This window comes from Paraburkholderia sp. EG286B, from assembly GCF_040965655.1.
Lineage (GTDB): Bacteria > Pseudomonadota > Gammaproteobacteria > Burkholderiales > Burkholderiaceae > Paraburkholderia.
This window is the reverse complement of the sequence record NZ_JBFRCF010000024.1, coordinates 57,672-102,110: the sequence shown is the minus strand read 5'-3', so window position 1 is coordinate 102,110 and position 44,439 is coordinate 57,672. Positions and strand designations below refer to the sequence as shown.

The following is a 44,439-nucleotide window of genomic DNA, read 5'->3' as shown; positions in this document are numbered from 1 at the left end:
TGGCGTGTGGCCGACAAGCTGCACACACCAGGCAGTCCGCCAGATCCCTCTACCTGACTGGCAGTTCCAGTCACCATATTGCCTTACGCGCACGCGAATGGACGAACGGCCCAGCTGAGCCGCTTACGTACCTGCTGGACGACACGCCGCAGAACCGCAAGCTGGTGCACCGCTACATCGAGGTGTGGGAGTACCCGGACGGGCGTATCGAGCTGCGGGCCGACGCTCGTGTGCTGCCATACCGCGAGTATGACCGGCTCACCGAGGTGGATCAGGGCGCGGTCATTGAGCACAAGCGGCTGACCCACGCGCTGCAGGTGGCGCAGGCGCTGCAGGCGCAGCGCGATGGCCGGCGGGCCTCGGGCTCGCCCTCACGCACGAACCGCGGCATCGAGGTACGCAGGGCCGAACGTGTTCCGGGCACGAAGAAGTCGCGCGAGTTCACGCAAGCGGACATGGACGCAGCAATCGTGGCCGTGACGCAACGTAAAACGCAAACCATCCAGTCCGGTAAACCAGGCAAGCGGTCTGCAACAGTTCGCTGAACGAACTTAAGTGCCCTGCTGCTTCACACCTGCCCCTTCAACACGCTGGAGGCTTAACACCAGAAAGACAGAAAACCCTTTAAAAACCGGACATTTCTAATGAGCCGGAAACCGGACACTTCTATCTGGCCACGAGATTAGGTGTAGGTCCTAAATAGAAATGTCGTGTTTCTGCTAAATACAGATGTCGTGTTTTTGAGCGCTGGCAAGCTGGCAGACTGCTGCAACCATGGCGAAGCGAGGCCGACCAGCCAGCCCGGCCAGACGTCGCCAGCGCAATGATCTCCGTCGCGCACCCGTGCGTCATTGCTGTCGCACGACAGGCGCCCGCCGCACGCACGCTCGCACCCTTGATGAAAACACTTGTTGGCGTCGATCCGCGCGCTGCGTTCTGGCTCCCGCCAATTGGGGGCCTGCACCAGCTTGTGCGCATCGAAATTCATCTTAGGCGCAAAGTCGCTGTGTCAACGAGTCGGAAACGCCTGTTTTCGTTGTGGCCATCGACGATTGCCACTTTGCAGCAGATTGATCTGAACATTGGCGCGTCAAAACCGTCGGTACACGCCGGGGGGGCGGCCAGGCGGCCGGGAAAGGAAGAGCGCATCGAAGCGCGCAGGGCGTGCGCGCGATCGATCGTCAGTGTTGAGTGGGTTGGATTGGCCCTGTCGTCGGCACAGGCGTCAAACCGCGAGAGATGGTTCGCATGCCTACACACATGTCCCAGGAAAATCGCTTAAGACACCTTGTGGATCCAGCCGAATGGGTCAGCAATTTTGCCGCGCTGAATACCGGTGAGCGTAGTGCGAATTCGTTGTGTGACAGGTCCTTCGCCACCATCGCCGATCTTGAATTCGCCCGCCGCGTGACGAACTTCTCCGATGGCCGTCACAACCGCCGCCGTACCACAGGCGAAGGCCTCCTTGACGCGACCGCTGATCGCATCGGCTTGCCACGATGCAAATGCATAAGGCTCTTCGGAGACTGTGATGCCTTCCTGTCTGGCCAGCTCAATAATGGAAGCACGCGTAATACCGGGCAAGATGGTGCCCGACAGCGGAGGGGTACGCAGGGAGCCGTCGTCCATCACGAAGAACACGTTCATGCCGCCCAGTTCTTCGATCCATTTGTGTTCCGCAGCGTCGAGGAACACGACCTGGTCGCAGCCTTTCGCTGCCGCCTCGGTTTGCGCAATCAGGCTGGCGGCATAATTTCCGCCGCACTTGGCCGCGCCTGTTCCACCTGGTGCCGCTCGGGTGTATTGGTCGGACACCCAAACAGTGACCGCTGTCTTACCCGCCTTGAAATACGGCCCAACGGGCGAAGCGATAACACAGAACAGATACTCGTTGGCGGCGCGCACCCCGAGAAAACTCTCCGTTGCAAACATGAAAGGCCGAAGGTACAAACTGCCATCGCCGCCAGGAACCCAGTCCCGATCGATCTTCACGAGCGCATCCACTGCGCCGGCAAAGAGTGTTTCGGGGAGTTCCGCCATGGACATGCGCGCTGCCGACGCGCGAAACCGCCTGGCATTCTCGTAAGGCCTGAAAAGCGAGATCGAGCCGTCGTCGCCGCGATAGGCTTTCATGCCCTCAAAAATCTCCTGCGCGTAGTGCAGGACAGCACAGGCGGGGTCAATCTGAAACGGCCGGCGCGGCTCAACTTTCGCACCGTGCCAGCCAAGGGTATTGGTCCATCGGACAGTCGCCATGTGATCGGTGAACACGCGACCGAATACCGGGTTGGCAATGCTCGCGGTGATCTCATCGCGTGGGGTAGGTGTCGTGCTGGGCGAAATAGCAAACTGGACAGTTGTTTCAGTATTCATGGTTTCTTCGAGCAATGACGAAAATAACGCGGTCGCAGGGTTCCTGCAGTCCGGCGGTCTGTGACGTGAAAGCCTTGGTCGCTGACCGTTATCGATGCGCGCTACCGGAATTCACGCCCTCGCCCGGACGTGCCAGGGCAAGCAGCGCGACATCGGAAACGATGGCCTCACGATCGGCGAGAGCCTTGAAGCGCGCGAACGCTGCATTCAATTCTGCATCGCTGTCCATCATGACGCCAAGCTCACGCAGGCGCTGTTTGAAGGCGGTTCGACCAGAAAGCTTCCCGAGCACGATCCTGTTTGCGCTCCAGCCTACGTCTTCCGCCCGCATGATTTCGTACGTATCGCGCGCTTTGAGCACACCGTCCTGGTGGATGCCGGACGCATGAGCGAATGCGTTAGCGCCAACGACCGCCTTGTTGGGCTGCACTGCAAATCCAGTAATCTCCGAGACCAGCTGTGAAGCGGCGACGATCTGGCTCGTATCGACGCGCACGTCGAGGTCGAAATGATCTCTCCGGGTCTTGACTGCCATGACGACTTCCTCGAGCGCCGTATTCCCTGCCCGTTCGCCCAGTCCGTTGATCGTGCACTCGATCTGCCTTGCGCCGCCCGATTTGACCGCGGCTAGCGAGTTCGCCACGGCGAGGCCAAGATCATCGTGACAGTGCACCGAAAAAACCGCCCGGTCCGAATTTGGAATGCGCTCGCGCAGTTCGCGGATCAGCGCTGCATAACCGTCTGGCATGGCATAGCCAACGGTATCGGGTACGTTGATCGTAGTCGCGCCTTCGGCAATCACACCCTCCAGCACCCGGCAGAGAAAGTCCATGTCTGAGCGACTAGCGTCTTCTGGCGAGAACTCGACGTCATCGGTGAAACTGCGCGCCTGACGCACGGCGCGACGCGCCTGCTCGTACACCTGGTCGGGCGACATACGGAGCTTTTTCTCCATGTGCAGCGGCGATGTCGCGAGAAAGGTATGGATGCGAAAACGACTGGCTGGCTGCAGCGCTTCGGCCGCACGTGAAATATCACGCTCGTTCGCGCGTGCGAGAGAACAGATAATGCTGTCTTTCACTTCGCTTGCGATTGCGCGCACTGCCTGGAAATCGCCCTCGGAGCTCGCTGCGAAGCCCGCTTCGATCACGTCGACCCGCATACGCTCGAGTTGCCTCGCAATGCGGAGTTTTTCTTCTTTTGTCATCGACGCACCCGGCGACTGCTCTCCATCCCGCAAGGTGGTATCGAAAATGATGAGTTGTTCTGCCATGCCAGTCTCCTGTAGCGATCGGCAACTGCATCGATGAGGGAATGGGGGGTAACCTTTCCCGCTTGCCGGAACGCTGGATCACAGCGCCCGACCGTTCGCGATTATAGCCAACGATATTTCAGGTGAACCTGGGGTCAACCCGCGACTTTGAGGATCCAGTCGCACGGCCAACGTGCAAGGCAACACAACGCTCACCGGTCCCGCGCAGCGCTTGCCCGCTTGCGGATCATCTCGAGAAACCACTCGCGCGGCAATGTCACACGTGCAGCCAAAACAGTACTCGACTAACGAAAGCGCTCATGCTCGTGCAGGCCAAACGCCACCAGCGACTGGGTGTCTGGGCCGTCGAAGAATTGGAACGGACCGTCGCGATGTCCACCGTAACGCCATCCGCGGATGATCAACCGGTGCGGGTGTTCGTCGCTCCAGCCCATGGCCAGCTTCAGCGCGGTCTCATAGAACACCGTGCGCGCGGCCCGCTACCAGCGTGGCTGCTGCCAGCCTGGTTGCTGCCATGGCGGCTGCTGCCAGGTTGGCTGACGGGCACCGTGTATGTCGCCTGCCACCGCACCCGCAGCGCCGCCGATGAGCGCACCTGTCCACGCGTTGCCACCGGCGATCGCCGCGATGCCCGCGCCCGCACCGGCGCCAAGCGCCGCACCGCTCACGGCGCCCTGCTCGCGCGGGGTCATATTCGTGCAACCTGTCATGGCAATGAGCCCGACGATGCTTGCGATCCATCCCAGTCGTTTCATGATCTTCGCCCTCATTGACTCTTGTTCTGGCCCGGTACGACCATCTGGAACCAAAGGGTCTCGATCACCGGATGCTGGATCATTGTGGGGTTCGCCGTGTAGTAGCTGTCCAGACCCTGGCGTACGCTGTCGAGCGTCTGGCCCTGCATGCCTTTGCCGAAGCGTTGCGCGATATCGTTGCTGTTTACCGTATTGCCGGCATAGGCATAGGCACGCTCAATATCCAGCAGATTCGCAATGCCGACGAGATAGGCTTTCTTCTCCGCATCCGTTGACGCCATCCATTGCTGTCCGGTGACGATGGGAATGCCTTGCGCTCGCGCGACACTCCCCATCATTGCCAGCGACAGGAATATTAGAGACAACAGCGTTTTCCAACGTGGTCTGATTGCCATCACATGCTCCATGGAAGTCATGTTCCCCGGCCGGCCGCCGATGAACGGCGCCGGCGTGATCGGGCTGAGCGAACTACCAGCTATGAACCTGAGTCGGCTTTCGGCCATTCCGCAGCATTGCCGTGAAGCTTGATGAAAGAGTACTCGCGATCCTCGCGCTGCGCTTCGTACGGTGTCGTAGACATCGAACCCGGTCACATCAAGTCGTTGCGCATCCCGCGTTACGCGCGATTCAGCGAGGATGTGCGTTTTCAATGCCGGGTGCATATCAGGTTCGACCGCCGGCAACCCGATCGGCATGACTCAATCGACAGAAAAGATGTATGTGTACGTTGAGGCAGATGCGCCGTCACGGTTTGCTCGAGCGGGTGGCGCGTGACGGTACGTCCGATGCATTGGGCAGCGTGCCCAGGGAACGCTCGTCGGCGAACTGACGATAAGACTCCGGTTGCAGGAGCGCCCACACGAATTGCAGAGCGGCTCCCGCCGCAAAGACCGCGGCGCCGGCGAGCAGCAAGCGGGAAGTTTTCATGTTGATCACCTCCGCAGTGCGCGAAATATTTCACAGCCCCGAACAGGACGCGCGCGAACCGGCTTTTACGATGCAGTCGCCGCATGCGGACCACCAAAATGCTTTGCTTTCGGTAGCAGCATGCGGATGCATGCGAGGCGTACCATTCTTCCCATTAAAAGTACACCTAACGGATACGCCCGCCCCTTCTTGTCCGGTTTATCCTGGTGCAGCCTTTTTATCAGGGGAGCGGAATGCTTAGAGCCGCGCACCGCCCGTCGCGTCGATCACCTGCCCCGTCGTCCAGCGTGCCTCATTCGACGCGAGGAAGGTGACGACGTCAGCCACATCGACAGGTTGACCCACTCGCGAGAACACCGACATGGCCTCTGCGCCGGCACGTGCCTCCGGTACCTTGATCCACGCCGCATTCATGTCGGTCTCCGTCACGCCCGGCATGACCGCATTCACCGTGATACCACGAGGACCGAACTCGGGGGCAAGCGCCAGCGTCAGCGTTTCAATGGCACCTTTCGACGCGGCATAAGCGGGATGCGTTGGAGCCGCGACACGCGTAAAACCCGTCGAAACGTTGATAATTCGTCCATTGTCGCGGATGTGATCTGCAATAGCCTGAATCAGGAAGAACGGTGCCTTGAAGTTGATCGTCAGGACCTCGTCGAATACTGATTCACTCGTCTGAGACAGGGGGATGGCCGGTGCCACGCCAGCGTTGTTGACGAGAATGTCTAGCCGGGGTTCGCCTATGGCGCCGATCGCGGCTGCCTTGAACTGATCCCAGATACTGTCCGTTGCTTCCTTCCCGCGATTCAGGTCCGCTTCGATAGCGACCGCTTTCGATCCGAGCGCTTCGATTTCACGGATGGTGGCGTTCGCCGCATCCCGATTGGTGCCGTAGTGCACGCCGATGAGCGCAGCCCCTTCTCTCGCAAATGCCAGCGCGACAGCACGCCCGATGCCACGCGAGCCTCCCGTAATAAGGGCCACCTTGTTTGAAAGTTTTGCAGACATCGACCACTCCTTCCTGACTGAATTAGTAGTGATCGCTATAATATTAACGTCGAAACATGCTTGTCAACGATTTTTATAGGACTCGATATAAAAATGAGCGAACCCGCCCGGAAACGCGGCAGGCCGAGGTTGCTGGACCGCGACGTGGGACTCGACGTCGCCGCCCGGCTGTTCTGGGAGCATGGATACGAGGGTACCTCGATCGCCGATCTGACCGAGGCCATGGGTATCCCGCCGCCATCCCTCTACGCAACATACGGCTCCAAGGAAGACCTTTACAGACAGGCGCTCGACCATATCAGCGAGCGTGAAAACAAAGCGGCGCTGGAAGCGCTAGGTGGAAAGATGCCGGCCCACGATGCAATAGCGTTCTACCTGCACGATGCGGCGACGCGCTTTACCGCCGCGGGAAGGCCGCGCGGCTGCATGGTTTCGACTGCTGTTCTCCAACACGCCGAAAAGTGCGAGTCTGTCGCCCAGACGGTCGCCGCAAGGCGGGAATTCGGGCTGCAGACCATCAAGGCGCGCTTCGACCGTGCCGTCGCTGAGGGCGAGCTTGCCCCCGATACCGACACCGATGCGCTCGCACGCTTTTATGGCGCAGTGGTGCAAGGCATGTCGGCGCAAGCGTGTGACGGGGCATGCAGGGAAGCTTTGCAGCGGCTGGCTGATATTGCGTTGTCGGCGTGGCCATCGCCCTCAGTTCATCGCCAGAAGCCGGTTTCGTGAGCGAACCGGTTATCACCAAACAGGACACGGCGGTAACTATGGGATTCGGCCACCCGGAGGCGGGCGACATCGCGACACCGGTGGCGCTCTGTTGCTCCGGCGAAACCAGGTCGTCTCACAGACTACCAAATCGACAGGCGCTCGTCAGCGAGATCCAGCGCAGTTATTGGTGTGCCAGTCGTGATCTCCTTGCCGTCTTCCCACGCTCGACCCGGAGGATTGCCGGTAGCAACACATTATTCTTCGCGGCCGTCACTTCTGCGAGAATCGATATCGCAATTTCGGGCGGCGTGCGGCTGCCGATATAGACCCCGGCCGGACCGCGCAACCGTGCGAGTTCTGCGTCCCTCAGATCGAACTCTTTAAGCCGCTCCCGCCGAGCAGCATTATTGCGCCGCGAGCCTAGCGCGCCGACATAGAACGCGGGTGTCTTCAGCGCTTCCATCAGCGCAAGATCGTCCAGTTTAGGATCGTGCGTGAGTGTAATGAGTGCACTGCGTTCGTCGAGTCTCATATCCAGGACCGTATCGTCGGGCATGGTGCGCACGAGTTTCGTGCCGGGTACATCCCATGTGTACACGTACTCCTCGCGCGGGTCGCACACCACCACCTGATAATCGAGCCCTGTCGCGACCTGGCACAAGTAGCGCGATAGCTGTCCCGCGCCAATCACGAGCATACGGTAGCGTGGCCCGTGAATCGTCGTCAAACGCGTCTCGTTGAAGTACACACCGTCAGTCGTCCTCGCTGGCCCGAGTGTGGCTGCACCCGTTGACATGTCTAGCGTGCGCGCCACCAGTTCGCCGCGACTGAGCGCTTCGTGCAAGGCCTGAATGCCGCTTTGCCGCGTAATCGGCTCGAGCACGAGTTGCATCGTACCTCCGCAAGGCAGCCCAAAACGGCGTGCCTCCTCGGCGCTAATGCCATATTCGACCACTTCCGGGGTCCTTTGCGCGACGCCGTGCCGACGCACCTGGTCGATGAGGTCATCTTCGATGCAGCCGCCCGAAATCGAGCCCACCACGTGACCGTCGGCGCGCAGGACCAGCATCGCCCCCTCCGGGCGAGGTGACGAACCCCACGTTTTCACAACCGTCACAAGCAGCATCCGATGACCTGCATCGAGCCAGCGCATCGTTGTTTCCAGCACCTCGAAATCAACACTGTTCATGCTCATGTTCCTTCAGTACCTGCTCAAGCACCGTCACGCACGCGCCCCTACTGACTGCCGAACGGCTCTTTGACCGTCAGCCGGTTGGTCACGGACGTCACGCCCGCAACGCTTTTCGTGATCTCCGTCGCCTCGCCAATCTGGGAGGCGTCCGCCACGGTCCCGTCGAGCGTCACCGAGCCACGCTTCACGACCACGCTGATGTCGCCGGCGTTGATCTCCTTGTGCTTCGCGATCGCCGCGTAGACCTTGCGGCGCAGTGCAAAATTATCCTTTCGATTGCTCTTCGCGCCCATGTCCCCGGACGCTTCGGCCACTGTGCCCTTTGACGCGCTGCGCGCTTCGCTCTCGCCGGCCTGCGCCCAGACGTGAATGGATGCTGATCCGACCAGTATTCCAACAGCGATCTTGAGTGCCCTGCTTGTCTTCATCGAATGCTCCAGTGCGCGGGGTGAGATCAGAAGACGTGGCGAATGCCGATCATCGCCGCGGTGCTTGAGGTACCCTCGGGAACCGGCGCGGCATAGGCGATTGTCTGGCTCATCCTGCCGCGGTTATTGACGTGGCCAATCTGTATGTAGGTGATGGTTGTCCTGGACAAGCTGTATTCGGCACCCACCGCGTACAAATCCGATTGATTGGCTGAAACGTTGCGATCCTTCAGGTAATAGAAGCCCGAGGTAACCTTGAGAAAAGGAGTGAACTTGTAGCCGAGTCCCCCGGAAATCATCTCGAAGTCGTCTTGACCACTTTTCGCTGGATTCCTGCCGATGCTGTATGACGTCGACACCGACAGGTCGTGGAACGTATACATCGCGCCGACATAGTAAAAGCGGTTGTTATCGAGCCCGGTGGGCGGCGCCGTGACGATCGTGCCGGCCGCTGTCGTCGTGAACGGATTGCTGTCGTGGCCGTTGTAGTAGGCAGCCGAAAGATTCAGACCGTAGTTCGAATACCTGAGCACTGCCGATTCGCGCGTGCCCCCCTGGAATTGACCGGCGACGCCACCCGGCGCGTATTCGAGTCCCAGCGATAGACCGTGAAATTTCGGCGACTGGTAAACAATCGCGTTAGAGTCGTACAACGCACCGATCGCTCCGTTTGTACTGGTGCCCTGCCAGCCTGCAGCCTGATTCATGCCAAGCCATGCGGTGAGGATACTGCCGAAGAATTGCGCGCCACGTACGTCGGTGTCGGCCATCGCAAATATCATCGGCACGAACTGACGGCCCGCATCGATCGAGCCGAAAGGACCGGAGATGCCTATCGTCGCTTGCTGGTTGAAGATTGCGCTGACGCCCGGTGTGTCGGACAGTCCGAACTTCCCGTTGGTACTGGTGAATGCTCCCTGGAGCCTGAAGTTGACCTTGTAACCACCGCCAATGTCTTCAACGCCCTTGAGCCCCCAGAAACTGGTGAAAATACCCGCGTCCTTGAGTGCGTACACGTGCCCGAGATTCACTTTCGACTGGAAATTCGGCGCATTCGCGCTTTGATACAGCAATCCCGTATCGACGGCGCCATACAGCGTCACCGACGATTGCGCGTGTGCCGCGACCGTCCACGCAGAGAGCGTCGAGGCGACGATCACATTCATTTTCATGCTGTCTCCAATGTCATATTTTTTGGCGGATGCGTGCCGCGCTGCGAACTTCCGCGTCGTCCTTTCAGGCAGTTTCCGGCCCGAAAAATACCGCGGCCAATCCCATTCCGAATACGGTGGCGAGAGTGATTCCCACCACACGGAATCCCAGATGCGCCGATGCAAGCGACACGAGCAACGGTCCAAGCGCGGTAAAGAGACGTGCCATATTCCAGGCGAAGCCTTGTCCTGTGGCGCGAACATGGAGTGGAAAAAGCTCAGTCAGGTACAGAGCGACGATGCCAAATCCGCCCATTGCGAAAAACCCGAATCCAAGCATCGCGAAGTAAAACGTCCCCAGTGTTTTCGCCCCTCCAAAAAGGGCAACGACTGCAATCCAGGCGCCGGCACAAAACACCGCGTAGACGATCCGTCTGGAAACACGCGGTATCAGACTGACGAGGAGCAGAATCGAGGCATATCCAAGTGCCGCACCGGCATTGGTCGCCATGAAAGCGATGCCCGTCTGTCGCGTGAATTCCGCGTTGCCGGCGAATGGGAAGAACTCTCTCAGCAAGGTGGGAAAGAGGATGGATGCCCCCCAGCCACCGATCATCATTGCCGAGGCAATGAGCGTTCCGACCAGGGTTCGACGGCGCAACGGGCTGCCAAATATCTCCGATATCGAGCCCATTTTTGGACCTGCGTGACGCATTGCGGCCGCACGTGACTGCTCCCAACGCGCCGATTCCGGTGTGATGAAACGCAGGCCAAGGCTTGCGAGTGCCGGTGCCGCCCCCACGCCAAGCACCCAACGCCATCCAGCGCCGGAAAGCAGGATCGCAAGCGCGGAGGCGGCAACCAGCCCTGCCACATTGGCAACCTGCATCACCTGAACGGCCTTCGCCCTGTGCTTTTCCGGCCAGGTCTCCACGACGAGCGCGGCCCCGGCGGCCCACTCCCCTCCGATTCCGAAGCCCGCCAGCATCTGAAACACGAGCAGCTGATACCAGTCTCGCGCGAAGGCACCGGCTGCCGTGAATACCGAGTAAATCAGCATCGTGCCGAGCATCACTCGAGCTCGTCCGAACCGGTCTGCCACGATACCGAACAGAATGCCACCGATGCCCCAGCAAAGCAGCTTCGCGCCGACAATGAGCCCGCCAATCCGCATGACGCTGCCTTGTGAGGCCCCGAGCAGGTCGTGAAGGGCCGGAACCATGATCATGGTGAACAGGTAGAGATCCATCGCATCGAACATCCACCCCACAAACGCGGACGCAAGCACGATCCACGCGGCCTTGCCCACGACAGAAGCGCCGACATTGCTCCCATGTTCTGTCGACTCAAAAGGAGTCGATTTCGTTTCCATCTTCCCATCTCCTGCTTTGCACAACTTATGATTGGAAAAGCACTTCCCGACACTTCGATGGCATCGCATATCGGGCATGACAAGGCTCAGTAGAAGCGGCTGCCGTTTGCCACGACCTGACCAGACTGAACAAAAACCTCAACCAGGAAAACTATGACGAACGCGGCCTGGCAAACCACTGCCTGCACTTCGAAACCAGCGTTTTCCACAGCAAGCCGAGCACGGAAATCTCGTTCGTCGAGCCCGCAGCGTTGTCACGGCGTGTTGCCGCCACAGGTTCTCTTTCTCCAGTGGCTGTCGAAGCGAACGCGTCTGTGTCGACCCGGGGCACCCTTGCTTCAGTCTGCCGGTCCGCAAGTTTCTCCAGCAAATTAGCCGCGAATTGACGGACCATCTGTTCCGATACGGCGTTGATGATTCCAACCCCGCGGCCGTATTGCGCCACCTGCCCCGCCATCTGCACACTGGTGCGAACGTCGACCTGGGTGCCGGCGGCGTCACTGAGGCGAGATAGAGAAAACGTGGTCACCGTATTGGCCGATCCGCGGTTCCTGGTCTCCTGCCATATGGCCTCAACGGTCGCCGTATACGCGTCGCCCAACGGGGCGCTCAAGGTGACCAGGCCGGAGAACTCCATCGCGATTGGACCCAGCCTGACGCGAATCAACCCCTTGTACGAGTCCTGGCCGAGTGTGTCCGTGAGCGTCGCACCGGGAAAGCAGGACACCACCAGCGGTACGTCGAGTAGTGCGTTCCAGGCACTCTCGATCGTCGAGTCGACCGAAAAGCGATTTACGATTTCCATACTTCTCCACCTTCATCCGTGTATTGCTCAAACTGGCCCAATAACACCTCCGCGTACGCATCGGGCGCGTCGACACATGCAAGGTGCGCGGCAGCGCGCAGCGTTCGTTCCTCCGCGCCCCGGATTCCTTGCGTCAACCGCGCCGATACGGCTCTGGGTACACTCCCGTCGAGTTCGGCGTTGAGCACGAGCGTCGGGACTTCGATGTCGCACAGCAGACTGGACACATCGTCCGTGGCAATGGCGTGCAATATTTCCAGGTAATCGGTAGAAGCGATGGCCGCAATCTGCTGGGCAAGTCGCTCCCGCTTCGGATACGCCGTGTTTCTGTGGAGGGTCTGCTCCACGTACATGCGCGCAAAGAGATGCATTGGCAGCTTTTTCAACATCCCTTCGGTTGCTGCGAGCCGCCTGGCTACGGCCGGTCCTGAAACGCTTGCGTAAGCGCTCGACAAGACCATGACAGCCACGCGTCGACCCAACTTCGCGGCAACGCGGATTGCAGTGAGTCCCCCCATCGAGATGCCCACCAGGCCAAAACGGTCGAGACCAATGGCCCCCGTCACCGCGACGACGTCGCCGGCAACCGCGTCTGCATTCCACGCGCTTCGCTTCGTCGAGTCGCCGTGACCTCGGGCATCTATCGCCACGACTCGATATTTCGCGGTGAGTGCGGGCAGGATGTCGTCCCACAGCGCGCTCGATGTACCGAGACTATGGAGCAAAACGACCGCGGGCCCGTTGCCGATGTCGATATAGGCAATGCGCTCGCCGTCGACGCTCAGAAACCGCTTGTCGTGGGACGGCACGAACGGCGCTGTCGCCTCGAGGCGAGCCGCGATCGAGTCCGCCAGAACATCGGCGGCAAGCGCGGCGAGCGTTGGCGTATGCGGACCGGCCGATTCCCGCAAGAAGGTCTTGACTCCGCGTAACGCCTGCGGCGCCCGGCTGTTCATGAACGCGATGAACTCGTCCTGCGCGTTGTCCAGTTCCCAGGGAGCGACGACTGCACCGATCAGCCCATACTCCAGAGCGGTCGTCGCGTCGATGGGCAGGCCCGTCAAAACCAGGCGCGAAATTGCTTTGACATGAACCCGCGCGATGAGCACGGACATCAGCAGTGCAGGAGCAAACTGCTTCTCCAGTTCGTTGGCTTCGAACTGGCTACGCACGTCGGCGACTGCATAATCGCTCGCTGCAACGATTGCGCAACCCAAACCCGAAGCAAGCCCTTTGACGAAACAGGCAACCGGTACCGCACTCGAACGGATGGCCTCGTAGAGCGCGAGAATAGGCGCCGCCCCCCGTTCCTTGATTGCGGGGCGTGGATCTTCCATTGGGGCAAGTGCCGGCGGCGGCGATGCGGCCCGGCCTGTGCAGAAGTTCTCGCCCTCCCCGGACAACACGATTGCCACGGTGCTCTCGGGAGGGTCGCCGATCACCTCGGTGAGCGCTCGCAACATGGCGTCATCCAGCTCGTTCCTGCCGTCAGCGCTGTTCAGGGCAATATGCAGAACATGCCCCTTCATCTTCAGCAGAAGATTTTCATGCATTCCGGTCTCCACATTCATCGCGATTTCACGCCGGGTGATGGCATGCCCGGTACGAACTGCCGAACAACCCCCTGGTTCTGAAGTGTCCTCAGTTCGTCGATATCGAGGCCGATGTACTCGCCAAGCACGGCGTTCGTATGCTCCCCCAGATGGGGTGGGTAACTCGCACCGGCAGGACCCGAAGTATCGAGCTTGATTGGATTGCCGGGCACGCGCACATGAGATCCCGCTCGGCTGCGAAGCTCGACGAGCATGTCTCTGTGCGCGACTTGCGAGGCGTTCAGTGCCTTATCCACTGTCTTGACCAGAGCGGCCGGAATCGAGGCCGAATTCAGCAGATCGAGCCAACTCTGCGCGGGTTCGGACCGGAAGCGCGCCTCCAGTGATTCCCATAGCGCCACCTTGTTTGCGAGGCGTTCGGCCGGATCCTTGAATCTCGGGTCGTGGACGAGGTGTGGCAAACCGACTGCCTTGCACAGGTCGGCCCACATACGTTCGGTGTTGGCGGTCACGACCAGTGAAACGCCGTCGCCACATTCGAACGAGCGGTATGTCGGTATCGAATCGTGGCCTCGTCCCTGTGGTTCCGGCACTTCGCCCGACAGCAGGTAATAGGCACCTTGATAACAAAGCATGGCGATTTGCGCATCGAGCATCGACACATCGACGAACCGTCCTTCGCCGGTAGTCTGGCGCTCGACCAGCGCAGCGAGTATGCCCATCACGCCATACATGCCGGCCGCAAGGTCGCCGATCGGAATACCAGCGCGAACGGGTGCCTGCCCGGGCTCTCCAGTCAGACTCATGCCCCCCGACATCGCCTGCACGATCATGTCGTAAGCGGGAAGATCCCTGTCCGGGCCGGTCTGTCCGAAGCCGCTGATACTGCAATAGACGAGCCGCGGATTGTGCGCGCGAAGCGCCGCTTGACCGAGCCCGAGGCGCTCCATCACACCGGGGCGATTGTTTTCTACGAGGACATCGGATTGCGCCGCCAGCTCCCGAACGAGTTCCGCTCCCCTCGCGGTCTTGAGGTCGATGACGACACTCTTCTTGTTGCGATTGACCGCGAGATAGTAGGCGCTGTCTCCCTCTACGAAATGGGGAGGCACGCCGCGTGAAAGTTCACCCGCCGGCGGCTCGATCTTGATGATCTCGGCGCCGAGGTCACCGAGGATCTGCGTTCCGAAAGGGCCCGACAGGAACTGCGTGAGGTCCAGAACCCTTACACCGCTCAGCGGACCAGTTTTTCCAGAGTCCATATCGTTATCCTGCAAGTTCTTCGTTCGAGGTGTGTGAGAGGGCGACGTCGCTGTAGGCGCCGGCGGCATGCAGACGTTCAAAGATCATTTCAGGCAGCACGGGGGTTTCGTCAAAACGGATAGACCAACGGCTCAGCGCATCCTCGATGGCACTGACGATCGCCGCGGATGCAGGAATCGTCCCGCCCTCCCCTGCGCCTTTGACGCCAAGCGGGTTGTTCGGCGAGGGCGAAACGAGATGCGCCATCGCGATGCGGGATGGCATGTCGAGAGCTGTCGGCAGCAGAAACTCGGCGAAATTCGTCGCAAGCGGCTGGGCATTCTCGTCGTACGCATGGCGCTCGAGTAGCGTGTTGCCGATCCCATGGGAAATCGCGCCAATCACTTGCCCCTCGACGAGCATCGGATTGATCACATTCCCGCAATCGTGCGCAACGCCATAACGCAAGACCTTTACGTAGCCCGTCCCGAGATCCACCTCGACTTCCGCGAACGCCGTTCCGTTGGCGTAGACGCTGGCTTTCGGGGAGAAGTAATGCGTGACGGTCATGCCTGCATCCAGCCCCTCAGGAAGCGTGAACCCAGGTATCCCATAGGACATCTGAGCGATTTTCCCGAGCGGCAACGCCCTTTCCGGCTGACCTCGCGCGCATACGACTCCGCGCGCGATCTCGAGCTGATCCAGCGGAACACGAAGGGCGTTCGCAGCCAGCGCCCTGATTTTTCCGGCGAGCTTGCCGCATGCGATGTGAACGGCATTTCCGGCGTTGACGGTGATCCGGCTCGCGAATGTCCCGACGCCCATTGCAAGCTTGCCCGTATCGCCGACGACGACCGTGATGGCATCCATCTCGACACCGAGCTGATCGGCCGCTATCTGGGCAAAGATGGTTTTCATGCCTTGTCCCTGCGCGCCGGCGCCACCGACGTCCAGGTGGATGCGTCCGTCGTTTTGCAACGTGACTTCCGCTCCTTCATAAGGACCGAGACCGCAACCTTCGACGTAGTTGGCAAAGCCGATCCCGAGATACCGTTGCTGCGCACGCGCGTGCTCCTGGCGGGCGCGGAACGCGTCCAGACCGGCAAGCTCGACCGCCTTTTCCTGGGTCTCCGGATAGTCTCCGGAGTCATACACCATCTGCGAACCGTCACGGAATATCAGGCCGGTTTTGTACGGCAGCTGTTCCGGCTGCACGAAATTGCGGCGTCGAATTTCCAGACGGGTGAGGCTGAGCTGGTCGGCTGCCGCATCGAGCATCCGCTCCATCGCGAATACCGCTTTGGGCCGCCCCGCGCCGCGCACCGGCGTGGTCGGCACCATGTTCGTGCACGCGACTTTCAGCTTCACGTCGAATGCGGGGACGACATACGGACCCAGCGACGAGGTCACCGCGATGATCGGCACGACAATGCCCCAAGGCACGTACGCACCGTTATCGTGGACCACGGAACCGCGCACGCCGAGGATCTTTCCGTCCTGGTCGAGCGCCATCTCGAGATCCCACAATTGATCGCGCTCCTGGGTAATGCACAGGAAGTGCTCGCGCCGATCTTCGGTCCACTTGACCGGCACACCCAGGCGGAGTGCCGCGGAGGCCACGACGAACTCTTCCGGATAGGCGATACCCTTGGGACCGAACGCCCCTCCGACGTCCGGCATGATGACCCGGATCTTCGCTTCATCGTAGCGGAGCGCTTGCGCGAGAAGACGTCTTTCGAGGTGCGGCGCCTGGCCTGAATTCCAGACGGTCAGATCGCCGGTGCCGCCATCGAGCCGCGCGAGGGTCGCGCGGCACTCCATCGGGTGCGCAGTTCCGCGATGATGGAATATCTCGCGCTTGACCACGTGTGCTGCGCTCGCAAAGGCCGAGTCGACTTCGCCGAAAGCAAACGGCATGTCGAGCAGGAGGTTTGTCGGAACGTCGCTGTGAGCCCGTGGCGCATCCGGGTCGAATATCTTCCTGATGTCGCCGGCAACAGGCAGTACCTCGTAGTCGATCTGCACCAGGTTAGCGGCGTCTTCCGCGATGTACCGGCTTTCGGCAAGGACAACAGCAACCGCCTCGCCGACGTAGCACACCTCGTCCGCAGCCAGCGGCGACCACATGCGCGGCTCATCGAGCATGTGCGTGGGCGCCAGGACAGGCAACGGCCCCCGCAGCGCTTCATCCAGGTCGGCGAATGTCCAGACATGCTGCACGCCCGGTACGGCCTTTGCTGCTTGCGTATCGATGTGCCTGATGCGGGCGTGCGCGTGCGACGAGCGCACGAAACAGCAATGCAACGTTCCAGCAAGTTGGATATCGTCGACGAATTGCCCCTCGCCTTTGAGCAGCGCGGGGTCTTCCGTGCGCTTGACGGGTTTGCCGACATATCGCGCGCCCACGGCCGACTCCGAAGGGGCATCGCCGCTCTTCGAGTGTGCGGTAACCGGTCCGAAAGCGGGATCGGGCTCGCCGCGCATTCGCGCTGCAGCGAGCAGCGCCGCTTCGACTATGGCCTGGTAGCCCGTGCAGCGGCAGATATTCCCGCTGATCGCATCACGCACTTGCGCCTCGGACGGGTCGGGGTTGGCCCGCAGAAACTCCGTGAGCGTGGTCAACATGCCCGGAGTGCAGTATCCGCACTGCAACGCGTGGCGATCCTGAAACGCCTGCTGCAGGATGCCGAGCGAGCCGTCGGAATTCGCCAGCCCCTCTACGGTGGTGACCTTCCGCCCGTCGACCTGGCCACAGAGCTGAAGGCATGAGCGCATGGAACGTCCATCCACCAGTACCGTGCATGCCCCGCAAACACCATGCTCACAGCCATAATGCGTGCCTGTCTTGCCAAGCTGGTGACGAAGAAAATCGCCGAGCGTCACTCTGGGGTCGATGTCGCAGGTCACCGCCTGTCCGTTCAGTTCGAAGGCAATCCTTGCCTGATCTACGAATTCGATTCTCTGATCCATGATTCCCTCAGCTTGCGTTCAATGCGCGAGCGAACGCGCGCCCAAGCGCACGCTCGGTCACGGTGCACGCGAGGCGTTGCCGATAGACCGCACTGGCACTCGTGTCGCCAAGCGCATCGATCCGGCTCGCTCTGCCGGCGGCTACCTTTGCGAGACCGGCGCTGGGCTGCTGTCCCTGGAGGACGTCGTCGAGTTGCAGACGGCAAGGTTTGCTGCCCATGCCGCACAGGACCACATCTGCACGGCTGATAGCGCGACTGGCGTCGACGGACACCATGGCCGCGGCGCCGACGATTGCGAAGTCCCCGTGCCTGCGCGCGAATTCCTCGAACGCATAGCCGTGCGGCTCGCTCCAGATGCGCAGGCGAATTTGCGTCACCATTTCGTCCGCTTCGATCGAAGTCGTCATGAAGCCGCACGCGAACTCATGAAACGGGATGCGCCGCTCTCCGCGGGGTCCCACGGCGACGATGGTCGCATTGAAGATTTCGGCGAGTGCGGGCTGCTCCGAGGCCGGGTCGAGGTTGCAAACGCTTCCGACAAACGTGCCCCGATTTCGCGTCTGAATATGACCGACCAATCGATACGCCTCGACCATCAGCGGCGCGTATCGATGAATCAAGGGAGACTGCTCGATATCCCGCTGGCGAACCAGTGCGCCGATGCAGACCTCGCCGCCTTCCAACGCTATCCCGTCGAGTCCGGGTATCGCGTTCACGTCGATCAGATGGTCCACATACGCGTAGCGCATGGCCAGCATCGGCATCAGCGTCTGCCCGCCAGCGACGATGCGTGCGTTGTCCAGCGTGGCAAGCAGCTCGACGGCGCGCGCCACGCTTTCCGGGCGGTGCCAGGTAAAGGGTGCTGATTTCACTTCTCACCTTCCAAGAATGTGTATCGCGCAGGCACCGTGATCGAAGCCGTAGGTGCCTCCGCCGGTGATGTGCGCCAGCCCGATCCGCGGACCGCGCGGCTTGTCTTTCGCGACCTGGCGTGCGCCGCAGCGGCCCTGCAACTGCCGGGTTATTTCGACGATCTGCGCGATGCCCGACGCGCCGAGCGGATGGCCCCTGCAGAGCAGACCGCCGGAAGGGTTGAACGGAATCCGCCCGTTCAGCGACGTTTGACCTTCCCTGATCAAACCCGCCCCTTCTCCGTGGCGGGCAAAACCCAGTGCCTCGTAGTACAGCAATTCGGCGATGGTGAAGGCGTCGTGACACTCGACGAGATCGATGTCGGAAGGGCCGATGCCGCAGGATTCGTAGGTTTCGTTCGCACAACGCATCGTGACCTCGGGAGTCGTCATATCCCTGCCTCCCTGCAGGTAACGGCCCGACGTCAGATGCGACGCAAGAATCTTCACGGCGCCTTGCCGATTCGCAATGGGAAAGTCGGAGGCCGCAAGCACTACCGCCGATGCGCCATCGCCCAGCGGGCAGCACTGATGCAACGTCAGCGGCGAGGCTACCTGCCGACTAGCGAGCACTTCATCCACCGAGATGGTGCTGCGGATCTGTGCATAGGCGTTGAGCGCGCCATTCGCCCTGGCCTTGACCGCGATCTGCGCGAGATCGCGAGGCGACAAATCGAATTCGTGCATGTATCGCTGTGCGCGCATTGCATATAGCGCCGGCATCGTCAATCCGTTCGCCGCCTCGACATCCTCATCGCCCAGGTCAAGTGGGCCGCCGCCGAGACGGGTCAATTGCTCCGCTCCGACCACGACGGCACAATCCACCGCCCCCGCGGCAATTGCGAGCCAGGCATGCCGGAATGCGCTCGCCGACGACGAGCAGGCATTTTCGAAATTCGCCGCTTCGATGCCGGTCAGCCCCGTCTCCCGTGCGATACGTTGGGCAGCCAATGGACCACCGGATACCGTTCCGCAATAAATAGCGCCGATGCGCGGCCGATCGATTCCGGCTTCGTCAAGTGCCTCGATGACCGCTGGCGCGGCGAGCTGTGGAAGACTGACTTCCGGGAAGCGCCCAAAGCGAACCATGCCTGTGCCGACGACGCTCACGCTCCTCAAACCGTTCGTCGCGCTCATGAACCTGCCTGCCGGGAACCTTCGCCGGGTGCGGCAAAGAAATAGATGAACTGGCTTGCTCGTTTGTTTGCTGGTTTCACCCGCAATTCGAGTGGCTGCCCCGTCTGGACGGCGCCAACTTCCATTTCGATGCGCCCGAAGACCCTCAGGCCGTCACTAAAGTCCACATAGCCGACGATATAGGGCGTGTCGACGCCCCTGGGTCCCATATGCACCACGCTATGGCAGTAGAGGGTGCCGATCGCCGGCAACGGCAACGCAACGAAGTCACGACCGCCGCAGTGCGGGCACACGGTGAGTACCGGATAGATCGGCGCTTCACAAGCGGAGCACTTCGCTCCGAGTAAAGACCAGCCCTTCCCGCCTCTCACCACCGAGGCGGTGCCTAATCGTCTGAAACCGTTCACGCTGGCTCCCATTTCTGTTCGAGTTCGATGGTGTAGTGTGTATTACACTATAGTAGTCAACGGCAACTAGAAAGGTAGGGAAAACCCGGCACGGCCGCTGCGGCCGATGCCGAAAGACCGCCCGCAGTCTCGCTTGCTGGCGATTTTTGCCAACGGGGGGCAGAATGCCTTCCAGACCGATAGTTTTGGAGCTGGTGAGTGGAAATAGCGAAGACAGGAAGGAAGAAGCCCATCTCGCGGGGAGAGGCTTCCTCGACGGACGGCGTACAGGGATATCAGCAGCGCGTTAGCAGGGAAAAGCGTGCGCTGATCCTGGAGGTTGCAATCGCAACGTTCCTGGAAAGCGGATATGACGCGGCCACGATGGATTCCATTGGCGATCGCGCGACAGTGTCATACGCGACCCTGTACAAACATTTTCCCAGCAAGGAAACGCTGTTCGTCGAAGCGGTGGACCATTTGATCCATCAGCTATTCTCGAGCTGGAAAGATCATGTCGTGCCGAACGACGTCGAACCGGGTCTGCGCGAAATTGGACGCGCATTCTGCGAGCTCGTTTCGGATGCGCGTTTGATTTCCGCAATGCGCCTGATCATTGGGCAAGTGCGAAACTTTCCCGCCGTGGGCGCCCGCTTTCAACTTGCGAAGCATTTATTCAGCGATATTACGGACGCCTGGTTGCAAAGGCGCGTTGACGAAGGCGAGCTGCGCGTTGCCGACGTGCAGCTTGCACGCGCGGAGTTCATTGGCATGCTGGGCGAGACCGTTTTTTATCCTCGCCTGATGCAAACAGATTACGCCCTGTCCGGCGCTCAGGTAGAACGCATCGTCGAGAGCGCCGTTTGCACTTTCCTGGCGCGATATCGAGTGCAATGAATCGCATCGCAGCGATGCCGCTGCGTCCCTCGCGCTGCGGGGTCTACCAGACAACGATTGCAGCCGCGACTGCGACGAGACCGACATGAGCGATTCCAATGACATTCGCTTCCTGCTGACCATCCAGGAAGCCGGCAGCCTCGTTGCAGCAGCGAGAAAGCTTGGGCTTTCGCCACCAGCGGTCACGCAGCGGTTGCAGCAGATCGAAAGAAAGCTCGATATCCGCCTCGTCGACCGCAGCGCTCGCCGCCTACGGTTCACGGAAGAGGGAATGCTGCTGTGTCAACGCGGCGCGCACCTGGTGACACAGTTCGACACGCTGTTCGAGGATTTGCGCGCCCGCCGCGGTGGGCTCGTCGGCACCGTGAGGGTTCGCGCGCCGTTAGGTTTCGGGCGGCGCTATCTCGCTTCCGTCGTGTCCGGCTTCCAGCAAGGCAACCCCGACGTCGACATCGAGTTGACGCTCACCGATCAACCATTGACCGAGTCCGCCGACCGCTTTGACATCGTGGTTCACATCGGCGAGCTGCCTGCGTCCAACATGATCGGCTATGCGATTGCGCCGAATGCACGCTTCGTGTGTGCATCCCCCGCGTTTCTGAAGCGCTTTCCGAGCCCGGAAACCCCCGACGATCTGGCCCAACTGCCATGTATCGTGCTGCGAGAGAACAACGAAGACGCGTCGCTCTGGCAGTTCCGCAAGGGCCGTACGGCGCGCAGCATCCGCGTGTCGTCGAAGTTGACCTGCAACGATGGCGAGGTGATACGCCAATGGGCGTGCGAGGGCCGCGGCATCATTCTGCGCTCGGAATGGGACGTTGCCGGCGATATCGCGAAGGGAAACCTCGTGCGGCTGCTCCCTGCATGGAAGGCGCACGACGCCGATGTGATCGCACTCACCAACAATCGCGCCGGCTTGCCCGCCCGCACCCGGCAATTCATGCAATATCTGCAGGCGCAGTTTCGGCCACAGCCGCCGTGGCGAAGCTAGCCTTCACCTCGGAAGACATTCATTCTTTCTGAATGATTGATTTCGTGGGACTGAATTCCCGGCGCCTCATCGAACTCTATACTTGATGCCATGAACGAACCACGTGGAGGCCTCGCTCATGAGCAATCCATCTTCAACGACCGGCTATCCGAAGGCGGTCCTCTTCGATCTCCTGACTGCACTGCTCGACTCGTGGACGCTCTGGAACCGTTCCGCAGGCTCGGAACAGGCGGGGCGTGCGTGGCGCGCCGAGTATTTGCGTCTAACCTACGGGTGCGGGCGCTATGTCGCTTACGAACAGCTGGTAAAGGAGGCCGCGGCGCACGTGGGCTTGCCCGAATCCGCCGCACTCGCGCTTGAGGCGGACTGGCTTCAACTGACCCCGTGGAGCGGTGCTGTCGAGGCATTGCAACAGCTTCAATCGCATTGCAAGATCGCCATCGTAACCAACTGCTCGATACGACTTGGCCGCCAGGCGGCAGAAATCATTCCCGTCAAATGGGATGCAGTGATCACCGCCGAAGAAGCCGGCACCTACAAACCCGATCCGACGCCCTATCGCCTGGCGCTCGACGTGCTCGGCGTGACGGCTTCGGAAGCCGTCTTCGTCGCCGGATCGAGCTACGACATGTTCGGCACCGCCGCGGTCGGCTTGCGGACCTATTGGCACAACCGGGTTGCCCTGCCCCTGGTAGAAGGTGCGCCGCCTCCTGAAATCGAGGCGCCGACACTGGAAGCCCTTGTGCCCTGGTGCAGCCGGTTTGACGTTTCGGCGCACAACGACCTGACCGCCTGAAATCATGAAACTCGATGAACTCGATACCCCCGCGGCCGTGGTCGATATCCCGCGGATGGACAGGAATATTGCGCGCATGCAGTCGCGCATGAACGCGCTCGGCGTGAGGTTCCGCCCGCACGTGAAAACGACCAAATGTCTGGAGGTCGTGCGGGCGCAACTGGCGGCCGGCGCGAACGGCATCACGGTATCGACGCTGAAGGAAGCGGAAGCGTTCTTTGCGGCTGGCGTGACCGATATTCTCTATGCGGTCAGTATCGCGCCGTCGAAGCTGCCAAGAGCGATGGCGCTCAGACAACGGGGCTGCGATCTGAAGCTGGTGGTGGATAACACGCGCGCCGCGGTAGAGGTCGCGAAGTTTTGCGCTGCGCAGCGGGAAGCCTTCGAAGTCTGGATCGAGGTCGATACAGATGGGCATCGCTCAGGAATCGCACCGGGACAGGATGCGTTGCTGGTGGTCGGGCGCATTCTGCACGACAGCGGCGTGAAGCTCGGCGGCGTGATGACGCACGCGGGATCCAGCTACGAACTTCACACGCCCGACGCGTTGTCTGCGCTCGCCGAGCAGGAACGCTCGGGCTGTGTTCGCGCGGCGCAACGGTTGCGTGATGCGGGCCTCCCTTGTGACGCGGTGAGCGTCGGTTCGACACCTACCGCGTTGTCCGCCGGGAAACTCGATGGCGTATCCGAAGTGCGCGCGGGGGTTTACGTCTTTTTTGATCTCGTGATGCGCAACATCGGCGTATGCTCGAGCGAAGACATCGCGTTGAGCGTGCTCACGACGGTCATCGGCCATCAGCCGGAAAAAGACTGGGTGATCGTGGACGCAGGCTGGATGGCGATGAGCCGCGACCGCGGGACGTCGCGGCAGGCGGAAGATTTCGGCTATGGTCTGCCCTGCAGTCTCGATGGCACGCCCTTGACCGACTGGGTTTTGAGCGGCGCAAACCAGGAGCACGGCATTCTGTCGCCCGCTCATGAGACTCAGCAAACCACGAGCCTCGCGACGCGCTTTCCGATCGGAACGAAGCTGCGTATCCTGCCCAATCACGCCTGCGCGACGGGTACGCAGTTCCCGGAGTATCACGCGCTATCCGCAGATGGCGAAACAACCGTATGGAGCCGCTTTCATGGCTGGTAACGAATCGGGCACGCGATTGCCGCGCACGGAAAACCCGCTGAACCTGCGTCCCCCGGGGGGCCACTATAGTCACGTGGCGATCGCAAACGGACTGGTATTCGTCTCCGGTCAGTTGCCGATCGACCCGCAGGGCCAAAAGCTGACCGACGCGTCGTTCGAAGTGCAGGCAGAGCAGGTGCTGGCGAATCTCAAGGTCGCGCTGGAAGGCGCAGGCAGCAGCATCGCGCAACTGGTCCAGGTTCGCGTCTATCTCGACGATATCGAACATTGGCCGAGTTTCAACCAGATCTACGCGGGCTGGGCGGGCGAGGCGCGGCCGGCACGCACAATCGTGCCGACGGGGCCGCTCCACTTCGGCTTCAAGATCGAGATCGAAGCGACGGCAGTGCTGTAAGGTTGCTTGTGCTCGTGGCAGAGTCACGCCGTACCCGATGCAAGCTTGAATTCCGAAACGACATCGTCGAGCAGCGCGGCCTGCTCCTTGAGCGACTGGGCTGCGGCTGCAGCCTGCTCGACAAGCGCTGCGTTTTGCTGAGTGGTCTTGTCCATTTGCACGACCGCGCCATTCACCTGCTCGATGTCGTGGCTCTGTTCCTGCGTAGCCCGATGCAACTCCGCCATCAAGCCGCTTACCGCTGTGACTGACGACACGACCTCGGTCATGATCGTGCCTGCCTTTTGCGCGAGCAGCGAACCTTCGTCGATCTTTCCGACCGTCGCGTCAATCAACTGCTTGATCTCCTTTGCCGCCTGGGCACTTCGCTGAGCGAGACTTCGAACCTCACTCGCGACGACCGCAAAACCGCGCCCGAGTTCTCCAGCGCGTGCCGCCTCGACGGCGGCATTCAGCGCCAGAATGTTGGTCTGGAAGGCGATGCTTTCAATCAGGCCCACGATTTCGGCAACCTTGCTGGAATGCACCGATATGCCTTGCATCGTCCGGACGACTTCGTGAACCACCTCGCCGCCGGCAGATGCGGTTTGTGAAGCTACCAATGCCTGTCGACTCACGCTATTGGCGGTCTCCGCGTTTTTCTTGACGGCCCGCGTCAACTGCGCCATGTTCGCGGCCGCAAGCTCGAGTGAAGCGGCCTGTTGCTCGGTTCGCCGGGAAAGATCTGCGCTGCCGGAGGCGATCTCCTGTGCGCCGACGTTGATGGTTTCCGTTCCGCCGCGAACGCTGCGGACAGTTCGCACCAGCGCGTCCTGCATTGTCCTGACGTCCGCCATGAGCATTCCCATCTCGTTCCGGGATTCTGCGAGCACATCCCCCTGAAGATTGCCTGAGGCAATGCGCGCGAGATGCCCCTTGATTTCAGCGACAGGGCGCACAACGATGCCGACGAGGATCCGCCTCGCGCCTATCCCCACCGCAAGTGCGACGATCGCCGTTGCGGCAAGCATGGCGACCATCGAATGAAAGCGCGACTGCGCCTGCGCAAAACGTTCCCGTTGCAAGTCGACGACCGCGTTCTCGCGCGCCTTCATCGCGCTCTGATAAGACGCCACCGCATCCTGTGTCGCCTTCCCCTGGAGCTCCTTGAAGCGGCCGAAATCCATCTGGCTGAGCGCGTCGGCCGCCGGCAGGATTGCCTTGTCGAGGACCGACCGGCGGCGCCCTGCCAGCTGCCTCGCCGCCTCGGAGTCCGCGCCCGATTGCAGTGAAAGATACTTCGAGAATTCCAGTTCGGAATCCTTTAGATCCTGTCGCGCGCCCGAAAGCAGCTCCGGTTCCGGGTCGCCCAGACCATACAACGAAAGGTAGCTGTCGAGCGAAACGCGTGCACGCTGAAGCAAGGCGTCACTGGTCTTCAGCGCGACCAGCGAACCGGTATCGACTTCGTACATGGCTCGCAGCGCGTCGTTGTTCAACTTCAGTGCCAGAATGCCCGCAGAACTCGTCAAGGCAAGGATGACGACAAACACCGAAATTACGCAGGTCAGCCCGCGTTTGATACTGAGCCCCTTGAGCATGTTTCCCCCCCCGATTCATGATGTGTCAAATAGACCTCTCAAGCGGGCCGTGATGACTTTCTATTAATAGAAAAAGATTCCAGCTGGAATAAGCCGCTACTCCGTCGAGTAACGCGCGGTCCTCGTCAGAGACGCGAGACGTTCGACTGTGAAGCTCACCCGACGGCTGAGCGTTTGTCCCGCAACAAGAACCGAAAGCCCGCGCACGCCATCGCCTTCGCGGATGTAGCGGAGTTCCGACTGATCATTCATCACCTGGAACGAAAACGAATCGTCTTCCGGATAGGCGCGAAGGCGATAGCAGTCCGTGTTTCCCACGATCGCGAGAGAAAACTGTCGCGCCGGCCATTCGACCAGCGCCCTCCCTCCCCAGCCAGTGAATGCGTGGTCAACCGCCTTCGCCGGCAAAGGGTATGTCACCCCGAATTGCCACGCGAACGGAGCCGGAACGAGCCGGGGAGTTTTTCCGTTCTCTCGCGCAATCCAGATCCCGCCCGCCGGTGCGCTGATGCGGGTATCCGAATCCCGCACCAGGACCGGACTGACCTCGATTTCGCACGGTAGCGGCGTGTGTCCCGAATTTTCGAGTTCAATGGCGATTTCCAGTGTCGGCCCGTCAAGCTCGTATGTCTGGACCGCCTTATAGCGATCTGAGACTTCGGCTTTCAGGCGGAGACATTTTTCCCCAGTGGGGTCGAGTTTCCAGTCACCCATGAGTGCAACATCTGGAGCAACATCGGCCACTGGAGCTCGCCGACTTGCGCCGATTGGCTGCGACCCCGACGACGGCGCCGCTGCCTCGATGTCCTGCGCCGCGTTCTGAACCCAGATCGACGGTTGACACGATAGTCGACGGGGAGCCACTCCATGCCCTCGCCGCTCCGCCTGTCGAAAGACGGGCGTCCACACCCCGCGGTCGTTCCACTCCAGTTGCGCAATCCCGCCGTGGCGCCCTGCCTCTACGTCGAGCCTCAGATAGGCGTTCGAAAGTGTCTGCCGATACGCCTTCCCGGCTGCGCCCTGCTCTGGCTCGCCAGGTCGCACCGTCTCCCCGAAGGCTGGCTTTCGTAAATCCGTTTCCCGCAGCTCGAGCATGTTTTCCCCTCTCGTTCAGACAGACTGAATACCAACCTGCAACGATCAGGTCGTCGTGACGAGATCACCGCTGCCACGCTTGTCCCGCCCCCGCTGCCCACCGTGTGACGGCCCGGCCGAGGTCGGCGCGAGATCCGCGCCGCCCTTGCGGCGTCGACCCGCGTGCCGCTCGATGATCCGCTGCAGCAAACAGAACACACAGAGCAATGCGCCGATGACGATGCGCGTCCACCACGAACTCAACGTGCCGTCGAAGGTGATCAGCGTCTGGATGGTGCCGAGGATGCCGACGCCGAACAGCGAGCCAATTACATAGCCGACCCCGCCGGTCAACAACGTTCCGCCGATCACCGTTGCGGCGATCGCATCGAGTTCCATCCCCTGTGCCTGCAGTCCGTACCCGGAAAGCACATACAGCGTAAAGATCACGCCGCCCAGCGCCGAGCAGAAGCCGCTGAGCGCATACACGGCGATCTTCGTTCTTGCGACTGGCAAGCCCATAAGGAGCGCAGAGCGCTCATTGCCGCCAATCGCATAGACGTTGCGCCCGAAGCGCGTAAAGTGCGCGATGAAAATGGCGACCCCGAGCGTCGCAATGCCAACCAGCGCTCCGGCATTGAGGGAGCCGCCGCCGACCGGAATATTCAGCGACGCGACAGCATGGAACGTCGGCTCGTCGATCGTGATGGATTCCGTCGTGATCAGGAAGCATGTGCCGCGGGCCAGGAACATGCCCGCGAGCGTGATGATGAATGGCTGCAGGCGGAAGAAGTGAATCAACGCTCCCATCGCCGCACCGTAAAGCGCGCCGAAAACCAGCACGATCGGCACGACGACCCAGATGGGCCAGTGCAGCCACTGCGCGCCCACAGCGCACAGTATCGTGGTCAGGGCAACCACAGCGCCGACCGACAGGTCGATACCTCCCGACAGGATCACGAACGTCATGCCAATCGCCACGACAAGCAGAAACGCGTTGTCAACGAACAGGCCCGTCAATACCTGCATCGAAAAGAAACCGGTGTACATGACGGAACCAAACCCGAACAGCGCAGCGAACAGCACGACCGTTGCGACGATGGGCAGCGTTCTCGGATCGGCCAGGCGGCCAGTCAGCTTTCTCATGATGGACTCGTTCCGGTGGATGCGCGTTCGCGCGCCGGGGAAAGAAGATGTTTCACCTGCTTGACGACCAGCGCGCGCGCAACTTCGGACTGAATGACACTCACTACGACCACGACAATCGCCTTGACAACGAGCGTTGCTTCCGGCGGCACACCGATCGAATAGGTCGTGTAGGTCAACGTCTGGATGATCAATGCGCCGAGCACCGTGCCGCCAAGACTGAAGCGGCCGCCAAGCAACGACGTGCCGCCGAGCGTCACGGCCAGAATCGCGTCGAGTTCGAGCAACAGTCCCGCATTGTTTCCATCAGCACTCCGTACGTTCGAACTGGAGATGATCCCGGCGATCGCCGCCATCAGCCCGCAGATGACGTACACGCCGAAGACGATCGCACCGGAACGCAGCCCGACCAGCCGCGTTGCGACAGGGTTGACGCCAATGGAGCGAACGAAGAGTCCCAGCGCGGTGCGGTTCACCAGAAGCGCGAGCGCCAGCGTCACGACGACCACGATCCAGACCGAGCAGGGAACCATCGCCAGATATCCATCACCCAGCCTGAGGTAGCCCGGGGCACCGATGGGAATAATCTGGCCACCTGTCAGCAGCTGTGCAACGCCCCGCCCTGCGACCATCAAAATGAGTGTGGCGATGATCGGTTGCATCCCGACGAGCGCGACAAGCAGACCGTTCCACATCCCGGCCAACAGTCCGACGGCAATCGCCGCCACAAGCGCCATGCCTACGTGCGACGGATCCGCCTCGAGGATGATCGCGGCGGCCGCGCCGGCAATGGCCACCGTTGCTCCGACCGAGATATCGATGCCGCGCGTCGCGATAACGAGCGTCATTCCGAGGGAGACCAGCACAAGCGGCGCAGCACGATTCAGGATATCAATCGGCGCGCCGAAAAGGTGACCGTCCAGGACTGTCACCGAGAGGAAGCTTGCGCGATGCGCCACGTCCAGGAGAATCAGCAAAATGAGTGTGATGGCGGGCCAGACCAGTTGATGCCGCACCAGCGCGCGAACCGGCTTCATGACTCGCCTCCTGCGATGAGTTGATACACCTGATCCTCCGAGAGGCGATCGCCCGCAATCTCGGCGACCTTGCGACGGTCGCGCAGGACCGCAATCCTGTGACTGACGCGAACCACTTCGCTCATTTCAGAAGAGATAAAGAGAATTGCGAGGCCCTTCGCGCAAAGCGAACGCACGCGGTCCATGATCTCGAACTTTGCGGCAACGTCGATGCCGCGGGTTGGCTCATCCATAATCAGCAGTTTTGGCTCGGTCGCGAGCCAGCGGGCGAGCAGCACCTTTTGCTGGTTTCCCCCCGAAAGCAAACCGATGGGCTGCTCTGCGTCGCGTGCCTTGATCCCGAGTTGCGCGATGTATTGATCGGCCATTTTTCTTTGGCGGGTGTAACTCAGCATGCGCCACCATCCACGTCGTGCCTGCAACGCCAGAACGATGTTTTCCCGGATCGACAACGCCGCGACGATGCCTTCTTTTTTTCGATCCTCCGGGCAATAAGCAATGCCATGTCGCACCGCGTCTCGCGGCGAAGTGAGCCTGGCGCGATGTCCGTCGATCAGCATCGTCCCGGTGTCCGGGCGTTCGGCGCCGAACACCAGCCGCGCTGTTTCGGTGCGGCCAGAACCGAGCAGTCCGGCCAGGCCGACGATCTGACCAGGGCACACGTCGAGATCGACGGGACTCATCAACCCGCGCCGACCCACACCCTGCATGGAAAGAAAAGGCGTGGACGCTGCATCCGGGTGCGGACCGTCCGATGTGCCTGCCTTCATCGCCTCGTTCATGCCTTCCCGGCCAGTCATCTTCGCGACCAGCACGTCGACGGGAAAGTCCTTTGCCAGGTACTCGCCTTCTCGTGCGCCATTGCGCATGACGGTGATGCGATCCGATACGGCATAGGTCTGCTCGAGAAAGTGCGTCACGAACAGAATCGCCATTCCCGATTCCTTCAAGCGGCGCAGCACGGCGAAAAGCCGCGCGACTTCGCCGTCATCGAGACTTGAAGTCGGTTCGTCGAGAATGAGCACGCTCGCGTCGACGGAGACGGCGCGCGCGATGGCCACCATTTGCTGGACCGCAATCGGGTAGGAGTCCAGCGAGTGCGTGACATCAATGAAGAGATCCAGCGCGGCCAGCGCGTCCCGCGCCTGCAGGTTGATCGCCTTCCAGTCGATTGCTCCGCGCCTCTTCGGGTGCCGGCCGGCGAAGATGTTCTCCGCCACGGAAAGGTTCGGGCAGAGGTTCACTTCCTGATAGAGCGTCTGGATCCCGGCGGCTTCGGCGTCGAGCGGCGCCGTGAAGCGCACCGGCTTCCCGGCGAGGCAGATTTCGCCGCTATCGTGTGCGAATACGCCGGTGAGCACGTTGATGAGCGTCGATTTGCCCGCGCCGTTCTGGCCCATCAAGGTGTGAATCTCACCGGGATACAGCCGAAAATCGACCTGCTGCAACGCCTTGACGCCCGGGAACGTCTTGTCGATGCCGGTCATTTCGAGGATGGGTGAAGGTTTCATGGTGTTCGCGAGATCCGCGGACGGCCTCGCCAAGGGTGTCGGGGACGAGCCGGCGCGCTCGGGAGTGACCCTCCCGAACGCGCCCGTCAGCGGCGGGATATGACGTGCGGATCAGTACTTGCGGCTCGGCATGACTTGCGCCGCGACATTCATCGGGAAGATGCCTTCGTCGGTCACGATGCGCCGCGGAACCTGCTTGCCGGCCACGATGTCCTTCACCGCGGCCATCAGCTGAGGACCGAGCAGCGGGCTGCATTCGACGTCCACGTTGATCTTCCCGTCCACCATGGCCTGGAAGCCGCCCTTCGTCGCATCGAAGGAAACCACCGTGACATCCTTGCCCGGTTTGATGCCTGCCTCTTCCATGGCCTGGATCGCGCCGAGCGCCATATCGTCGTTATGGGCATAGACCACGTTGATCTTCTTGCCGTACGTCTTCGCAAACGCTTCCATCACCTGCTTGCCGCCCGCGAGCGTGAAGTCACCGCTTTGCGAGGCAATGACCTTGAACTTCGGATCGCTCTTGATCACTTCCATCAGGCCCGCATGACGGTCGTTGGCCGGCGCGGAACCGACCGTCCCCTGCAGCTCTGCGATGTTGATGGGACCCGGCTCGTTCTTGTAACGCTCCTCGAGCCAGTGACCGGCGCGCCGCCCTTCTTCCATGAAGTCGGAGCCGATCATCGTCACGTACAGCGAGGGATCCTTTACGTCGATCGCGCGATCGGTGAGGACGACCGGGATCTTTGCCCGCTTCGCCTCTTCGAGCACCGGCTCCCAGCCCGACTCGACGACAGGCGAAAACGCAATAACGTCAACCTTCTGCGCGATGAACGAGCGGATCGCCCTGATCTGGTTTTCCTGCTTCTGCTGAGCGTCCGAGAACTTCAGGTTGATGCCGGCATCCCTGGCTGCCGCTTTCACCGACACGGTGTTCGCCGTGCGCCATGCACTCTCGGCGCCCACCTGGGAGAACCCAAGCGTAACCGGCTTGCCCTGCGCGAATGCGCTTGTCCCGGCAGCAAGCGCGAACGCCGCTCCCACCATCGTACGCAGTGCGATCTTTCTGACCAGCTTCATTATTCTGTCTCCGATGTACGAGTTTCTAATTGCTATTTTTCGCCACAGCCTGACGCTGTTCGAATCACCGATCGAATGGATGCATTAGGCAAAACGCAAGTATTCTGCTCCCCCTTTGTGTCGTTAGATTTGAATTTCCTGGCAATTGGGTAAGGCAAGAACGCCGTCGACCCGGCCCCTTACCTCCGGACAGCGCTCGATCACTGGGTTCGGCACAGTCTATGGAGAAGCCCGATAACCTTCTAATGAAAAATTCGCCTTCCCCGATACACGTTTTGGCATTGGTGTAAATACCTATCCTTTCCACGCCTGGTCCACGCTGGCCACGTGGCCGCTCGAATGCCTTTCCATTTCGGCAATGGCGAGTTGCGTGATGTGATAGAAGCCCGCCATATTCGCGTTCATCACTGCGGCGTAGTCTTCGGCAGTGTGTTCGGTGAAAGGCTTGCCGATGGAGATGCCGGCGTTGTCGACCAGCGTGCCGATCCGGCCAAATCGCGCGACGCCCTCGGAAATAACGCGGCGGGCGGTTGCCGGATCGCCAATGTCACCGGCAACCGCAAGAACGTCCGCATCGTCCGATGGCTTGATCGAGCGTGCGGTCGCGACGATGCGATAGAGCCGGAGCGGGCCGTCGAGCGCGTCGCTCGGGTCGCGTACAGCATGAACGCCGGATCGCCGACCTTATTGCAGGCGGCGTTGGCGGATTTCATCGAGCGGGGGCATTTTGCGCGGCATCTGAAGCGCATGCGAACCTTGTACGCGCAGCGGCGCGTGCTGATCGTACGCGCGCTGGAGCAGGCCTTCGGCGAACGGCTGACTGTCGAAGTGCCGCCCGGGGGGATCCAGTCCGCGGTGCGGTTCGGCGAAGGCCCGGAGGGTCCGGTCGACGACGTCGCCGTTGCCGCGCGCGCCCGCGAAGCGGGGCTCGCCGTGCTGCCGCTTTCGATCTGGTACGCGAATGGCCGCACGCCGCACACGCCGCGCGGCCTTGTGATGGGGTTCGCGAACATTGCCGACGCGGCTGAGGCCGCCCGGCTTGCGCGAACGCTGCGTGGGTGTCTCGAGGAGTGACGCCGACGCCGGTCTCGCTGCGTCGGAGGATCGGCCTCGTTTTTGCGCTTCCCCTGGAGCACACCCGGACATCGACAGATTCGATCCCCGCGAACATGAAAATAACATAGGGATACTTACCATCGAGGCCGGAATGATCTGCCGCGTGACAAAGCGGAAAGTTGCGCGCGCGACCATCCCTGACCCCATCGAACTGGTGTCGCGATCTCCCAGAACGCATACAGCCATGGTTTCCCAAACCAACCTGGTTCGACACAAAATTTTGCGCTGCACACAAAAACTGAGCAAAAAGTACAGAAGCGCTGCCCCGTTTTGGCGTGGCTGGCTCGCCAGGCCGGTGCTAACTTACGCTCGCTATCTACCGGCACGCAAACTCCACCGGCCGATAACAACCACTCGAACTAAAACCTTTCAGGAGACGGCAGTGAAAAGGTTCCACTATTCCGCACTGTGTGCGTTGCTGGGCGCGACCCTGCCTGTCGTGTCAGTCGCGCAGTCGTGCAATGTTCCGGTCATCAAGGTGCTCGCGCAGAAAAGTCTCGGCCTCACCGTGATGGAAAAGTCCTTGCCGGACTACGAGAAAAAGACCGGAACGAAGATCGAGATCAGCTACTTCGGAGAGAACGACCGCCGCGCAAAGTCGCGGCTCGACGCATCGACCGGCGCCGGTTCATACCAGGTCTACTACGTGGATGAGGCGAATGTCTCCGAGTTCGCGACGGCGGGCTGGATCGTGCCCCTGCTGAAGTACTACCCCAAGGAAGCCGACTACAACGACTTCCTGCCCGGACGCCGCGCCGTCGCGAGCTATCAGGGCGTCGCGTATTTCGCGCCGCTGATCGGTGGTTCCGACTTCCTGTTTTATCGCCGGGATATTCTCGAAAAAGCGCATATGCCGGTGCCGCGCACGCTCGACGAGCTGGTTGCCGACATCAAGAAACTCAACGCGCCGCCGAACCTGTACGGCTGGGTTGCCCGAGGCCAGCGCGGCTCCGGCATGAATGTCTGGCGCTGGGCGCCGTTCATGCTCGCCGAAGGCGGCACATGGACCGACAAGCAGCAGCAACCCGCATTCAATTCGCCGTCTGCCGTCAAGGCCACGCAGCTCTACACGGACCTCTTCAAGTATGCGCCGCCGGGCTCCACTACCTATGACTGGAGCAACGCGCTCGAGGCATTCCGCTCCGGCAAGGTGGCGTTCATGATCGAGTCGACGCCGTTCGCCGACTGGATGGAAGACCCCACCAAGTCGAGTGTCGCCGACAAGGTCGGCTACGTGAGGCCGCCCGCACCGCTGCCCTCCGCTGCATACGGGCATGGTCTGGCCATTTCTGCGGTCGGCGCGAAGGACGAATGCACGCGCCAGGCGGCCGGCAAGTTCATTGCGTGGGCAACGAGCAAGGATCAGGAGCAGGCACGCCTGCGTGACAACGTGTTCAGCGACTACAACCGCACGAGCACGATCGAAAGCGACTATTTCCAGAAGCATGTCAAACCGCAGATTCTCGCCGGGTTGAAAGATACGACGCCGGTGTCGAAGGTCACGTTCTGGCCGAGCCCCCAATGGCCGGATATCGGCGACAACCTTGGCGTGGCGCTCGAGGAAATCTTTACGGGCACCCAGAAGGACATTCAGGGCGCGCTCAACGATTCGACCCAGTACGCGCAAGACGCCATGGAGCATGCGCGCAAGTGAGCGGCAGCGCGGGGACGCGCGCGAGGCGCGCGAGTCCCCTCTGTGCACGGGAGCGGCGGGATGCGCTCCCGAGTGTTCGAAGCTGGAGAGCTGAATGTTTAATCGCGGAAAGACTAGCCTTCCGTTCGTGTTTCTGGTGCCGCCTCTCGTTGCGATGGTGGTGCTGGGATTCGTGCCGACCATCGCGGCCATCAACCTCGCACTCCGCAATCGCGTGCTGCGCTACCCGGATAGCGAGTTCGTATGGATGCGCAATTTCGTGCGCCTTGCCGCCGACCGGCGCTTCATCAACTCCATCGAGGTTTCGGCCATCTGGGAGGTCGTGACGGTGCTCGGCGCGGTCGCGCTCGGAATCGTCATTGCCATTTATCTGTTCGAGCATGTGCACGGCCGGCTGCGCAACGCGATCAGCGTGCTGTTGATCATCCCTGTGCTGTTGCCACGTGTTTCCGCGGCGTTTATCTGGAAGTTCATGTACTCGCCCCTCAATGGCATTCTCAGCTGGTTGATCGGCCTCTTTGGCATCACGAACACGGCCTTTCTCTCGGACCCGGCGCTTGCGCTCTATGCGGTCGCGCTGGTCGATATCTGGCAATGGGGTCTGTTTTTCTCGGTGGTGGTGCTAAAGCTGCTCGAGACGCTGCCGCCCGAGCCGCTCGAAGCCGCACGGCTCGACTATGCCAGTACCTGGCAGGTTTATGCATACATCGCGCTGCCCATGCTCAAGGCGCCGATCATGAGTCTTGTGTTCATCAAGATGGTGGAGTCGCTGCGCTCGTTCGACCTGATTTACGTGATGACCAAAGGCGGCCCGGGCGTTTCCACGGAAACGCTGGACATGTACGCGTACTCCCAGGGAATCGGTCTCGCAGGAAAGGTGTCGTACGCGTCGAGCATGGCGGTCCTGATGATGGTCGCCACGACCTTGATCTTCACGCTTATCTGGAAGCGGGTGAACAAATGGGAAGACTGATCTCCCGCAGTACGATCCTGCTGCTCGGTGTAGCGCTCGCCGTCGTGGCGGTGTTCCCGATCCTCTGGGCGGTGCTCAATTCACTGAAGAATCTGCTCGATATCGTCACACCCACGCCGCGTTTCATCTTCACGCCGACGCTGGACAATTACCGGCAGGTGATTTCGAGCCCGGAGGTGCTGATCGCACTGGAGAACAGTTCGGTCATCGTGGGCACCGCGGTCATCCTGGGCACGGTGCTCGGCGTGCCGGCAGCCTATGTGATCGCACGTTTTCACGTTCCGGCAAAACGCGACATCCAGTTCTTTCTGCTGTCGCTGCGTTTCCTGCCGCCGGTCGCGGTAGCGATTCCGCTCATCGCGATCTGGGTGGACCTGGGTCTGTACGACACGCGCTTTTCGATGATCGTCACCTATCTGCTGACGACCTTGTCCACCATCACATGGCTGTCGATACCCGTGTTCCAGCGCATACCGCGCGAAATCGAGGAGGCCGCCACGCTCGACGGCTATGGACCCTACGCGGTGTTCTGGCGCATTGCGTTGCCGACCTGTGGCAACACGCTGCTCGGCGGCATCATTTTCAGCTTCGTGCTGGTCTGGAACGAACTGATGATGGGACTTGCGCTGACGTCGTCGCGCAGCGCCACCCTGCCGGTCGTCGCATCCGCGTTTACGTCGCTCGGCCAGGAAGTGCCGTGGGGCGTGATCAACGCGTCGACGGTTCTGCTCGCCCTGCCGCCAATCATCTTCGTGGGCGTGCTGATTCGCCTCCTGAACTCAATGGTCAAAGGAAAATAAGGAGAATGTTGTGAAGGCACTCGTACTGGAAGAAGCTCGACGCCTGAGCCTGCGGGACATCGATTTGCCGCTGGCGATCGGGCCACGCGATGTCAAGGTTCGCATTCATACCGTTGGCGTGTGCGGAAGTGACGTGCACTACTTCACGCACGGCCGCATTGGGCCGTTCAAGGTCGAGCAGCCGATGGTGCTCGGTCATGAGGCGTCGGGCACGATCGTCGAGGTGGGAGCCGAAGTCGGCCACCTGAAAGTCGGCGACCGGGTTTGCATGGAACCCGGCGTGCCGCAGTTCGATTCGCGCGCCACCATGCGCGGACTCTACAACCTGGACCCCGCCGTGCGGTTCTGGGCCACTCCCCCCGTGCATGGCTGCCTGACCCCCTACGTAGTGCACCCGGCCGCGTTCACCTACCGGCTTCCGGACAACGTCTCGTTCGCGCAAGGCGCCATCGTCGAGCCCTTGTCGATCGGCTTGCAAGCGGCCACGAAGGCCGCGATGAAGCCCGGCGACGTGGCCGTCGTGATCGGCGCAGGCACCATCGGCGCGATGACGGCGCTCGCGGCGCTCGCGGGCGGCGCGTCGCGCGTGATCCTCGCCGACGTCGTAAAAGAGAAATTGCGCCATTTCGCCGGCAATCCGGCAGTGAGTACCGTGAATGCCGCAGAGGAATCGCTCGAAGACGTGGTGCGCCAGGTGACCGAAGACTGGGGCGCCGACGTCGTGTTCGAAGCCTCGGGCAACGCGAAGGTCTTCGAGACGCTGCTGAACCTCGTGTGTCCGGGCGGCTGCGCGGTGCTGGTGGGCATGCCGCCAGGCCCGGTCGCGCTCGACGTGGTAGCGATGCAGGCAAAGGAGATCCGGCTCGAATCCGTGTTCCGCTACGCGAACATTTTTCCGCGGGCGCTAGCCCTCATCAGTTCGGGAATGATCGACGTGAATCCGTTCATCTCCCGCAAATTCGCGTTTTCAGACGGCATCAAGGCGTTCGAGGAAGCCGCTGCTGGCCGGCCCGAGGACGTGAAGATCCAGATCGAGATGGATTGAATCATGGCGACTATTGTCTGCGAAGGGCTCATGAAGCAGTACGACGGCGGGCAACCGGTACTGCATCCGCTCGACCTGCACATCGACGAAGGCGAGTTCGTCGTGCTGCTGGGGCCGTCGGGATGCGGCAAGTCGACGATGCTGCGCATGATCGCCGGGCTGGAGGAGATATCGGGGGGCCGCCTCTCGATCGGCGGCACGGTCGTGAACGACGTACCCGCACGCGAGCGCAATGTCGCGATGGTGTTTCAGAACTACGCGCTCTATCCGCACATGAGCGTGTACGAGAACATTGCGTTCGGCCTGCGGCGCCTCAAAACGCCGAAGGCCGAGATCGACTGCCGCGTGCGCGAGGTAGCCGCCATGCTCAATCTCGATGCGCTGCTCGAACGCAAGCCGCGCGCCATGTCGGGCGGCCAGCAGCAGCGCGCCGCCATCGCCCGGGCGATGATCAAGACGCCTGCGGTCTTCCTGTTCGACGAGCCGTTGTCGAACCTCGACGCCAAGTTGCGCGCCCAGCTGCGCACCGACATCAAACGCTTGCATCAGCGTCTGAAAACGACCACGGTCTACGTGACGCACGACCAGCTCGAGGCGATGACGCTAGCCGACCGCGTCATTCTGATGCGCGGCGGACACATCGAGCAGGAAGGCACGCCCACCGAGCTATACCGGTATCCGCGCACGATTTTTGGTGCGGGCTTTATCGGCACGCCTGCGATGAACTTTCTGGATGCCTCTGTGCAACGCACTGGCGAAAGACTTATCGTGTCGTCAACCGCCGGTCAATGGCAATTACGCGGGAACCGCTTTCAGCGCTTGCAGGTCGGGCAGGCAATAAAGCTAGCGGTCCGTCCAAATTTCGTATGGATTCCAGATGATGTGAAAGCGGACGATGCCCTCGTGCTCAGTGGCATTGTGGAGCTGGTCGAAGTGTTGGGTGCAGAAGCGCTCATTACCGTTGACTGCTCAGGCGAGCGTATCACCGCGCTGGTTCCGGCGAGTACCGAGCCTCACACGGGAGATCACGTCAGGCTCGCGTTGCGCGAACACGATCTGCATGTTTTCGACGTCGCGACGGGGGATAATGTGTCGCTTGGGCTGGCAGACGAGGCGGCGGCTCCCGTACCCGCCCCGCGCCTGCACGCGGCGCCCGGCGTGGGAGTACATTAGGGTGCATGCACGCGCCCTGGGCGCGAAGCCAGGATTCCCGTGGAGACGAGAGCAATGAATCCGGATCTCGAATTGGTCCATACCCGTCGGGACGAGTCCTTTCGGGCCTGGGTGCACGACTATCCGCATACGGTTGCGAAATGGCACTTCCACCCCGAATACGAAGTGCACGTCATCCGTGCCTCGTCGGGCAAGTTCTTCGTGGGGGATTACATCGGGGACTTCCATCCTGGCAACATCGTACTGACGGGACCGAATCTGCCTCACAACTGGGTGACGGACAGCGACGGCGGCGCGAGCGTGCCGTCTCGCGATCTCGTGCTGCAGTTCTCGCGTGATGCCGTCGAAAAGATGGTCGCGGCGTTCGCCGAACTCAGCCCTGCGATGGCGCTGATCGATCAGGCGTCGCGAGGCATCCAGTTTCCGGACGCACTCGGCCTCGCCATTGCCCCTGTGATGCAGGAGGTTTCAGGTGCGCACGGTGCGCGCCGCGTCATGCTGCTGATGTCGATCCTCGACCAGTTGATCGCCTGCACCAGCAGGAAGCTGCTCGCCGGGCCGGCATACAACGTCAGTGCGCAGCGCTACATGTCGTCGACCATCAACCAGGTGCTGTCCTATATCCAGCAGAATCTCGCCGGCAATCTGCGTGAAGTCGACGTTGCGGAAATGTCGAGCATGAGCGTCAGCACCTTTACGCGCTTCTTCAAGCGGCATACCGGTTGCACGTTTGTGCAGTATCAGAACCGGCTGCGCCTCAACGAAGCCTGCGAACTGCTCATGTGCTCGGATCTGGGCGTGACCGATATCTGTTACCGCGTCGGGTTCAATAATGTATCGAACTTCAACCGGCAGTTTCTCGCGCAAAAAGGGATTCCGCCTTCGAAGTTTCGCGCGTTGCACCGGCTCAACGACGCCCCCTCACACGCTCACAAGGCAGCGGCCTGAGACCATGCCAGGCGGCGCGGCCGCCTGCTCACCGTCGGGAATACACTTTGAGTTATCTGGGAATCGACCTCGGCACGTCCGAGGTAAAGGTTGTGCTTACCGATGCCGAATCGAACGTCATCGCCAGCAGCCGGGCCCGACTGCGCGTCGAGAACCCTCACCCCCTGTGGTCGGAGCAAAGTCCCCAGGACTGGTGGAACGCTACGCTCGACGCCGTCGCGGCCCTACGCAGCGAGCAGCCTCGCGCGTTCAGGGCGCTGCGCGGAATTGGCCTCTCCGGCCAGATGCACGGCGCGACGCTACTCGATCGCAGTGGCAACGTGCTGCGTCCGGCGATTCTGTGGAGTGACACGCGCGCCTACGCGGAGTGCGTCGAACTCGAGGCGCTCGTGCCCGATTCGCGCGATATCACCGGAAATCAGGCCATGCCGGGCTTCACGGCGCCCAAGCTGCTCTGGCTTTCGAAGTACGAGCCAGCCGTCTTTCGTGCAGTGCAAAAAGTGCTGCTTCCGAAGGATTACATCGCATGGCGTCTGACTGGCGAGTTTACATCCGACATGTCCGACGCCTCGGGGACGCTATGGCTCGATGTCGCAAAACGCGACTGGTCCGACCGCATGCTCGACGCAACCGGCTTGTCGAGGGAGCACATGCCCCGGCTGGTTGAGGGCAGCGAGCCTGCGGCCCAGTTGCGGGGAGACCTTCAGCGCGAGTGGGGTCTCGATGGCAGCGTGACGGTTTGTGGCGGCGCCGGTGACAACGCCGCGAGCGCAGTTGGCATCGGCGTTGCCCGGCCGGGCGATGCGTTCCTGTCGCTGGGAACGTCGGGCGTACTCTTCGCCGCGACCGCGAGCTATGCACCGAACCCCGCCCAGGCCGTCCATGCATTCTGCCATTGCGTGCCGCGACAGTGGCATCAGATGAGTGTCATCCTCAGCGCGGCGGCGAGCCTGCACTGGCTGTCCGGCCTGCTCAAGAGCAGCGTCGCCGAACTGATCGAGATGGCCCCCTCGGGACAAAGCGCCGCCGCGCCGATTTTCCTTCCCTATTTGAACGGGGAGCGGACGCCGCACAACGATGCCGCAGCAAAAGGTGTCTTCTACGGGATGACTTCGGCGCATGGCGCCCAGCATCTTGCGTACAGCGTGATGGAAGGCGTCGCGTTCGCGATGGCGGATGGATATGCGGCGCTGCGGGGAGCGGGAACGACGCTCACCGCAGCCGCCTTCATTGGCGGCGGGTCGCGCAGCGCGTTCTGGGGCAAACTCTGCGCTTGCGCGCTCGGCTTCGAACTCAATCGAAACGAAGGGAGCGAACTCGGAGCGGCGCTTGGAGCAAGTCGCCTCGCTCGTCTCTCGTGCACACGGGAAGAACTCGCTGCAGTGGTCAAAGCGCCCGCTGTCCTCGAGCGATACGAGCCTGAGGCAGCACTTCGGAGCGTGCTGGGAGACCGGCTCGAACGGTACAGGCGGCTCTATCAGACGTTGAAATCCGGGTTTCGCGTCTGAACGGCTCCACTGCCAGCGCGCAGGTACCCTGTCGCATCAACACCGGCTGGCGAGACGCGCTGGGAGCCGTATGAAAGCCTGCAGTCGGATATGCTCGATCATGCTTACGCACTCGTGCCGCTATTCGGCCTGCGTTGCTGGCAGGACCGAAGAGCGTTGTAGTGCCGGGAGCGTTGATCGGTCTGGCCTCACGGTAGCACCGACACCCATCTCGCCGCGCCCTCTCTCGAGCGATTGACGGCAACCCACCGGTTCGCACACTCAGAATTTGTGCCGCAAACCCACATGCACGAGCATCTGGCTAGCCGTACTCGACTGCCCCGCACTGCCTAGTATCAACGCCCCGCTCATTCCGCCCATGTCATCGGCCACGCCGCTCACGCGCTGCCATACGCCCTGGACATACACGTCCGTCCGCTTGGATAGCAGGTAGTCGCCCATCAAGCCAATTTCGTTCCAGTTCGGGCGGACGGTACCGCTGCTCGCCGCGTAGTCGCCATGTGTAAAGGTGTACATCGCCATAACGGAGAACTGCGGAGCAAGCTGGTATGTCCCGTTGATTTCGTAGTTGCTGAACCTCAAGCTGGTGCCGTTCAGTGTTGCGCGGACGAGGTTGTTCCTTACGGGTTGGCCGATGTCCGTATACGTATAAACGAAGGCGACTGCCGCAGGGCCGAAAGCGTACTTGATTCCCGCGCCAGCAATCTTCTGGGAATCAGCGACGAACGGCGCGGTGTCGGGCGTGACGGCACCGTTCGTGCTGGTGCCGAGGCCGTTGACGTTCGAGTACGCCCCGGCGATAACCAGCGGACCGTGCGTGTACTGAACCCCCATGCTGTATTCACGGTCCTGCGCGAAACCCGTTGCGTTGCTGAACGCGTATGTCGCCCCGAAACTTAGACCCAGATAGTTCGCACTGGTGTACTTGATCGCGTTGTTGATGCGAAACGAGCCGTCCGTATTGTCGTTATCAAACGGATGCGAGAAGGCGTAACCGCCCCACGACGAGTTTGCCGTCATTGGCGCCACATAGTCATTGATCATGTCGAGTTGCCGACCCAGGGTCAGCGTCCCGAGCGTGCTCGAAGCCAATCCGAAATACGCTTGCCGGCCGAACTCACGTCCGCCCTGCGAGAGCGTGCCGTTATTGATGTTGAAGCCGTTTTCGAGCCGGAATATCGTCGTCAGGCCACCTCCCAGGTCTTCGATTCCCTTGAGACCCCAACGACTTCCCTGCGCGCTTCCGCTGACCATTTGCCAGCCGGCATGGCCACCCGCATTGCTCGTGTAGCTCGGGCCGTCGTCGACGATCCCGTAGAGCGTGACGCTGGACTGTGCTCGCGCAATGCTGGTCATTGCAAGGATTGCGGTTGCGATTGCAGCTACCCGGATATTGTCTCTCATGACGTCGTCTCCCGATAAGACTGGTAAGCGAATCGGCTTGCGCCGCTTCGCCGGATTTAATTTTGTCAGTCGCACTACTAAATAATGGAAAAGGCGGGCTTGATCTGAACACCGCCACCCCGCCAACAGCTTTGACTATTCTTTTCCTGGCGCGTGAGGATTCCCTATTCGTTTCAGGACAAGTCCGCGCGCACCTTGAACTTCTTTTCAGCGAACGCACGGTCCGCCTCATGGATGGCCTTTACCGTTTGACCGAAGCAATCGGCAGCGGATAGCAGTTCCAGTCGGTTCACCTCGTCAAGTTGTCGGCAAATGCCTTCGTCGATCACGGTGCTGCCATGCATCGCCCCCAGCACCGCTCCGATCATCACACCAATCGAATCGGTGTCGCGCCCTGAATTGATGCCGTCCTCGACCGCCTGATGGAAGTCCCCGCAGTTCGTCAGGATGAAGCCGAGCGCCAGCGGCAATTCTTCGATCGAAAGACGCCGCGAGGGCCGATAGGCGTCGGAGGCAATACCCGCTTTTCTCGCGGTATGCTCGACATCGTCACCAATCGGCGAGTAGCGACCGATGATCCGGTGAAATTCCGTAACCACCGTCTCGTAGTCTTTGCCACGCAGCCTCACAGCGGCATCGGCGATCGCGTCAATCGCTGCACGCGTGCCGTCCCTGGCGACGTCGAGCGCAGCCTCGACAACTGCTTCGATCGCGACGCCAGGCGCGAACGCCGCGGCTACCGCACTGGCGAGCACACCGGCTGCTTCAAGACCGTAGCTCTCCTGATGCCCGCTGGCGAATGCGATCGCTTCGTCATAGGCGCCCCTGGGATCGCCGGCGTTGATCGCGCCGATCGGCGCGATGTACATGGCCGCACCGCAGTTGACCATGTTCCCGATTCCTCCTTGACGTGGATCGCAGGAAGCGAGTTGATGCCGCAGATAGATCCATTTCTCCGGATAAAAAAGTCGCTCGATCAGCACTGTCTCGCGCTGCAGTTCGGGTATCCAGCGCGGAACCCAGGCGATCTGGCGCACCATCGCATCGGCCATATCCCACGCGTCGAGGTGCCGGCCGACCTCGTTGTACACACTCATCAGCGAAAGCACCATGAAGGTGTCGTCGGTGACAATGCCGCCGCCGCGTATGCGCCCCTTGCGGCCCGCTTCGTCATCTTTCGCACGATGCCATTCGGTATTGATCGAAGTGACGCGCCCGAAGCGCTCACGGATTTGCGACGCCGAAAGCTTCTCGACCGTGGCTCCGAGCGCGTCGCCGTACGCGACCCCGTACACGAGTCCACGGATTCGGTCCTGCAGTGACTGGTGGGCAATGCTCATACGTTCTCCTTATTCTCGTTTTCGTCGCTGCCGTGTCGGGCCCATTGCGTTTGGGAGTTGCTCGTTGCTCTCGACTCACGTTTTCCTGCCATGTGGCCGTGAAAGCCGTAGTACATGATGTACAGGTAGCACGACACGGTTAGCACCATGTACACAAACTGAAAGTCATACACGCGCTTCAGGTGTGCGAAGAGTTGGGGCATCACGGCGCCACCCACGATTCCCATAATCAACAATGCCGATCCGGTTTCGGTAAACCGGCCCAGGCCTTTGATCGCGAGCGGAAAGATCGCCGGCCACATCATCGCGTGCGCGAAGCCCAGTGCAGCGATGAACGCAATCGACGTATAGCCGTCGGAGACATAGGCGCAAGCGCTGAGCAGCACGCCAATCAGTGCGGAAACGACCAGATAGCGCTGCTGCGAGATGAAGCGCGGCACGAGAACGAGCCCGACCAGGTAGCCAACGAGCATCGCGGACATCGTATAAGACGTGAAATGTTTGGTTGCGTCGAGCGGCAAGTTCAAGCTCTGCCCGTATAGGCCGATCGCGTCACCTGCCAGCACTTCTGCGCCGATGTACGTGAAGATGCAAAGCACTCCCAACCAAAGATGAGGAAATGAAAAGATGCT

Annotated in this window: 40 protein-coding genes and 4 pseudogenes (1 of these 44 cut by a window edge); 15 read left to right on the top strand and 29 right to left on the bottom strand. The window is 61.2% G+C overall.

From position 1 onward, the window contains the following. A pseudogene (locus AB4Y42_RS35925) lies at window positions 1-545 on the top strand (hypothetical protein); the annotation flags it as partial. Between the two features lie 137 nt (window positions 546-682). Here AB4Y42_RS35925 and AB4Y42_RS35920 read toward each other — a convergent pair. From AB4Y42_RS35920 to AB4Y42_RS35885, 8 genes and pseudogenes are all read right to left on the bottom strand, one after another. Further along, on the bottom strand, window positions 683-988 hold the full coding sequence (locus tag AB4Y42_RS35920; RefSeq protein WP_368696840.1) for a hypothetical protein: 306 nt from the start codon (window positions 986-988) through the stop codon (window positions 683-685). A 290-nt stretch (window positions 989-1,278) separates the two neighbouring features. Then, on the bottom strand, window positions 1,279-2,373 hold the full coding sequence (locus AB4Y42_RS35915) for a branched-chain amino acid aminotransferase (protein ID WP_368696839.1): 1,095 nt from the start codon (window positions 2,371-2,373) through the stop codon (window positions 1,279-1,281). Between the two features lie 133 nt (window positions 2,374-2,506). Then, window positions 2,507-3,646 (bottom strand): annotated as a pseudogene (locus AB4Y42_RS35910) (2-isopropylmalate synthase); the annotation flags it as partial. A 284-nt stretch (window positions 3,647-3,930) separates the two neighbouring features. Beyond that, window positions 3,931-4,110 carry a hypothetical protein gene (locus AB4Y42_RS35905; protein WP_368696838.1) on the bottom strand — a complete coding sequence of 60 codons (180 nt, stop codon included), beginning with the start codon at window positions 4,108-4,110 and terminating at the stop codon, window positions 3,931-3,933. Between the two features lie 15 nt (window positions 4,111-4,125). Beyond that, a complete protein-coding gene (locus tag AB4Y42_RS35900; RefSeq protein ID WP_342923770.1) occupies window positions 4,126-4,401 on the bottom strand; it encodes a hypothetical protein in 276 nt (91 codons plus the stop codon). An 11-nt stretch (window positions 4,402-4,412) separates the two neighbouring features. Continuing rightward, on the bottom strand, window positions 4,413-5,096 hold the full coding sequence (locus AB4Y42_RS35895) for a hypothetical protein (RefSeq protein ID WP_368696837.1): 684 nt from the start codon (window positions 5,094-5,096) through the stop codon (window positions 4,413-4,415). 49 nt (window positions 5,097-5,145) lie between these two features. Beyond that, entirely contained in the window at window positions 5,146-5,328 is a 183-nt protein-coding gene (locus tag AB4Y42_RS35890) for a hypothetical protein (RefSeq protein WP_368696836.1), read from the bottom strand. Window positions 5,329-5,565: 237 nt separating this feature from the next. Then, the gene (locus AB4Y42_RS35885) at window positions 5,566-6,339 is read right to left on the bottom strand and encodes an SDR family oxidoreductase (RefSeq protein WP_368692224.1); all 774 of its coding nucleotides are present in this window, start codon (window positions 6,337-6,339) and stop codon (window positions 5,566-5,568) included. Window positions 6,340-6,432: 93 nt separating this feature from the next. On the opposite strand from AB4Y42_RS35885, the gene AB4Y42_RS35880 reads away from it, so the two are divergent. Continuing rightward, window positions 6,433-7,068, top strand: coding sequence for a TetR/AcrR family transcriptional regulator (locus AB4Y42_RS35880; RefSeq protein WP_368696835.1), 636 nt, complete (start codon window positions 6,433-6,435; stop codon window positions 7,066-7,068). Between the two features lie 163 nt (window positions 7,069-7,231). Here AB4Y42_RS35880 and AB4Y42_RS35875 read toward each other — a convergent pair whose 3' ends face one another. From AB4Y42_RS35875 to AB4Y42_RS35825, 11 genes are all read right to left on the bottom strand, one after another. After that, window positions 7,232-8,239 carry an XdhC family protein gene (locus AB4Y42_RS35875; RefSeq protein WP_368692226.1) on the bottom strand — a complete coding sequence of 336 codons (1,008 nt, stop codon included), beginning with the start codon at window positions 8,237-8,239 and terminating at the stop codon, window positions 7,232-7,234. 47 nt (window positions 8,240-8,286) lie between these two features. Continuing rightward, on the bottom strand, window positions 8,287-8,670 hold the full coding sequence (locus tag AB4Y42_RS35870; RefSeq protein WP_368692227.1) for a BON domain-containing protein: 384 nt from the start codon (window positions 8,668-8,670) through the stop codon (window positions 8,287-8,289). 26 nt (window positions 8,671-8,696) lie between these two features. Then, window positions 8,697-9,842, bottom strand: a complete 1,146-nt coding sequence (locus AB4Y42_RS35865) for a porin (RefSeq protein WP_368696834.1) — start codon at window positions 9,840-9,842, stop codon at window positions 8,697-8,699. 64 nt (window positions 9,843-9,906) lie between these two features. Then, window positions 9,907-11,193: an MFS transporter gene (locus AB4Y42_RS35860; RefSeq protein ID WP_368696833.1), complete on the bottom strand. Its 1,287-nt coding sequence runs from the start codon at window positions 11,191-11,193 to the stop codon at window positions 9,907-9,909. A gap of 151 nt (window positions 11,194-11,344) precedes the next feature. Further along, window positions 11,345-11,998: an SRPBCC family protein gene (locus AB4Y42_RS35855; RefSeq protein ID WP_368692230.1), complete on the bottom strand. Its 654-nt coding sequence runs from the start codon at window positions 11,996-11,998 to the stop codon at window positions 11,345-11,347. Further along, window positions 11,986-13,551 carry an alpha/beta fold hydrolase gene (locus AB4Y42_RS35850; RefSeq protein ID WP_368696832.1) on the bottom strand — a complete coding sequence of 522 codons (1,566 nt, stop codon included), beginning with the start codon at window positions 13,549-13,551 and terminating at the stop codon, window positions 11,986-11,988. The genes AB4Y42_RS35855 and AB4Y42_RS35850 overlap by 13 nt, the downstream gene beginning before the upstream one ends. Before the next feature lie 14 nt (window positions 13,552-13,565). Next, window positions 13,566-14,813, bottom strand: a complete 1,248-nt coding sequence (locus AB4Y42_RS35845) for a CaiB/BaiF CoA transferase family protein (protein ID WP_368696831.1) — start codon at window positions 14,811-14,813, stop codon at window positions 13,566-13,568. Between the two features lie 4 nt (window positions 14,814-14,817). After that, window positions 14,818-17,763 carry a molybdopterin cofactor-binding domain-containing protein gene (locus tag AB4Y42_RS35840; protein WP_368696830.1) on the bottom strand — a complete coding sequence of 982 codons (2,946 nt, stop codon included), beginning with the start codon at window positions 17,761-17,763 and terminating at the stop codon, window positions 14,818-14,820. Between the two features lie 7 nt (window positions 17,764-17,770). After that, entirely contained in the window at window positions 17,771-18,637 is an 867-nt protein-coding gene (locus AB4Y42_RS35835) for a xanthine dehydrogenase family protein subunit M (RefSeq protein WP_368696829.1), read from the bottom strand. 3 nt (window positions 18,638-18,640) lie between these two features. Beyond that, window positions 18,641-19,813, bottom strand: coding sequence for a thiolase family protein (locus AB4Y42_RS35830; RefSeq protein ID WP_368696828.1), 1,173 nt, complete (start codon window positions 19,811-19,813; stop codon window positions 18,641-18,643). After that, window positions 19,810-20,220: a Zn-ribbon domain-containing OB-fold protein gene (locus tag AB4Y42_RS35825; protein WP_368692236.1), complete on the bottom strand. Its 411-nt coding sequence runs from the start codon at window positions 20,218-20,220 to the stop codon at window positions 19,810-19,812. The genes AB4Y42_RS35830 and AB4Y42_RS35825 overlap by 4 nt, the downstream gene beginning before the upstream one ends. Window positions 20,221-20,418: 198 nt before the next feature. Here AB4Y42_RS35825 and AB4Y42_RS35820 point away from each other — a divergent pair, with 198 nt between their 5' ends. From AB4Y42_RS35820 to AB4Y42_RS35800, 5 genes are all read left to right on the top strand, one after another. Then, on the top strand, window positions 20,419-21,096 hold the full coding sequence (locus AB4Y42_RS35820; RefSeq protein WP_368696827.1) for a TetR/AcrR family transcriptional regulator: 678 nt from the start codon (window positions 20,419-20,421) through the stop codon (window positions 21,094-21,096). 85 nt (window positions 21,097-21,181) lie between these two features. Continuing rightward, complete coding sequence (locus AB4Y42_RS35815) at window positions 21,182-22,087, top strand: LysR family transcriptional regulator (protein ID WP_368696826.1); 906 nt, start codon at window positions 21,182-21,184, stop codon at window positions 22,085-22,087. Window positions 22,088-22,205: 118 nt separating this feature from the next. Next, window positions 22,206-22,883 (top strand): HAD-IA family hydrolase, encoded by a 678-nt coding sequence (locus tag AB4Y42_RS35810; RefSeq protein WP_368696825.1) that lies wholly within the window; start codon window positions 22,206-22,208, stop codon window positions 22,881-22,883. 4 nt (window positions 22,884-22,887) lie between these two features. After that, the gene (locus AB4Y42_RS35805; protein ID WP_368696824.1) at window positions 22,888-24,024 is read left to right on the top strand and encodes a DSD1 family PLP-dependent enzyme; all 1,137 of its coding nucleotides are present in this window, start codon (window positions 22,888-22,890) and stop codon (window positions 24,022-24,024) included. Further along, the gene (locus AB4Y42_RS35800; RefSeq protein WP_368692241.1) at window positions 24,014-24,418 is read left to right on the top strand and encodes a RidA family protein; all 405 of its coding nucleotides are present in this window, start codon (window positions 24,014-24,016) and stop codon (window positions 24,416-24,418) included. Before AB4Y42_RS35805 ends, AB4Y42_RS35800 begins: the two co-directional genes overlap by 11 nt. 23 nt (window positions 24,419-24,441) lie before the next feature. On the opposite strand, the gene AB4Y42_RS35795 is transcribed toward AB4Y42_RS35800, so the two are convergent. The 7 genes and pseudogenes from AB4Y42_RS35795 to AB4Y42_RS35765 form a co-directional block, all read right to left on the bottom strand. Then, window positions 24,442-25,998 (bottom strand): methyl-accepting chemotaxis protein, encoded by a 1,557-nt coding sequence (locus tag AB4Y42_RS35795; RefSeq protein ID WP_368696823.1) that lies wholly within the window; start codon window positions 25,996-25,998, stop codon window positions 24,442-24,444. A gap of 96 nt (window positions 25,999-26,094) precedes the next feature. Next, window positions 26,095-27,093 carry a hypothetical protein gene (locus tag AB4Y42_RS35790; RefSeq protein ID WP_368696822.1) on the bottom strand — a complete coding sequence of 333 codons (999 nt, stop codon included), beginning with the start codon at window positions 27,091-27,093 and terminating at the stop codon, window positions 26,095-26,097. 45 nt (window positions 27,094-27,138) lie between these two features. Continuing rightward, window positions 27,139-28,218 carry a galactofuranose ABC transporter, permease protein YjfF gene (gene yjfF, locus AB4Y42_RS35785; RefSeq protein ID WP_368696821.1) on the bottom strand — a complete coding sequence of 360 codons (1,080 nt, stop codon included), beginning with the start codon at window positions 28,216-28,218 and terminating at the stop codon, window positions 27,139-27,141. After that, window positions 28,215-29,255 (bottom strand): ABC transporter permease, encoded by a 1,041-nt coding sequence (locus AB4Y42_RS35780; protein ID WP_368696820.1) that lies wholly within the window; start codon window positions 29,253-29,255, stop codon window positions 28,215-28,217. The genes yjfF and AB4Y42_RS35780 overlap by 4 nt, the downstream gene beginning before the upstream one ends. Continuing rightward, window positions 29,252-30,766, bottom strand: coding sequence for a sugar ABC transporter ATP-binding protein (locus AB4Y42_RS35775; RefSeq protein WP_368696819.1), 1,515 nt, complete (start codon window positions 30,764-30,766; stop codon window positions 29,252-29,254). The genes AB4Y42_RS35780 and AB4Y42_RS35775 overlap by 4 nt, the downstream gene beginning before the upstream one ends. Before the next feature lie 111 nt (window positions 30,767-30,877). Continuing rightward, window positions 30,878-31,846 (bottom strand): ABC transporter substrate-binding protein, encoded by a 969-nt coding sequence (locus AB4Y42_RS35770; protein WP_368696818.1) that lies wholly within the window; start codon window positions 31,844-31,846, stop codon window positions 30,878-30,880. A gap of 309 nt (window positions 31,847-32,155) precedes the next feature. Beyond that, window positions 32,156-32,458: pseudogene (locus AB4Y42_RS35765) on the bottom strand (SDR family NAD(P)-dependent oxidoreductase); the annotation flags it as partial. On the opposite strand from AB4Y42_RS35765, the pseudogene AB4Y42_RS35760 reads away from it, so the two are divergent. The 8 genes and pseudogenes from AB4Y42_RS35760 to xylB form a co-directional block, all read left to right on the top strand. Beyond that, window positions 32,459-32,920 (top strand): annotated as a pseudogene (locus AB4Y42_RS35760) (aminotransferase class I/II-fold pyridoxal phosphate-dependent enzyme); the annotation flags it as partial. Between the two features lie 424 nt (window positions 32,921-33,344). Beyond that, complete coding sequence (locus AB4Y42_RS35755) at window positions 33,345-34,616, top strand: sugar ABC transporter substrate-binding protein (RefSeq protein WP_368692253.1); 1,272 nt, start codon at window positions 33,345-33,347, stop codon at window positions 34,614-34,616. Window positions 34,617-34,710: 94 nt separating this feature from the next. Further along, complete coding sequence (locus tag AB4Y42_RS35750) at window positions 34,711-35,589, top strand: carbohydrate ABC transporter permease (protein WP_368692254.1); 879 nt, start codon at window positions 34,711-34,713, stop codon at window positions 35,587-35,589. Beyond that, entirely contained in the window at window positions 35,577-36,389 is an 813-nt protein-coding gene (locus AB4Y42_RS35745) for a carbohydrate ABC transporter permease (RefSeq protein WP_368696817.1), read from the top strand. The genes AB4Y42_RS35750 and AB4Y42_RS35745 overlap by 13 nt, the downstream gene beginning before the upstream one ends. 10 nt (window positions 36,390-36,399) lie before the next feature. After that, on the top strand, window positions 36,400-37,434 hold the full coding sequence (locus AB4Y42_RS35740; protein ID WP_368692255.1) for an NAD(P)-dependent alcohol dehydrogenase: 1,035 nt from the start codon (window positions 36,400-36,402) through the stop codon (window positions 37,432-37,434). A gap of 3 nt (window positions 37,435-37,437) precedes the next feature. Continuing rightward, window positions 37,438-38,607, top strand: coding sequence for an ABC transporter ATP-binding protein (locus AB4Y42_RS35735; protein WP_368692256.1), 1,170 nt, complete (start codon window positions 37,438-37,440; stop codon window positions 38,605-38,607). Window positions 38,608-38,661: 54 nt separating this feature from the next. Continuing rightward, window positions 38,662-39,555, top strand: a complete 894-nt coding sequence (locus AB4Y42_RS35730) for a helix-turn-helix domain-containing protein (RefSeq protein ID WP_368696816.1) — start codon at window positions 38,662-38,664, stop codon at window positions 39,553-39,555. Between the two features lie 47 nt (window positions 39,556-39,602). Next, window positions 39,603-41,063, top strand: coding sequence for a xylulokinase (xylB, locus tag AB4Y42_RS35725; protein WP_368696815.1), 1,461 nt, complete (start codon window positions 39,603-39,605; stop codon window positions 41,061-41,063). A gap of 261 nt (window positions 41,064-41,324) precedes the next feature. Here the strand turns inward: xylB and AB4Y42_RS35720 are convergent, their stop codons facing one another. The 3 genes from AB4Y42_RS35720 to AB4Y42_RS35710 all read right to left on the bottom strand — a co-directional run. Further along, window positions 41,325-42,467: a porin gene (locus AB4Y42_RS35720; RefSeq protein ID WP_368696814.1), complete on the bottom strand. Its 1,143-nt coding sequence runs from the start codon at window positions 42,465-42,467 to the stop codon at window positions 41,325-41,327. Between the two features lie 173 nt (window positions 42,468-42,640). Beyond that, complete coding sequence (locus AB4Y42_RS35715; RefSeq protein WP_368696813.1) at window positions 42,641-43,807, bottom strand: ADP-ribosylglycohydrolase family protein; 1,167 nt, start codon at window positions 43,805-43,807, stop codon at window positions 42,641-42,643. Beyond that, on the bottom strand, window positions 43,804-44,439 hold the 3' portion of the coding sequence (locus AB4Y42_RS35710) for a sugar MFS transporter (protein WP_368696812.1). 723 nt of this gene lie beyond the right edge of the window; only the last 636 of its 1,359 coding nucleotides appear in the window; its start codon lies beyond the right edge, outside the window; it ends in the stop codon at window positions 43,804-43,806. The genes AB4Y42_RS35715 and AB4Y42_RS35710 overlap by 4 nt, the downstream gene beginning before the upstream one ends.

What these genes read in the sequence shown, in the direction of transcription:
- AB4Y42_RS35880 (WP_368696835.1), top strand. Translation starts at nt 6,433, where the DNA reads ATGAGCGAACCCGCCCGGAAACGCGGCAGGCCGAGGTTGCTGGACCGC.
- AB4Y42_RS35730 (WP_368696816.1), top strand. Translation starts at nt 38,662, where the DNA reads ATGAATCCGGATCTCGAATTGGTCCATACCCGTCGGGACGAGTCCTTT.
- AB4Y42_RS35720 (WP_368696814.1), bottom strand. Translation starts at nt 42,467, where the DNA reads ATGAGAGACAATATCCGGGTAGCTGCAATCGCAACCGCAATCCTTGCA.
- AB4Y42_RS35865 (WP_368696834.1), bottom strand. Translation starts at nt 9,842, where the DNA reads ATGAAAATGAATGTGATCGTCGCCTCGACGCTCTCTGCGTGGACGGTC.
- AB4Y42_RS35845 (WP_368696831.1), bottom strand. Translation starts at nt 14,813, where the DNA reads ATGGACTCTGGAAAAACTGGTCCGCTGAGCGGTGTAAGGGTTCTGGAC.
- AB4Y42_RS35915 (WP_368696839.1), bottom strand. Translation starts at nt 2,373, where the DNA reads ATGAATACTGAAACAACTGTCCAGTTTGCTATTTCGCCCAGCACGACA.
- AB4Y42_RS35795 (WP_368696823.1), bottom strand. Translation starts at nt 25,998, where the DNA reads ATGCTCAAGGGGCTCAGTATCAAACGCGGGCTGACCTGCGTAATTTCG.
- AB4Y42_RS35860 (WP_368696833.1), bottom strand. Translation starts at nt 11,193, where the DNA reads ATGGAAACGAAATCGACTCCTTTTGAGTCGACAGAACATGGGAGCAAT.
- AB4Y42_RS35855 (WP_368692230.1), bottom strand. Translation starts at nt 11,998, where the DNA reads ATGGAAATCGTAAATCGCTTTTCGGTCGACTCGACGATCGAGAGTGCC.
- AB4Y42_RS35875 (WP_368692226.1), bottom strand. Translation starts at nt 8,239, where the DNA reads ATGAACAGTGTTGATTTCGAGGTGCTGGAAACAACGATGCGCTGGCTC.
- AB4Y42_RS35735 (WP_368692256.1), top strand. Translation starts at nt 37,438, where the DNA reads ATGGCGACTATTGTCTGCGAAGGGCTCATGAAGCAGTACGACGGCGGG.
- yjfF (WP_368696821.1), bottom strand. Translation starts at nt 28,218, where the DNA reads ATGAGAAAGCTGACTGGCCGCCTGGCCGATCCGAGAACGCTGCCCATC.
- AB4Y42_RS35885 (WP_368692224.1), bottom strand. Translation starts at nt 6,339, where the DNA reads ATGTCTGCAAAACTTTCAAACAAGGTGGCCCTTATTACGGGAGGCTCG.
- AB4Y42_RS35780 (WP_368696820.1), bottom strand. Translation starts at nt 29,255, where the DNA reads ATGAAGCCGGTTCGCGCGCTGGTGCGGCATCAACTGGTCTGGCCCGCC.
- AB4Y42_RS35790 (WP_368696822.1), bottom strand. Translation starts at nt 27,093, where the DNA reads ATGCTCGAGCTGCGGGAAACGGATTTACGAAAGCCAGCCTTCGGGGAG.
- AB4Y42_RS35715 (WP_368696813.1), bottom strand. Translation starts at nt 43,807, where the DNA reads ATGAGCATTGCCCACCAGTCACTGCAGGACCGAATCCGTGGACTCGTG.
- AB4Y42_RS35850 (WP_368696832.1), bottom strand. Translation starts at nt 13,551, where the DNA reads ATGCATGAAAATCTTCTGCTGAAGATGAAGGGGCATGTTCTGCATATT.
- AB4Y42_RS35745 (WP_368696817.1), top strand. Translation starts at nt 35,577, where the DNA reads ATGGGAAGACTGATCTCCCGCAGTACGATCCTGCTGCTCGGTGTAGCG.
- AB4Y42_RS35830 (WP_368696828.1), bottom strand. Translation starts at nt 19,813, where the DNA reads ATGAGCGCGACGAACGGTTTGAGGAGCGTGAGCGTCGTCGGCACAGGC.
- AB4Y42_RS35815 (WP_368696826.1), top strand. Translation starts at nt 21,182, where the DNA reads ATGAGCGATTCCAATGACATTCGCTTCCTGCTGACCATCCAGGAAGCC.
- AB4Y42_RS35810 (WP_368696825.1), top strand. Translation starts at nt 22,206, where the DNA reads ATGAGCAATCCATCTTCAACGACCGGCTATCCGAAGGCGGTCCTCTTC.
- AB4Y42_RS35870 (WP_368692227.1), bottom strand. Translation starts at nt 8,670, where the DNA reads ATGAAGACAAGCAGGGCACTCAAGATCGCTGTTGGAATACTGGTCGGA.
- AB4Y42_RS35895 (WP_368696837.1), bottom strand. Translation starts at nt 5,096, where the DNA reads ATGCCGATCGGGTTGCCGGCGGTCGAACCTGATATGCACCCGGCATTG.
- AB4Y42_RS35840 (WP_368696830.1), bottom strand. Translation starts at nt 17,763, where the DNA reads ATGGATCAGAGAATCGAATTCGTAGATCAGGCAAGGATTGCCTTCGAA.
- AB4Y42_RS35920 (WP_368696840.1), bottom strand. Translation starts at nt 988, where the DNA reads ATGAATTTCGATGCGCACAAGCTGGTGCAGGCCCCCAATTGGCGGGAG.
- AB4Y42_RS35775 (WP_368696819.1), bottom strand. Translation starts at nt 30,766, where the DNA reads ATGAAACCTTCACCCATCCTCGAAATGACCGGCATCGACAAGACGTTC.
- AB4Y42_RS35890 (WP_368696836.1), bottom strand. Translation starts at nt 5,328, where the DNA reads ATGAAAACTTCCCGCTTGCTGCTCGCCGGCGCCGCGGTCTTTGCGGCG.
- AB4Y42_RS35750 (WP_368692254.1), top strand. Translation starts at nt 34,711, where the DNA reads ATGTTTAATCGCGGAAAGACTAGCCTTCCGTTCGTGTTTCTGGTGCCG.
- AB4Y42_RS35800 (WP_368692241.1), top strand. Translation starts at nt 24,014, where the DNA reads ATGGCTGGTAACGAATCGGGCACGCGATTGCCGCGCACGGAAAACCCG.
- AB4Y42_RS35770 (WP_368696818.1), bottom strand. Translation starts at nt 31,846, where the DNA reads ATGAAGCTGGTCAGAAAGATCGCACTGCGTACGATGGTGGGAGCGGCG.
- AB4Y42_RS35805 (WP_368696824.1), top strand. Translation starts at nt 22,888, where the DNA reads ATGAAACTCGATGAACTCGATACCCCCGCGGCCGTGGTCGATATCCCG.
- AB4Y42_RS35900 (WP_342923770.1), bottom strand. Translation starts at nt 4,401, where the DNA reads ATGAAACGACTGGGATGGATCGCAAGCATCGTCGGGCTCATTGCCATG.